Source organism: Denitratimonas organivorans (assembly GCF_037478135.1).
Classification (GTDB): domain Bacteria; phylum Pseudomonadota; class Gammaproteobacteria; order Xanthomonadales; family Xanthomonadaceae; genus Denitratimonas.
Genome location: NZ_JBBHDV010000001.1, coordinates 399,845 through 457,515, shown reverse-complemented (window position 1 = coordinate 457,515; position 57,671 = coordinate 399,845). Strand labels below are relative to the sequence as shown.

Annotated in this window: 29 protein-coding genes and 1 tRNA gene (2 of these 30 running past the window's edge); 15 read left to right on the top strand and 15 right to left on the bottom strand. The window is 65.2% G+C overall.

The genetic code is table 11. The features are described from left to right. Positions 1–1,795 carry the 5' portion of a tyrosine-type recombinase/integrase gene (locus WDB66_RS01930; protein ID WP_339396737.1) on the bottom strand. It extends 59 nt beyond the left edge of the window, so the window shows 1,795 of its 1,854 coding nt (coding positions 1–1,795); its start codon is at positions 1,793–1,795; its stop codon lies off the left edge, out of view. Between the two features lie 238 nt (positions 1,796–2,033). Next, positions 2,034–2,107 (bottom strand) — tRNA-Gly (locus WDB66_RS01925). A gap of 220 nt (positions 2,108–2,327) precedes the next feature. On the opposite strand from WDB66_RS01925, the gene thiS reads away from it, so the two are divergent. The 4 genes from thiS (at position 2,328) to WDB66_RS01905 (ending at position 6,036) form a co-directional block, all read left to right on the top strand. After that, positions 2,328–2,528, top strand: a complete 201-nt coding sequence (thiS, locus tag WDB66_RS01920) for a sulfur carrier protein ThiS (RefSeq protein WP_339396736.1) — start codon at positions 2,328–2,330, stop codon at positions 2,526–2,528. Between the two features lie 66 nt (positions 2,529–2,594). Continuing rightward, complete coding sequence (locus WDB66_RS01915; protein WP_339396735.1) at positions 2,595–3,389, top strand: thiazole synthase; 795 nt, start codon at positions 2,595–2,597, stop codon at positions 3,387–3,389. Beyond that, on the top strand, positions 3,386–4,102 hold the full coding sequence (gene trmB / locus WDB66_RS01910) for a tRNA (guanosine(46)-N7)-methyltransferase TrmB (RefSeq protein WP_339396734.1): 717 nt from the start codon (positions 3,386–3,388) through the stop codon (positions 4,100–4,102). Before WDB66_RS01915 ends, trmB begins: the two co-directional genes overlap by 4 nt. A gap of 83 nt (positions 4,103–4,185) precedes the next feature. Further along, positions 4,186–6,036 (top strand): SLC13 family permease, encoded by a 1,851-nt coding sequence (locus WDB66_RS01905; protein WP_339396733.1) that lies wholly within the window; start codon positions 4,186–4,188, stop codon positions 6,034–6,036. A 42-nt stretch (positions 6,037–6,078) separates the two neighbouring features. Here the strand turns inward: WDB66_RS01905 and WDB66_RS01900 are convergent, their stop codons facing one another. Continuing rightward, positions 6,079–6,414 carry a Rieske (2Fe-2S) protein gene (locus WDB66_RS01900; RefSeq protein ID WP_339396732.1) on the bottom strand — a complete coding sequence of 112 codons (336 nt, stop codon included), beginning with the start codon at positions 6,412–6,414 and terminating at the stop codon, positions 6,079–6,081. Between the two features lie 89 nt (positions 6,415–6,503). On the opposite strand from WDB66_RS01900, the gene WDB66_RS01895 reads away from it, so the two are divergent. After that, complete coding sequence (locus WDB66_RS01895) at positions 6,504–6,770, top strand: hypothetical protein (RefSeq protein ID WP_339396731.1); 267 nt, start codon at positions 6,504–6,506, stop codon at positions 6,768–6,770. A gap of 219 nt (positions 6,771–6,989) precedes the next feature. Here WDB66_RS01895 and WDB66_RS01890 read toward each other — a convergent pair whose 3' ends face one another. Beyond that, on the bottom strand, positions 6,990–8,648 hold the full coding sequence (locus tag WDB66_RS01890; RefSeq protein WP_339396730.1) for a sensor histidine kinase: 1,659 nt from the start codon (positions 8,646–8,648) through the stop codon (positions 6,990–6,992). Positions 8,649–8,817: 169 nt separating this feature from the next. On the opposite strand from WDB66_RS01890, the gene sucC reads away from it, so the two are divergent. The 7 genes from sucC to WDB66_RS01855 all read left to right on the top strand — a co-directional run bounded on the left by sucC (position 8,818) and on the right by WDB66_RS01855 (position 18,244). After that, entirely contained in the window at positions 8,818–9,981 is a 1,164-nt protein-coding gene (gene sucC / locus WDB66_RS01885; protein WP_339396729.1) for an ADP-forming succinate--CoA ligase subunit beta, read from the top strand. A 12-nt stretch (positions 9,982–9,993) separates the two neighbouring features. Next, positions 9,994–10,866, top strand: a complete 873-nt coding sequence (sucD, locus tag WDB66_RS01880) for a succinate--CoA ligase subunit alpha (RefSeq protein WP_339396728.1) — start codon at positions 9,994–9,996, stop codon at positions 10,864–10,866. A gap of 237 nt (positions 10,867–11,103) precedes the next feature. After that, positions 11,104–12,156, top strand: a complete 1,053-nt coding sequence (locus tag WDB66_RS01875) for an efflux RND transporter periplasmic adaptor subunit (RefSeq protein WP_339396727.1) — start codon at positions 11,104–11,106, stop codon at positions 12,154–12,156. 22 nt (positions 12,157–12,178) lie between these two features. Beyond that, entirely contained in the window at positions 12,179–15,298 is a 3,120-nt protein-coding gene (locus WDB66_RS01870) for an efflux RND transporter permease subunit (RefSeq protein WP_339396726.1), read from the top strand. After that, entirely contained in the window at positions 15,295–16,209 is a 915-nt protein-coding gene (locus WDB66_RS01865) for a TrmH family RNA methyltransferase (RefSeq protein WP_339396725.1), read from the top strand. The genes WDB66_RS01870 and WDB66_RS01865 overlap by 4 nt, the downstream gene beginning before the upstream one ends. Before the next feature lie 108 nt (positions 16,210–16,317). Further along, positions 16,318–16,890 (top strand): Uma2 family endonuclease, encoded by a 573-nt coding sequence (locus tag WDB66_RS01860; protein WP_339396724.1) that lies wholly within the window; start codon positions 16,318–16,320, stop codon positions 16,888–16,890. A gap of 85 nt (positions 16,891–16,975) precedes the next feature. Continuing rightward, entirely contained in the window at positions 16,976–18,244 is a 1,269-nt protein-coding gene (locus tag WDB66_RS01855) for a hypothetical protein (RefSeq protein ID WP_339396723.1), read from the top strand. A gap of 221 nt (positions 18,245–18,465) precedes the next feature. Here WDB66_RS01855 and WDB66_RS01850 read toward each other — a convergent pair whose 3' ends face one another. The 3 genes from WDB66_RS01850 to WDB66_RS01840 form a co-directional block, all read right to left on the bottom strand. Next, positions 18,466–19,929, bottom strand: a complete 1,464-nt coding sequence (locus WDB66_RS01850) for a M20/M25/M40 family metallo-hydrolase (protein ID WP_339396722.1) — start codon at positions 19,927–19,929, stop codon at positions 18,466–18,468. Positions 19,930–20,010: 81 nt separating this feature from the next. Continuing rightward, a complete protein-coding gene (gene mscL / locus WDB66_RS01845) occupies positions 20,011–20,442 on the bottom strand; it encodes a large-conductance mechanosensitive channel protein MscL (RefSeq protein WP_339396721.1) in 432 nt (143 codons plus the stop codon). A 54-nt stretch (positions 20,443–20,496) separates the two neighbouring features. After that, complete coding sequence (locus WDB66_RS01840; RefSeq protein WP_339396720.1) at positions 20,497–21,207, bottom strand: fumarylacetoacetate hydrolase family protein; 711 nt, start codon at positions 21,205–21,207, stop codon at positions 20,497–20,499. A 185-nt stretch (positions 21,208–21,392) separates the two neighbouring features. Between WDB66_RS01840 and WDB66_RS01835 the strand changes: the two genes are divergently transcribed. Then, positions 21,393–22,799: a sigma-54-dependent transcriptional regulator gene (locus WDB66_RS01835; RefSeq protein ID WP_339396719.1), complete on the top strand. Its 1,407-nt coding sequence runs from the start codon at positions 21,393–21,395 to the stop codon at positions 22,797–22,799. A 95-nt stretch (positions 22,800–22,894) separates the two neighbouring features. Here the strand turns inward: WDB66_RS01835 and rapA are convergent, their stop codons facing one another. The 3 genes from rapA to WDB66_RS01820 form a co-directional block, all read right to left on the bottom strand. Further along, positions 22,895–25,753 carry an RNA polymerase-associated protein RapA gene (gene rapA / locus WDB66_RS01830; RefSeq protein WP_339396718.1) on the bottom strand — a complete coding sequence of 953 codons (2,859 nt, stop codon included), beginning with the start codon at positions 25,751–25,753 and terminating at the stop codon, positions 22,895–22,897. 112 nt (positions 25,754–25,865) lie between these two features. Next, on the bottom strand, positions 25,866–27,347 hold the full coding sequence (locus WDB66_RS01825) for a DNA recombination protein RmuC (RefSeq protein ID WP_339396717.1): 1,482 nt from the start codon (positions 27,345–27,347) through the stop codon (positions 25,866–25,868). 46 nt (positions 27,348–27,393) lie between these two features. After that, on the bottom strand, positions 27,394–28,575 hold the full coding sequence (locus WDB66_RS01820; RefSeq protein ID WP_339396716.1) for a BaiN/RdsA family NAD(P)/FAD-dependent oxidoreductase: 1,182 nt from the start codon (positions 28,573–28,575) through the stop codon (positions 27,394–27,396). 193 nt (positions 28,576–28,768) lie between these two features. Between WDB66_RS01820 and WDB66_RS01815 the strand changes: the two genes are divergently transcribed. Next, entirely contained in the window at positions 28,769–29,518 is a 750-nt protein-coding gene (locus tag WDB66_RS01815) for a type 1 glutamine amidotransferase (protein ID WP_339396715.1), read from the top strand. Between the two features lie 161 nt (positions 29,519–29,679). Here WDB66_RS01815 and WDB66_RS01810 read toward each other — a convergent pair whose 3' ends face one another. The 5 genes from WDB66_RS01810 to WDB66_RS01790 are packed head-to-tail and all read right to left on the bottom strand — an operon-like array spanning position 29,680 to position 56,384. Continuing rightward, the gene (locus WDB66_RS01810; protein WP_339396714.1) at positions 29,680–32,007 is read right to left on the bottom strand and encodes a beta-propeller fold lactonase family protein; all 2,328 of its coding nucleotides are present in this window, start codon (positions 32,005–32,007) and stop codon (positions 29,680–29,682) included. 2 nt (positions 32,008–32,009) lie between these two features. Further along, positions 32,010–40,391 carry a hypothetical protein gene (locus tag WDB66_RS01805; RefSeq protein WP_339396713.1) on the bottom strand — a complete coding sequence of 2,794 codons (8,382 nt, stop codon included), beginning with the start codon at positions 40,389–40,391 and terminating at the stop codon, positions 32,010–32,012. Positions 40,392–40,405: 14 nt separating this feature from the next. Next, the gene (locus WDB66_RS01800; protein WP_339396712.1) at positions 40,406–42,169 is read right to left on the bottom strand and encodes a hypothetical protein; all 1,764 of its coding nucleotides are present in this window, start codon (positions 42,167–42,169) and stop codon (positions 40,406–40,408) included. An 8-nt stretch (positions 42,170–42,177) separates the two neighbouring features. Then, positions 42,178–43,188 carry a peptidyl-prolyl cis-trans isomerase gene (locus tag WDB66_RS01795; protein ID WP_339396711.1) on the bottom strand — a complete coding sequence of 337 codons (1,011 nt, stop codon included), beginning with the start codon at positions 43,186–43,188 and terminating at the stop codon, positions 42,178–42,180. Then, positions 43,185–56,384 (bottom strand): beta-propeller fold lactonase family protein, encoded by a 13,200-nt coding sequence (locus WDB66_RS01790; protein ID WP_339396710.1) that lies wholly within the window; start codon positions 56,382–56,384, stop codon positions 43,185–43,187. Before WDB66_RS01790 ends, WDB66_RS01795 begins: the two co-directional genes overlap by 4 nt. Positions 56,385–57,155: 771 nt before the next feature. On the opposite strand from WDB66_RS01790, the gene WDB66_RS01785 reads away from it, so the two are divergent. Further along, positions 57,156–57,671 carry the 5' portion of an ECF-type sigma factor gene (locus WDB66_RS01785; RefSeq protein WP_339396709.1) on the top strand. 39 nt of this gene lie beyond the right edge of the window, so only the first 516 of its 555 coding nucleotides appear in the window; the start codon lies at positions 57,156–57,158; its stop codon lies off the right edge, out of view.

Genomic DNA, 57,671 nt, shown 5'->3' with positions numbered 1-57,671 from the left:
CTATGACGAGCTTGTCGAGATTGCCGGCCGTCACGCCCTCCAGTGCCGAACGCCCCCGCAGCATCGAGCGCGGTTGCAGCAGTGCATGGTAGATCTGCCAGGGGTCCGCACCCCTGGTCAGCTTCAGGACGGACTGGATCAGCTCGTGCTTGAGTGGGTCGAGGTGCCAGTCCGGCACGCGCTGGCCGCGATTGCCTACGTTCAACGCCAGCAAGTTGCCCGCCTTGATCTCGTAGCTGATCCACCTGCGGGACTTGCCCGCCATCTTGGCAAACGCCGCGACGGGAAGGTTGTGCGGCGCTTCGAAGACATCGAACAGTTCCATCCTCTCGCGCTGAATGTCAGAAGGCACCAGCGGCGCGGCCGACCGAGGGGGCGGAACCGCCGGCAGCCGATGTGCGGCGGCAGAAACCAACGGCATGGCGTCGCCGGGCTTCGTCACGAGCAGGATTGGCGAAGCGGCAACCGGCGTGGAGGGTGCGCTTGCGGTTTGCTCATTCGGGAACGCGGGCACGCCTTCCAGATGCACGGTGAGCGGCATGCTGGCCGCCTCGACCTGGTTCTGCTCGAAGAGGTCGAGCCGATCGGCCCAGTCCTGCATCATGCGGCGACGCTGTTCCACGTACTCGGCATGGTTGTAGGTCGCGCTGACCTTGTTGGGATCGACATGCGAGAGCTGTGCATCCACCCAGACCTTCGGGTAGCCGATCTCGTTGAGCGCAGTGGACATCGTGCCGCGGATGCCGTGTCCGGTCAGGCGTTCCTGATAGCCCATGCGTTTGAGCGCACCATTGAGCGTGTTCTCGCTGATGCGCTTCTTCAAGTCGCTGTCGTGCCGGAACAGGTGGCGCTGGGCCGGCTTGAACTCATCCAGCAGGTGCCGGACGATCTCCATGGCCTGAATCGGCAGCGGCACGATGTAGGGCGGGATGTCCTTTGGCTGCTGCCGCTTCTTGCGCATATCCAACTGGAGTTGCTTCACGACGTCGGGCGGGATGATCCACAGCCCACGGTCCAGATCGAATTGATCCGGCGTCGCCTGTCGCAGCTCGCCGGTTCGCACGCCGGTCAGCAGCAATAGCCGCAGCCCGAGCTGGGTCTGCCGCCTGCCGCGATAGCTGCGCAGCCGCTGCAACAGCTTCGGCAGCTCGGCCATGCGCAGGAACGGGTTGTGGTTGACGGGTGGCAGCGGCAGCGCCACCACATCGAGATCGGAGGCGGGGTTTTGCTCCAGGCCCGGCACGATCACCAGCGCGTAGCGAAACAGTTGGTTGAACCACGTCCTGACTTTCTCGGCGACGGAGAGTGCCCTGCGCTTCTCGATCTTGGCGATCACCTCCAAGAGGTCGGGACGCTTGATCTCATAGACCGACCGCTTGCCCAAGGTGGGCAACACATCCTTGTCGAAGATCCGTGGAAGTATCGAGAGGGTCGTCTGCCGGCCTTCCTTGAGGCTGAGCCCGCGATGCTTGAGCCACTTGCGATACACCGCCTCGAAGGTGTTTTCGTCGGCGAGCCGGACAGCGGTGCGCTTCTGCTTGCGGTGAACGCGAGGATTGGTGCCTTTGGCCAGCAGGGCGCGCGCTTCGTCGCGCAGGCTGCGGGCCTCGCGAAGCGTCACCTCCGGGTAGGTGCCGAGCGACATCCGCTTCTGCTTGCCCGCCCAGTAGTAGCGGAAGTGCCAAGTCCTGCCCCCTGCAGCCGTGACGGCCAGGGAGAGGCCATCCAAGTCAGGGAGGGTGTATGCCTTGCCAGTTGCCTTGGCCTGCCGAACGGCCAGGTCTGAGAGTGCCATGCTCTTGCTCCTGAACATGAGTCAGGAACCAGATGCTGGTCACGTCGACCTCGCCCCTCCATCAACAATCCGGAATCAGCCGCGCCCGCAAAAATGGACTTGTTTGTGGACTTAAAAGTCCCGGCTGTAGGCGGATCGCAGTGGACCACGGCAGAACGTCAAAGAGAGGAAAAGTCTTTGTGGAGCAATGACTTGCAGACTCTCTTGGACTTCTGCGGAAGTCCGCAGAATGATGCAGTGGAGCGGGTGAAGGGAATCGAACCCTCGTATGCAGCTTGGGAAGCTGCCGTTCTACCATTGAACTACACCCGCATCAGCCGTCATGCATCGACCGCGCTTGCCGCTAAGGCGACCGCATGCAGCGGTGCGTGCGTGGCAGGTATTGCAGCAGCATCGGCGGCTTTCTGTACCGCACCCGATCAATGCTGTCGCCGCAGGCGCTGCGGCATTGAACTGCACCTGTATGACGGCCGATCATAGCCAGTGATCGAACAGGCGGCAATCGCCGCGTGCAGGCTTCAAGGAGGCTCCCATGCGCATCGTGTTGAACGGTGAACCCCATGCCCTGGACGGGCAGATCAGCGTTGCCGGGCTGCTGGCACATCTGGGCTTTGGCGAACGCCGCGTGGCGGTCGAAGTGAACCGCGAGATCGTGCCGCGCAGCCGCCATGATTCACATCTGTTGAACGACGGCGACCAGGTCGAACTGGTGCACGCCATGGGTGGCGGTTGAGGCCGGATCGCCGCGCAACACTTCCGCGCACTGCGGCCGGAGCCGGTTTTCAGGGATAATCAAACAATGCAAGAAAACAACCACTCCGACCCCCTGCTGATCGCAGGCCGCAGCTATCGTTCGCGTCTGCTCACCGGCACCGGCAAGTTCAAGGATCTGGACGAAACCCGGCGTGCCACCGAGGCCGCCGCCGCCCAGATCGTCACGGTGGCGATCCGCCGCACCAACATCGGCCAGAACCCGGACGAACCGAATCTGCTGGACGTGCTGCCGCCCGAGCACTACACCATTCTTCCCAACACCGCCGGCTGCTACACCGCCGAGGAATCGGTCCGCACCCTACGCCTGGCACGCGAGTTGCTGGACGGCCACACCCTGGTCAAGCTGGAAGTGCTGGGCGACAGCAAGACCCTGTACCCGGACGTGGTGCAGACGCTGAAAGCCGCCGAGATGCTGGTGGCCGATGGTTTCCAGGTGATGGTCTACACATCCGACGATCCGATCCTGGCCAAGCGTCTGGAAGAAATCGGCTGCGTCGCGGTGATGCCGCTGGCGGCGCCGATCGGTTCCGGCCTGGGCATCCAGAACCGCTACAACCTGCTGGAAATCATCGAGAACGCGAAGGTGCCGATCATCGTGGATGCCGGTGTCGGCACCGCCTCGGACGCAGCAATCGCGATGGAGCTTGGCTGCGACGGCGTGCTGATGAACACCGCAATCGCCGGCGCACAGGATCCGGTGCTGATGGCACATGCAATGAAACTTGCGGTCGAGGCCGGGCGCGCCGCCTTCCGTGCCGGTCGCATTCCGCGCAAGCGCTACGCCAGCGCCTCCTCGCCGCTGGACGGAGTGATCGGATGACAGCTGCCGGACCTGACCCGTCCACGCCGCTGCAGGGTCGCCCGATCCGCAGTTTCGTGCTGCGCCAGGGCCGGCTGACGCCGTCGCAGGAGCGCGCGTTCGAGCAGCACTGGGCGCGCTACGGGCTGGAACCGGCCGGCACGCCGCGTGATTTCGATGCGGTGTTCGGGCGCCAGGCCGACCGGGTCGTGGAAATCGGTTTCGGCAACGGCCAGGCGCTGCATTTTGCCTCCAGCAACGAGCCGCAACGCGACTTCATCGGCATCGAAGTGCACCGCCCCGGCGTCGGTCGCCTGCTGAATGCGCTGGCCGAGGACGGTGCGGACAATGTGCGGGTCTACAACCACGATGCGGTCGAAGTGCTGGAGCGCGATATCACCGATGCCAGCCTGGCCGAGATCCGCATCTGGTTTCCCGACCCGTGGCACAAGAAGCGTCACTCCAAGCGCCGCCTGATCCAGCCCGCTTTCGCGCGGCTGCTGGCACGCAAGCTCGCGCCCGGCGGCCTGCTGCACCTGGCCACCGACTGGGAACCCTACGCCGAGCACATGTGGGACGTGCTCGATGCACTGCCGGAATTCGAGAACCGCGCCGGTGAGCGCGGCTACTTCCCGCGCCCGAGCTGGCGCCCGGAAACCCATTTCGAACGGCGCGGTCTGCGCCTGGGACACGGCGTCTGGGATCTGCTCTACCTGCGCCGCCACGATCCATGAGGTACCGGCGCCGTCATCGCAGCGGTGGCCCACGGGCCGGTGCGGTGGCGCGCGCGATGCTGCCCGGAGGCTCGGGCTGAACAATGGATCTGGAGCTGGCCGACAGCGGGGCGGTCCTGAGCATCGAGATGATGCTGGTGCTGGCGCTGGTCGGCTTCACGATGGTGATGTTCGTCTGGGAGAAGCTGCGCAGCGATGTCACCGCGCTGCTGGTGCTGGTGATGCTCGGGCTCACCGGGCTGGTGCCTTCGGAGCAGATCTTCCAGGGATTCGCCGGTACCGCGGTGATCAGCGTGATGGCCACGATGGTGCTCAGCGCCGGGCTTGACCGCACCGGCCTGCTGAATCGCATCGCAATCTGGCTGCTGCGCCGCTCCAAGGGGCTGGAAGAGCGCTTGATCCTGTACGCCTCGGCCACCGCCGGGCTGACCTCGGCCACGATGCAGAATCCCTCCGTAATGGCGCTGTTCCTGCCGGTGGTCTCGCGCCTGTCCGGGCGCAGCGGCGTGGCGCTGGCGCGGGTGATGCTGCCGGTGGCGGTGTGCATCGTGCTGGGCGGCACCCTGACGATGGTCGGCAACTCGCCGCTGATCATGCTCAACGACCTGCTGGCCCAGGCCAACCGCAACCTGCCCTCGGGCGTGGCCACGCTGAACCCGCTGCCGATGTTCGCGCCGACGCCGGTGGGGCTGGCGCTGCTGGCGATGGGACTACTGTATTTTCGCCTGTTCGGTCGCCGCCTGCTCGGCGGGCTGGCCGACAAGAGCGTGACGCCGGCACGTACCGAAAGCTATTTCGCGCGCACCTACGGCATCGCCGGCGACGTGTTCGAACTGACCGTCACCGCCGAAAGCCCGCTGGTGGGCATGTCGATCGGCGAGGCCGAGGCGCAGAAGGGCGCGCCGCTGCTGCTGGCGCTCAAATCCGGCAACGAATCGCGTCTGGCGCCACCGACCGACCAGATGATCTGGGTTGGCAGCGTGCTGGGCGTGATGGGCACGCGCGAACAGGTATCCGACTACGCGCAGAACAACCTGCTGCGGATGCAGACCCGGCTGCGCCATTTCGGTGATCTGTTCAATCCCAGCCGCGCCGGCATTTCCGAAGCAGTGATCCCGCCGACCTCGCGTTTCATCGGCCAGGTGCTGGGCGATCTGCATCTGCGCCGCAGCCACGGCATCAGCGTGCTGGCGGTGTATCGCGGCAATGAGGTCTACCGCGAGGACTACCGCAAGATGACGCTGCGCGCCGGCGACATGCTGGTGTTCCACAGCATCTGGCGCGATCTGGCCAAGGCTGCGGCGAACCGGGATTTCGTCGTGGTCACCGATTTTCCGAAGGAAGAACAGCGCCCGCACAAGCTGTGGCTGGCGATCGCGATCTTCGGGCTGGCAATCGCGCTGGCGGTCAGTCACCAGGTCGCGGTGCCGGTGGCGCTGATGGGCGGCGCGGTGGCGATGGTGCTGGCCGGGGTGCTGAACATGGACGAGGCCTACGGCGCGATCAACTGGAAGACGGTATTCCTGATGGCCGGCCTGATCCCGCTGGGCTGGGCGGTGGAATCCTCCGGCCTGGCCGCCTATCTGGCGCAGGGCATGCTCGACCGCCTCGGCGAGGTGCCGATCTTCGTGCTTCAGGCCTCGCTGGCGATGCTGACCGTGGTGCTGGGACTGGTGGTCAGCCATGTCGGTGCCACCGCGATCATGGTGCCGATCGCGATCAACGTGGCGATTTCCGCCGGCGGGCCGCCGCTCTCGTTCGCGCTGATCGTGGCGCTGGCGGCGTCCAATAATTTCCTCAGCGTCTCCAACCCGGTGCTGGCGATGGCCTCCGGCCCGGCCGGTTATCGCGCCTGGGATCTGATCCGGGTCGGCCTGCCGCTGACCTTCCTGTACCTGGCCGTGGTGCTGGGCATGGTCAACCTGATCCGCTGACCTTGCACGCTGCCCGGATTCCGGGGATCAAAACGCTTCTGTTCAGGCCGGATCGATCCACAGCTGGCCGTCGCGCAGCTCGCTGGACACTTCACTCAGTGACTGGCCGCGGCACGGGCCGGATACGCAGTCACCCTGTGGAATCGTGAAGCAGGCGCCGTGTGCGGCGCACACCAGCAGGCCCTGATCGACCAGAAAACGCCCCGGCGCCAGCTCCAGACTGCGCCCGGCATGCGGGCAGACATTGTGGAATACCCGCACCTGCTCGCCTTGGCGCAAGACCAGCAGCGAGCTGTCCTCGCCACCAACCACGGCGCGGATTTCATGCACCCCGCCCTCGGGCAGGGTGTCCAGCGATGCAACGAAAATGAACGACATGATGGGATTCGGGTCACTTGTGATGCCGCGCAGCGACCCCGATACTCGGACAACGGAGCGCGGCATTCTGCCATGCCAAGGACATTGCGATGCGACCTTTCATGTTTTCCCTGAACCCTCCCCGGCACCCGCTGGCGCGTCTGGCGCTGGGGCTGGCCGGGCTGGTGCTGCTGGGAATGTTCACCGCCTTCGGGCTGATCGTCGCGGCGGCGGTGGTGCTGGGCTATGCGGTCCGTCGCCTGCTGCTGGGCCTGCGCGGAGTGCCGCCGGGCGCCACCCGCCCGGTTGATCCGAACGTGATCGAAGGCGAGTTCTCGGTGGTGGAAAAGACCCGGCATACGCTGCACCGGCACTGAGCCGGCGCTGACCGCCCCGCTTCGGAGTGTGTTCCGACCCCAAGCCCCAGCGCGGCCAGGACCACTCCCGAAAAAGTGTTGCGTTGTGGTTAGCCGCTTCACCAAAGACGCCTGCAGAAAAACCACCGCTTCTGGCGTCCGACCACACTCCGTTCCCCGCGGGCTTGCGTGCGATCCCGTGCCTGCGTCTGGCTGCGAAAAGCCCGGCACAGACACTCGTCAACGCGCAATTTCCGACTGCCGCATGCCCGGCAGGTTTTCCAGTCGCTGCGCGTGTGCCAGGGTGAGGCGGAAGCAACTGCCGCCGGCCATCGGCACGAACTCCAGCCGGGCCTGGTTGGCATCGCACAACTGCCGCGCGATGTAGAGCCCCAGGCCGTTGCCATGCTCATGCGTGGTGACGAAGGGCTCGAAGATCGTCGCGGCCACTTTCGGCGGAATGCCGGGGCCGCGATCGATGACTTCCACCAGCGTCGGCCCGCCCTCGTTCATCCGGCGGGCAGTAACGGTGATGCGCGCCGGCTCGCCCGGCAGGTGGCCATGGTTGATCGCATTCTGCACCAGACAGCTGAGCACCTGGTCCAGTTGCTGCGGATCGACCATCGCGTTCAGGTGCTTGCCCTGCGCCACCGCACGCAGTTCGGTGCCTTCCAGATAGTGGTTGGCGCGGTATTCCTCGACGAAGCGCGGCACCCACTGCCCCAGATCCAGCGATTCGGGCCGCGAGCGCTCGCGCCGTGACAGGTTCAGCACGTTCTCGATGATGCCGTTCATGCGCTGGCAGTGGTTCAGCACGATCTCCACCAGGCGCCGGTCAGCCTCGGGCAAGTCAGGTGACTCTTCCAGCAACTGCGCCGAATAGCTGATCGCCGCCAGCGGGTTGCGGATTTCGTGCGCGATGCTGGCCGAAAGCCGGCCGAGGTTGGACAGCGTCATTTCCTCGGCCCGCCGCGCCAGCACCGAGGTATCGTCCAGGAAGATCACGAACAACTCGTTGTTGGCCTCCAGCCGGGCGAAACGCGGGATCACCTCCGGCACGTCCTCGCCCAGTTTCAGCGCCCGGCCGTCATTACGGTCGTTGTCCATGCGCCACTGGAACAGGCGCTGCGCCAGCTCCGGCGCGATATCGCCCAGCGCCAGCATGCCGCCACTGGGCTGCCCGACCAGATGCCAGGCGGCCTCGTTGTAGAGGTGGACGGTGCCGGCCACGTCCACCACCAGCACGCCGGTGCGCATGCGTCGGATGATCAGCTCGTTGATCTGCGCCAGGCTGGCCACTTCCACGCTGCGCTGTTCGGCCAGTGCATGGGTGGCGCGCATCTGTCCGCCGATCAGGTCGCCGAGCCTGGCCATCGCCAGATAGCCCGCCGCGCAGACCAGGATTTCGATCAGCGTGCGCCGGTCCAGCCCGTCGGCCATGCGCGAGAACACGTATTCCACCAGCAGCAGCACGCCGGCCGCCACCGCCAGCGTCAGCGTGGTGCGCAGCGGCAGCAGGATCGAAGCCGCGCCGAAGGTCACGATCAGCGCCATCGCGATGCCAGTCTGCAGATGCGTGACCGAATGCACCATCAGCAAGGTGGCGACGATGTCCAGCACCACGCCGGCTACCACCTGGCCGTACAGCGGCTGGTGCGCACGGCGTCCGTGCAACAGCAGCAGCATCGACACCACCAGATAACTGGCGGCCACCGCCGAGGCCAGCAGCGGCCGGCTCAGCGTGACCCAGTCGTCCGGCAACGAACCGAACGCCAGCAGTGCGAACAACGCCGCCACCAGGGCGCGGTACAGGGTGAAGAAATACAGTTCGCGCCGCAGCGCTTCGTCGCCGGAACGGCTCTGGCTCTCATCTTCGTCGCGCAGCGCGATCTCGCTCATCCCCCGCCCCGGCCCTTGTTGACACTTCGTCACAGTATCGCGCGTTTTGCCTTTGCCCGGCGCGTCCATCAAAATGGGCGGCCCGTTCCGGCCCTCGCGGCCCTGGCAACGGCGTGGCGTCGGCCTTCCGGCCCCGCCCTCCCTCTCCTACCTTCCCACAAGGTGATGCATGAACTTCCACGAGTATCAGGCCAAGGAACTGTTCGCCCGGTACGGCATTCCGGTTCCGGCCGGAAAGACCGCCACCACGCCGGATGAAGCCGTTGCGGCCGCCAAATCCATCGGAGGCGACTTCTGGGTCGTCAAGGCGCAGATCCACGCCGGCGGGCGCGGCAAGGCCGGCGGCGTCAAGCTCGCCAAGACCCTGGACGAGGTCAAGCAGTACGCCTCGGCCATGCTCGGCACGCGCATGGCCACCTACCAGTCCGCCGGTGTCGAACTTCCGATCGACAAGGTGCTGGTGACCCAGGCCACCGACATCGCCAAGGAGCTGTACCTGTCGCTGCTGGTGGACCGCTCCACCCGTTCGATCACCTTCATCACCTCCAGCGAGGGCGGTGTCGACATTGAACAGGTCGCCGCTGAAACCCCGGAAAAGATCCAGACCCTGCACGTCAATTACGTCCAGGGCCTGCAGCCGTTCCAGTGCCGCCAGGTCGGCTTCGCGATGGGCCTGACCGCCAAACAGGTTGGCCAGCTCACCAAGCTGATGATGGGCCTGTACAAGCTGTTCAATGAAAAGGATCTGGCGCTGGTCGAACTGAACCCGCTGGCGATCCTGACCAACGGCGATCTGGCCGTGCTCGACGGCAAGGTCAATTCCGACGACAACGCCACCTTCCGCCACGCCGATCTGGCTGCGATGCGCGACATCCGCCAGGAAGACGAAACCGAAGTCGCTGCCAGCCAGCACGATCTGAACTACGTGACCATGGACGGCAACATCGGCTGCATGGTCAACGGTGCCGGTCTGGCCATGGCCACGATGGACGTGATCCAGCTGGAAGGCGGCTCGCCGGCCAACTTCCTCGACGTCGGCGGCGGCGCCACCAAGGAACGCGTGACCGAAGCCTTCAAGCTGATCCTGTCCTCGGACAAGGTCAAGGCGATCTTCGTCAACATCTTCGGCGGCATCGTGCGCTGCGACATGATCGCCGAAGGCATCATCGCCGCGGTCAAGGAAGTGGACGTCAAGGTGCCGGTCATCGTGCGCCTGGAAGGCACCAACGTGGAGAAGGGCAAGGAGTTGCTGAAGAACTCCGGCCTGGCGATCACGCCTGCCGACGACATCAACGACGGCGCCCGCAAGGCCGTCGCCGCCATCGCAGCCTGAGGACACGACACCATGAGCGTACTGGTCAACAAGAACACCAAGGTGATCGTGCAGGGCTTCACCGGCCAGCAGGGCACCTTCCACGCCGAGCAGATGCTCGACTACGGCACCAAGGTCGTCGGCGGCGTCACGCCCGGCAAGGGCGGTACCGAACACCTGGGCCTGCCGGTCTTCAACACCGTGGTCGATGCGGTCGAGGAAACCGGCGCCAACGCCTCGGTCATCTACGTGCCGCCCCCGTTCGCGGCCGACGCGATCCTGGAAGCGGCCGATGCCGGCATCCAGGTCATCGTCTGCATCACCGAAGGCATCCCGGTGCTGGACATGCTGCGGGTCAAGAACGTGCTCGCCGGCTACGACGATGTCGTGCTGATCGGCCCGAACTGCCCCGGCGTCATCACCCCGGGCGAATGCAAGATCGGCATCATGCCCGGCCACATCCACAGCGTCGGCAAGGTCGGCATCGTGTCGCGTTCCGGCACCCTCACCTATGAAGCGGTCAAGCAGACCACCGCCGCCGGGCTGGGCCAGTCCACCGTGATCGGCATCGGTGGCGATCCGATCCAGGGCATGAACTTCATCGACGCGCTGCGTCTGTTCCAGGACGACCCGCAGACCGAAGGCATCATCATGGTCGGCGAAATCGGCGGCAGCGCCGAGGAAGAAGCCGCGCAGTTCATCTCCGAGTACGTCACCAAGCCGGTGGTCGGCTTCATCGCCGGCGCCTCGGCCCCGGAAGGCAAGCGCATGGGCCACGCCGGTGCCATCGCCTCGGGTGGCAGCGGCACCGCCGCCGGCAAGTTCGCCGCGCTGGAGGAAGCCGGCGTCACCACGGTGAAATCACCCGGTGATCTGGGCGCTGCGATCGCCAAGCGCCTGGCCTGACCGCCACACCGATGCAGCACCCGAAGGGCCGCCATGTGCGGCCCTTCGTTTTTTCGGTGGAACCGCATCCTTACCACCGCCGGGCATGACACCTGACCCATGCAGCAGCGCAGGCGCGCCCGTACAATCGGCCGATTCTGCGTGTCCGATGCGATCGCAGGCATAGTCCGGTTGTCAGCCTGGAGCCCAACTTCGCACTTCCGGTCACACCGGGCCGCCTGCCTACAAGGAAGTCCCATGCTGCAACAACTTCGCGTCCGCAGTCTCGTGCTGCTCCTGACCGTCCTGCTCGCCGGCTGCGGCAAGGACGGCCCGGCTTCCGGCGGCCAGGCCGCGCTGCCGCCGCTGGTCACCGCCGGCACGGTGGAACAGGTGTCATGGCAGGACGAAATCCAAGCCCTGGGCACGGCGCAAGCCAATGAATCGGTCACGTTGACCGCCAAAGTCACCGAAACCGTGACCCGGGTGAATTTTCAGGATGGCGATTTCGTCGAAGCCGGTGACGTGCTGGTGGATCTTTCCGGCCGCGCCGAAGTGGCGCAACTGGAAGCCGCGCAGGCCACCTTTGTGGAGGCCAGCAAGCAATACGACCGCCTGGCGGAATTGGTGAAACAGGGCACCATCCCGCGCAGTCAGCTCGATACCCAGCTCTCGGTACGCGATGCCGCGCGCGCGCGCGCCGACGCGATCCGCGCGGCGCTGGCCGACCGCATCATCAGCGCGCCCTTCGCCGGCGTGCTGGGCTTCCGCCAGGTCAGCCCCGGCGCACTGGTGACACCGGGCACGGTGATCAGCACGCTGGACGACATCCGCACCATCAAGCTCGATTTCCCGATACCGGAAAACCACCTTGGCCAGGTCGACAGTGGCGATGTGATCCAGGCGCACAGCAACGCCTTTCCGGAGCAAACATTCGAAGGCCGGGTCAGCGCGGTGGATTCGCGCGTGGACCCGCTGACCCGTGCAATCACCGTGCGTGCCGAACTTCCGAACCCCGAAGCGCTGCTGCGCCCCGGCATGCTGTTGTCGGTACGCCTGCTGCAGGACCGGCGCAATACCCTGGCGGTGCCGGAAATCGCCGTCGTGCAGGTCGGCACGCGTGCCCTGCTGTATCGCATCCGTGATGACCTGACGGTGGAACAGGTGACCGTCCAGCTGGGTGCGCGCCGCAGCGGCCAGGTCGAAGTGACCTCCGGCGTCAGTGCCGGCGACAGCATCGTGGTCGATGGCACCGGCAAGCTGCGCGACGGCGCCCGCGTGCGCCTGCCCGAAACGGCGAACGCGCAGTGAGCACCTGCGGAGCACGCCGGCCATGATGATTTCCGATCTTTCGATCAAACGTCCGGTGCTGGCCACCGTGATGAGCCTGCTGCTGATCGCGCTGGGCGTGATGTCCTTCACCCGCCTCACGCTGCGTGAACTGCCGGCGATCGATCCGCCGGTGGTGTCGGTGCGGGTCACCTACCCGGGCGCCTCCGCCGCCGTGGTGGAAAGCCGCGTGACGCAGGTGCTGGAAGATGCGGTCAGCGGCATCGAAGGCGTTGAAACGCTGGAATCGCGCAGCGAGAACGGGCGCTCCAGCCTGACCATCGAATTCACCCTGCAACGCGACATCGAAGCCGCCGCCAACGACGTGCGCGACGCCATCAGCCGGGTCCAGAACCGCATTCCGGACGAGGCCGACCCGCCGCGCATCGAAAAGGTCGAAGCCGACGCCGACGCCATCCTGTGGCTCAACATGAGCGCCACCACGATGGATACGCTGGAGCTGAGCGATTACGCCGACCGCTATGTCGTGGACCGGCTCTCGGCGCTGGACGGCGTGGCCACGGTGCGCATCGGCGGCGAGCAGCGCTATGCGATGCGCATCTGGCTGGACCGCGAAGCGCTGGCCGCACGCGGCCTGACCGTGACCGATGTGGAAAACGCGTTGCAGCGCGAGAACGTGGAGTTGCCGGCCGGCCGCATCGAGTCCGCCGACCGCGATTTCACCCTGCGCGTGGCGCGCAACTATCTGGAACCGGAAGACTTCGCCGCGCTGGTGCTGCGCAAGGGCGAGGACGGTTATCTGGTCCGGCTGGGCGACGTCGCGCAGGTGGAACGCGCCTCGGCTGAACGTCGCTCCTACTACCGCAGCAACGGCCAGCCCAACGTCGGACTTGGCATCGTCAAGACCTCCACCGCCAACGCCCTGGACGTGGCCCGCGCAGCCAAGGCCGAAGCCGTGGAGATCCAGCGCTCGCTGCCCGAGGGCGTGCAGATTTTTTCCGCATTCGACAACACCGTATTCATCGAGGCGGCGGTCGAGCGCGTCTACTGGACCCTGGCCGAGGCGATGGCGCTGGTGCTGGTCGTGATCTTCCTGTTCCTGGGCAGCCTGCGCACCGCGCTGGTGCCGGCGGTGACGGTACCGGTGTGTCTGGTGTCGGCCTTCATCGCGCTGTTCGCCTTCGGTTTTTCGATCAACCTGCTGACCCTGCTGGCACTGGTGCTGTGCATCGGGCTGGTGGTGGACGATGCCATCGTGGTGCTGGAAAACATCCAGCGCCGTTGCGATCTGGGCGAACCGCCACTGGTGGCCGCGATCCGTGGCACCCGCCAGGTCGGCTTCGCGGTGATCGCCACCACGGCGGTACTGGTCGCGGTGTTCCTGCCGGTGGGCTTCATGGAAGGCAATACCGGCCGCCTGTTCCGCGAACTGTCGGTGGCGCTGGCGGCAGCGATCTCGATTTCGGCCTTCGTCGCGCTGACGCTGACGCCGATGATGTCCTCCAAACTGGTGCGCCCGCAGCGGGAGGTCGGCGGCCTGGTCGGCTGGATCAACCGGCGCCTGAAACAGCTTTCGCAAACCTATCGCCGCCAGGTCGAACGCACCAGCAGGAAGCCGTTGCTGTTCGCGCTGCTGATGCTCGGCGCGCTCGGCCTGAGTCTGCTGCTGGGCGGCCAGGTACCGAACGAACTGGCGCCCCCCGAGGATCGCGGCGCGTTCTTCATCAGCGTGCAGGGACCGGAAGGCGCCGGCTTCGACTACAGCGTGCAGCAGATCGCCCAGGTGGAAGCCCTGATGATCCCGATGACCAGCCCCGAGCATACGCTGGACCGGGTCAACACCCGCGTACCCGGCGGCTTTGGCGGCAGCGAGGAAATGCATACCGGCATGGCGATGGTGTTCCTGAAGGGCTGGCGCGAGCGTGATGTCAGCACCGCGCAAGTGGTTGAAGAAGTGCGCGAAGTGCTGGCCGAAATCCCCGGCGTGCGGGCACTGCCGCAGGTGCGGACCGGACTGGTGCGTAGCCGTGGCCAGCCCTTCAACGTCGTCATCGGCGGCCCGGATTACGAGGAACTGGCGCAGTGGCGCGACCGCATCCTGGCGCGTGCCGTGGAAAATCCCGGCCTGTTCGCGGTCGACTCGGACTACAAGGAAACCCGTCCGCAGGTGCGCGTCCATATCGACCGCAACCGCGCCGCCGATCTCGGAATTTCGGTGCAGGACATCGGCCGCACGCTGGAAACCATGATGGGCTCGCGCCGCGTCACCACCTTCGTCGATGCCGGCGAGGAATACGATGTGATGCTGCAGGCACGCGCCGACGACCGCAGCGACCCGGCCGATCTGGAAAACATTCACGTGCGCACCCGCAGCGGCGACCTGGTGCCGCTGGCCAGCGTCGTGACCCTGAGCGAACTGGCCGAACCCGGCTCGCTCAACCGCTTCAACCGGCTGCGCGCGATCACCGTGTCCGGCGGCCTGGCGCCGGGCTACACCCTGGGCGAGGCCATCGCCTGGGTGCAGCAGGTCGCGGCCGAGGAACTGCCGGACGTGGCGCAGATCGATTTCAAGGGCGAATCGCGCGAATATCTTCAGGCCGGCGGCGCGGTGATGTTCACCTTCCTGATGGCGCTGCTGATCGTGTACCTGGTGCTGGCGGCGCAGTTCGAGAGCTTCATCCACCCCATCGTCATCATGCTGACGGTGCCGCTGGCGGTGCTGGGCGCGCTGATCGGGCTGTGGATCACCGGTGGCTCGCTCAATCTTTTCAGCCAGATCGGCATCGTGATGCTGGTCGGACTGGCAGCCAAGAACGGCATCCTGATCGTGGAATTCGCCAATCAGCTGCGTGACGAAGGCCGCAGCGTCGACGAGGCCATCGCCGAGGCCGCTTCGGTGCGCCTGCGCCCGATCCTGATGACCTCGATCGCCACCGTCGCCGGCGCGATTCCGCTGGTCGCGGCCGGCGGGCCGGGCTCGGCCAGCCGCAGCACGGTCGGTGTGGTGCTGATCTTCGGCGTGTCCTTCTCCACCCTGCTGTCGCTGTATGTGGTGCCGGCGTTCTACCGGCTGCTGGCGCCACGCACCCGTTCGCCGCAGGCGCTGGCACGCGAAATCGAAGTACTGGAACAACAATCCCGAGCCGTTGGAGGCCATGGATGAGCAAGGACCCGGTTTGGCCGAAACTGCCACGCGGCGGCCCGCGCCCGGACAAGCGCGCACGGGAAGCCGCGCGCCGCGCTGCCGCACACACCACCCCACCACCGCAAACGCCCGACAGCGATGAATCCACCTCTGCACGCAGCGCGCCATACGCTGCTGTGCAGCGGCGTGAGGAACTGCGCGTCTTCGGCCTCAACGCCAGCCTGGCCGCCTTCGCCGCGCGCCCGCAGGATCTGCGCAAGGCCTGGCTCAGCGAAGCCCGGATTCCACTGCTGCGCGAGCTGATGGCCTGGTGTGTCAAGCATCGCCTCGGCTACCGCGTCGTGGCCGACGAGGATCTGGCCAAGCTCACCGGCAGCCAGCACCACGAAGGTGTCTGCCTGCAGATGCGGCGCCCGCCGGAACTGGCGCTGGAAGAATTTCTGGCATCGCTTCCCGCCAATGAAGCGGCCTGCCTGCTGTGGCTGGACGGTGTCGGCAACCCGCACAACTTCGGTGCGGTCCTGCGCAGCGCGGCGCACTTCGGCATCGCCGCCGTGCTGCTGCCGCACGACTCGGAACTGGCCCTGTCCGGTGCCGCCTGCCGCGTCGCCGAAGGTGGCGCCGAAGCGGTGCCGCTGGTACGGCTGGAAGCACAGGAACAGGCCGTCGAGGCCCTGCAACGCGCCGGTTTCAGCCTGGCCGCGACCCTGCCGCGCGGCGGTGATTCGCTGTTCGAAGCAGAACTGCCGCCACGTACCGTGTTCGTGCTCGGTGCCGAACGTGAAGGCATGCAACAGTCCCTGATCGAACGCTGCCGGCAACGCCTCAGCATCCCCGGCAGCGGCCGGGTCGAGAGCCTCAACATCGCCAGCGCGGTCGCGGTGCTGCTGGCCGCGTTTTCTTCACGCAACCCTTCACGCCACCGCTGAAACATTCCGGGTATGCCCGGATATTTGATGAAAAGGGCACACCAGAGCGCACGAATTCCGCAAACATCCGGGCTAGACTTGCACCAAACCATCCCGAGGGCATCAGCCATGTCCGCACCGGGCGCACGCAGACCCTTCATCAGCATCGAAGACTATCTGGCCGGCGAAGCCGATGGCGAACAGCGCCACGACTATATCGACGGGCAGGTCTATGCCATGACCGGCGCCAGTGATCGGCACGGTCTGATTCTCAATGCGCTGGCCTATGCCATGACGCCCGCCGCACGGCGCAAGGGCTGCCAACTGTTCACTTCGGACATGAAAGTCCGCGTGGATATCGCCGACAAGACCAGCTTCTACTACCCTGACCTGATCCTGTCCTGCGACCCGCAGGATCGGGAAAAATACTTCCGGCGCGCACCCTGCCTGCTGGTGGAAGTACTTTCCGAATCCACCGCCCGCGTGGACCGGCGCGAAAAGCTGCTGGCCTACCAGACCCTGCCCAGCCTGCAAGGCTATCTGCTGGTGGAGCAGGACCTCGCACGGGTGGAGCTGTACCGCCGCGACACTGGCTGGCGCGTGCAGGAAGTCGAGCAGGGCGACATCATGCTGCCCTGCCTGGACACGCCGCTGTCGCTGCCGGACATCTATCAGGACGTGACCTTCCCGGCCGCAACCTGAAGCCGTCGCGCATCCCGCCGTCAGATGGAACCGTTCATCCCGGCCGCGCTAAGGTTCCGGGGTTTTTCATCGCCGGAAATCCTCCATGCCTCCGATGCTCCGCCCGCTCCGCACAGGCCAGCTCCGCACCAGTCTGTTCCTCAGCTGCCTGCTGCTCGCTACCCTGCCCTGCTCCGCTGCCGTGGCCGCTTCAACACCGCAGTTCGACGTGGACTATCGCGTCGCCTTCCTGCCCGAAGACGGCGAGGCCAAAGTCACGATCACGATCAGGCCGGACGATGCCCGCGTCAGCCGCCTGGTATTCACGATGCCCGAAGAGCGCTACTCGCATATCGAGGGCGATGGCGATATCGAACGCGACGGTGAACAGCTGCGCTGGCAACCGCCGCGCAAGGGTGGCAGCCTGGACTACCGCTACCGCATCGACAAGAAGCGCAGCAACGGCGCCTACGATGCACGCATCACCAAGGACTGGGTGATCGTGCGCGGCGATCATCTGGTGCCTTCGGCGCGTGTCACCGCCACCCGGGATGCACGTTCCAACGCACGCCTGTATCTGGATCTGCCCGCTGGCTGGAGCCACGCCGACACCCCTTGGCGCACGGCACCGGATGGCGAAGGCTTTATCGTGGTGAACCCGGGCCGCGTGCTGGCCCGGCCCACTGGCTGGATGATTGCCGGCGACATCGGCACCCGGCGCGACACCGTGGAAGGCATGGAAATCAGTGTCGCCGCACCCAAGGGCCTGTCGACCCACCGCATGGATCTGCTGGCGATGGTCACCGCCACCGCGCCAGTGATGCTGGACGCCTTCGGCGCACTGCCGGAAAAGATTCTCGTGGTACGCGCCGGCGACCCGATGTGGCGCGGCGGCCTGTCCGGCCCACGTTCGCTGTGGATGCACGCCGACCGCCCGCTGATCAGCGAAAACGGCTCCTCCACGCTGATGCATGAAGTGGTGCACGTGGTCACCCGCATCCGGGGCGCCAAGGGCGACGACTGGATCGCCGAGGGCATCGCCGATTACTACGGCATGGAGATGCTGCACCGCGCCGGGCTGCTGAGCCAGGCGCGCTTCGACAAGGCCATCGCCTGGATGCGCCGCCACGGCCGCGATATCAAAACCCTGCACGCGACCAATTCATCCGGCCCGCGCAGCGCCCGCGCGGTGGCGCTGTTCGCTGACCTGGACAAGGAAATCAGGGGGCGCAGCAAGGGGCGCAACAGTCTGGACGAAGTCGCACGCGAACTGATGCGCGATGGCGAACGCGTCTCCACCGCCGATCTGCGCCAGGCCGCCGAAGCCGCGATTGGCGCTCCATCAAAAACCCTGAAAACGTCGCTGCTGGATTGACCTGACCTGCACCCATACTCTCGACCTGAACCCTTCTCGCCAGGAAAGCCGATGGCTCCCTCTCCCCATCATTGATGGGAAGCGAACGGGTTTTCCGCTGGCGTAGCCGCAAGCCCGTCAGCGCCTGCCGACATGCAGATCGGCAAGCCAGGGCGCCAAAGTAGCGCTCGCCCCCTCACCCTCTCCCCCGCAAGCGGAGGAGAGGGAAACAACAAGGCTCATCACCGTCCCGGCGATTCGCCGCTTTTATCCGGGCGATGCAACACCACGTCGGATTCGGCCATCAGCCACGCGAACACCGCGTAGGCCGCGACGTTCTGGTCCAGCGCCGCAGCCTCGACCTTGTCCAGGGTGTCGTTGTGGGTGTGGTGGTAATCGAAGTAATCAGTCCCGTCCTGCGCCAGCCAGGCCCAGGGCATGCCGCGTTGCGCAATCGGGATCAGATCCGGGCCGGGACCGCCCTTGCCGGGCATGTAATCGATGCCCAGCGGTGCCAGCGCCTGCGCGATCTGTTCCAGTACGCGCTGCGCCTGCGGCGGCGGTTCGCTCGTTGCGAAGGCGTAGATGCGCCCGGCACCGAAATCGCTTTCCACCCCAACCACATGCTCCGCGATGCGCTCGCCATGCGCATCGGCATAGGCGCGCCCACCGATCAGGCCCTGCTCCTCGTTGGCGAAGGCCACCACGCGGATGGTGCGGCGCGGGCGCTGCGGCAACGCCGCGATCAGCGCTGCGGCACGCACCGTGATCGCCACGCCGGCGGCATTGTCGATCGCGCCGGTGCCCAGATCCCAGGAATCCAGGTGCGAACCCAGCAGGATGATCTCGTCGGGGCGCTCGCGTCCGCGAATCTCGGCGATCACATTGGCCGATTCGTATTCTGCGCCCATGCCGACATCGATATCCAGGCGCAGCTTCACCGGCTCGCCCCGGCGCAGCATGTTGGACAGCAGATCGGCATCGGGATTGGACAGCGCCGCTGCCGGAATCTGGCGCACGTCGTCCTCGTAACGGGTCATGCCGGTATGCGGGAAACGGTCGCTGTCGGTGCCGATCGAACGCAGCAGGAAGGCCACCGCGCCATGCCTGGCCGCGACCGAAGCACCCTTGCCGCGCGCCGCCACCGCCGCACCGTAACCACTACCGTCGCGGAACCGTTCCATGCGGTGGCTGACATAGGCGATCCTGCCCAGCAGGCTGCCTTCCGGCGCTGCTTCCAGATCCGCCAGCGTGGCGAACTCGACGACTTCGGCCTCCAGCGGCTGCCCGCCGGTACCGACACTGCGGCCCAGCGCAGCCAGATGCAGCGGCTGCGGGAACGGTGACAGCACTTCGGCCCGTTCGTGGCCGCGACGCCAGACCGGAAAGCGCACCGGCTCGCTGTAGACCCGGTCGAAACCGAAACCGCCGAACTTCTCCACTGCCCAGGCCACCGCGCGCGCGTCGGCCTCGGTGCCGGCCATGCGCGGGCCGACTTCGGTGGTCAGCGACTCGACCACTTCCCAGGCACCACTGCCGGCCAGCGCCTGTGCACGCAGTTGCGCGGCCACGTCCAGCGCAGCTTCCGGCAGCGGCGCGACAGCCTCGCCACCCTGCGCTTCGCCGGCCTGCGCCTCGCCTGCTTCGGCCAATCCCGGCAACAGCAGGGCTCCTGCCAGCAGCATCCGTCCCAACGTCCAGTTCATCAAGCACCTCCAAAACGAAGGTGGCGCCACACGGGCGCCACCGGAAAGTCCTCTGTACCGTAACGGCACCACCACATCGCGTCAGGCGTCGCGCCCGGCCTGTTGGCGCAGCAGATCGCGGATTTCGGTCAACAGCTGCTGATCCGCCGTCGGGCCTTCCGGCTCGGCCGGGGCTGCTTCCTCTTCCTTGTGCAGCGAATTGATGACCTTGATCACCATGAAGATCGCAAACGCGATGATGATGAATTGGATCAGCGTGTTGATGAAATCACCAATGCCGATGGTCACCGCCGGAATCACTTCGCCGGCCGCATCGGTGGTCGCCTGTTTGAGCGTGATCGCCCATTGGGAAAAATCCACCCCACCGATCAGCAGGCCAATCGGCGGCATGATGACCTGATCCACCAGCGAACTGACGATCTTGCCGAACGCGCCACCGATCACGACACCGACCGCCAGATCGATGACATTGCCGCGCATCGCGAAATCCTTGAACTCCTGCAACATGCCCATGGGCCAGATACTCCTTAGGTGTTTCGGGGAAGTGCGCCGGGGCGCAGCGACAATCTACAACGGTTGTGCAGCGGCGGCGATGCTGCCGGCAAGTGTGGCGAAGCCCTCGATACCGGCTTCCCAACGGTCACCCGGATGCAGCGCCGCGACGCCCGCAGGGGTCCCCATGAACACCAGATCGCCGGCGCGCAGTTCGAAGCGCAGCGACAGCTCGTGCAGGATATCGGCCACGTCGAACACCATGTCCGACAGCGGCGCAGCCTGGCGCCGCTGGCCATTGACCGACAGCCACAACAGCGCATCGGCATCCGGCACCCGCGCCGTCTTCGGCACGATCGCCGAAATCGGTGCGGAACGGTCGAAACCCTTGGCCACATCCCACGGCAGGCCCTTGGCCTTGGCGGCGGCCTGCAGATCGCGCCGGGTCAGATCCAGACCGAGCGCATGGCCGTAGATGTAATGTCCGGCGTCCTCGCGCGCGATCACGCCGGATGCATCGCGACCGATCGCCACCACCAGTTCCACTTCGTGATGCAGATCGGTAGTGGCACTGGGATACGGCTGCTCGCCGCCGCCAGGCAGGATCGCATCGGCCGGTTTGCAGAAGAACACCGGCGTGCCGCGATCCACCTCCATGCCCATTTCCCGCGCGTGGTCGGCGAAATTGCGGCCCACGCAATAGATGCGGTGCACTGGAAACGATGCAGCCTGATTTTCCACCGGCACCAGCGGAATCGGCGGCACGGGAATCGCGAACTCGGCCATGGGGTCACCTTTCAACGGGAGGCCGCCATGTTCGCGTAAAACCCGGCACAGGCAAAGCCGGGAAATGCACGCCCCCCAGTTTCGGCAATCGCCGGCCATGCTGTGCGGCAGTTGGCAGAATCGCGCCAAACCGTTAAGGTTCAACTGGTTCATTTCTCCCCATCACGGCTCGCCTTCCGCCTCCGATGACCACACCCCGCACCGCATTGATCGTCGACGACGAACGCGACATCCGCGAACTGCTGGTATTGACCCTGGGACGCATGGGCCTGCGCGTGGACACCGCCGCCGACGTGGCCCAGGCCCGCGCGATGCTGGAAGCCAACCGCTACGACCTGTGCTTCACCGACATGCGGCTGCCGGACGGCTCGGGTCATTCGATCATCGAACTGATCGCGCAACGCTTCCCCGAAACCCCGGTGGCGATGATCACCGCGCACGGCAATGTCGATGCCGCGGTGGAGGCGCTGAAGGCTGGCGCGTTCGATTTCGTTTCCAAACCGGTCGATCTGGCGGTGCTGCGCCGCCTGGTACAGAACGCGCTGCGGCTGGGCGAGGAACGCCGTGCCCAGCACGACAACAGCAGTGCCAGCCGCCTGCAAGGCGAATCCCCGGCGATGCAGGCGCTGCGCGCCACCATTGCCAAGGTCGCGCGCAGCCAGGCGCCGGTCTACATCAGCGGCGAATCGGGCGTCGGCAAGGAACTGGTCGCGCGCCTGATCCATGAACAGGGTCCGCGCGCAGCCGGGCCATTCGTGCCGGTCAACTGCGGTGCAATCCCGGCCGAGCTGATGGAAAGCGAATTCTTCGGCCACAAGAAGGGCAGCTTCACCGGCGCCCATGGCGACAAGGAAGGCCTGTTCCAGGCCGCACATGGCGGCACCCTGTTCCTTGACGAAGTCGCTGAGCTGCCGCTGCACATGCAGGTGAAACTGCTGCGCGTGATCCAGGAAAAATCCGTCCGCCCGGTCGGCGCCAATATCGAATCCCCGGTTGATGTGCGCATCCTCTCGGCCACGCACAAGAATCTGGCGCAGCTGGTCGAGGAAGGCCGCTTCCGCCACGACCTGTTCTACCGCATCAACGTCATCGAGCTGGTGGTGCCGCCGCTGCGCCAGCGTCACGCCGACATTCCCGGCCTGGCGCAATCGATCCTGGCCCGGCTGGCAGCCGAACTGGGCGAAACCCCGCCGGTCATCACGCCACAGGCGATGGCGCAGCTGACCGCCTACCCCTTCCCCGGCAACGTGCGCGAACTGGAAAACATCCTGGAACGCGCGCTGGCGCTGTCCGACGGCTCGGAAATCGACCCGGACGACCTGCGCCTGCCGATGCCGCGCGACGTGGAAACCGCACTGCCTGCCGAGAACACACCGGACCCTTACAGCGGCGCACTGGCACGCCCGGCGTTCGTCACCGGCCAGCAGCCCGCGGTCCCGACCGACCTGCCCGACTACATCGAGCGGATGGAGCGCGACGTCATCATGAAGGCGCTGGAAGAGTGCCGCTACAACAAGACCCGCGCCGCCGCCAAACTCGGCATCACCTTCCGCGCGCTGCGCTACAAGCTGAAGAAGCTGGGCATCGATTGAGTGCCCGCCCCGCGGGTGGACGCCGCGGCATTTCTCCCTTCGCGCCCATCTGCGATGTGGGCTCCTGTAGCAGGCTCCTGCGGTGAAAACGGGCATCAGCCCCGCAGCAGCAGGAAATCCGGGCTGGCGACCAGGCGCAGCGCGTCCAGCCGCACGCGGGCCTCGGGAATAGCCTGGCGCAGCGCGTCCCGTTCTTCCCGCAGCGCGCTGATTTCCTCCGGATGCACCGCCGGATTGACCCGCGCCAGGGCTTCGAGCCGGGTGATTTCCTCGCCTAGCAGGGCCTCGGCGTCGGCCAGCGCCTGCGCAATCGCGGCTTCCGCTCGCTTGTTAGCCAGCCGCTGTGCGGTTTCCAGCATCGGTGGCACCAGCGTCATCAGGATCTTGCGCTGGCGGCCCAGATCGATCGGGCGCTCGCCGGCACGCTGCAATGCACGGGCACTGGGCGCGTAATCGCTGCGGTCGGCCATGCGGGTGTCGACCACACTGCGCAGCGGCAGCGCCGGCAGATAGCGCGCCACGTTCAGATACCGTGGCGCCACGCATTCCAGCACGTAGACCGCTTCCAGCAACACGCTGCGCGAGGGCAGCATGTCGTCGATCAGCACCGCGGCGTTGCCGGTTTCCGATGACAGCAACAGCTCCTGCGCCGAGCGCAGCATCGGGTGGTCATCACGCAGATAGAGCAGGTCATCACGCGCCAGCGCGGTGGCACGATCGATCGTGGCCTGGCGCGGGCCGGACTTGAATTCCTCGAACGCATCCAGCGTCAGATGCTCGGGATCGAGCAGCAGCACGTGCGGTTCCAGCGCCTCGTTCTGCACCCCGAACTGTTCCAGCAGGCGCCACGGGAAATCCTCGATGGCCGAGTCGCGGTCGTCACGCGCCAGTGCATCGCGCAGCAGGCTCTGGTCGGCGCCACGGCGGCTGGCCAGTTCCAGCAGGCGGTCGCGGCCCTGCGCGATCAGTTCGATCAGGCGCGCGTGTTCGCGCCGGGTATCGTCCAGCAGCGGTGCGAACGCGGCCTCGCGCGCCTCGCCCGGGCCGTAGTCGCTGATCAGTTGCAGCAGTCGATCAGCGAACAGGCGCATCAGCTCGCGGCCATCGGCGCAAACCCGCGCGAATGCATCCAGGCCTTCGTCATACCAGCGCAGCAACACCTCCTGCGCACTGCCCTGCACCGCCGCGACGTGGATATTGACGTCGCCGCGCTGGCCGATGCGGTCGAGCCGACCGATGCGCTGCTCCAGCATGTCCGGGTCCAGCGGCAGATCCCACAGCAGCACATGCTGGGCGAACTGGAAGTTGCGTCCTTCGGCACCGATTTCCGAGGCGATCAGCAGACGCGCGCCATCGGGCTGCGCGAACCAGGCGGCGTTGCGGTCGCGCTGCAGCAGGTTCATGTCCTCGTGGAAGCGCGCCAGCGCCACGCCACTGCGGGTACGCAGCGCGTCTTCCAGCGCCTGCACCTTGGCGCGTGAACGGCACAGCAGCAGCACCTTCTCCGGCGCCAGCGTGTCGAGCCGTTCCAGCAGCCAGTCCAGACGCGGATCGTGGCTGTAGTCGTGCTCGGGCTCCAGATGGCCGGGCGCACCGACATCGGCCAGGAATTCGGCCCGCAGGCAGCCGAACAAGGCCGGGTCCTCGTCGTGCGCTTCGATGCTGTGCACGTGCTTGACCCGCTGCGGGAAACCGCCCACCGCAGCGCGGCGGTTGCGGATCATCACCCGACCGGTACCGTGCCGGTCGATCAGGATATCGACCAGACGCTGTGCCGCCGCCGCGTCACCGCCCGCGATGCGGGCCAGCAGATCCGGCAGCAGCGTGGCGTCCTCACCGAGCATTTCGGCCAGGGCGCCGTGGTCGTGTTCGTCCAGCGATTGTCCATCGAGCAGTTTTTCCACCGTGCCCGACAGCGCGACAAAGCGCGCGGTTTCGGCTTCGAATGCCTCCAGGCTGTGGTAGCGCGCCGGATCCAGCAGGCGCAGGCGGGCGAAATGGCCGCCAAGGCCGAGCTGTTCCGGCGTGGCGGTCAGCAAAATCACGCCGGGCATGCGTTCGGTCAGGTTCTGGGCCAGAGCGTACTCGGGACTGGGTTGGCCCGGCTCCCACGCCAGATGGTGGGCCTCGTCGATGACGACCAGGTCCCAACCGGCTTCCAGCACCTGCACCGCGCGCTTGGCATCGTTCGCGAGCCAGCTGGTTGCGGCGATGACGCCCTGCTCGTCCTCGAACGGATTGCGCCCATCGCCGGCCATTTCGATCGCTTCGCAGCGCTCGGCATCGAAGATCGCGAAATCCAGGTTGAAGCGGCGCCGCATCTCGACAAACCACTGATGCACCAGGCTTTCCGGCACCAGCACCAGCACCCGTTCGGCGCGCCCGGAAGCCAGTTGCTGGGCGATGATCAGGCCGGCCTCGATGGTTTTGCCCAGCCCTACCTCGTCGGCCAGCAGCAGCCGTGGCGGGCGCCGCTCGGCGGCGATCTCGGCCACGCGCAACTGGTGCGGAATCACATCGATGCGCGCCGCCAGCACACCCCAGCCCGGATGCTGCAAGGCATCGGCGCGGCGCTGCAGCAGTTCGCAACGGAACTGGAACTGGTCGTTGCGGTCCACGCGCCCGGAAATCAGCCGCGCATCGGCCTGTGACACCGGCTGCTGCGCATCGAGCTGGCCTTCGTGGAAGGTCTCGCCATCAACCTCGTAGCTGATCAGACCCTGATCCAGCACCACGCCGCGTACCGCCCATTCACGCCCATCCACACGCATGGTGTCCCCGACGCGGAACTCGGCGCGCGCCAGCGGGGCGGATTCGAAGGCGTACTGGCGCACCACGCCGGTACCGGTGAACACGATCTGCACGGAGCGGCCAGCCAGCCGCATCACCGTGCCCAGGCCCAATTCGGGCTCAGCGGTGGAGAACCAGCGCTGTCCAGGAACGAAATTTGTCATCCGGTTATTTTACGCCGCCCGCAGCCGGGGCGACCATGTCTTGACGGCGACACACTGTGTGTTCCACCCATCGCCGGAGCATCAGCGGGGCGCTGTCAGGTGGCCGGAAAGCTCACAGCAACGGGCGTTCCGGCGTTTCTTCGGGCGTGTCGATGGCGGGCGCATCCGCGCTGTCGTCCGCGTCGGTGTCCGGCAGCCGCTTGCGCGCATCGGCACCGAGGCGGCGCAGCTTGTCGACCCGACCGACCAGATTGCCGCGCCCGGCACTGATGCGCTTGACCGCCGTGGCGTGGGTGCGCAGCGCGCGTTCCATCTGTTCGCCGACCTGGGTCAGTTCGTTTTCCAGCATCACGAAGCTGTCATGCAATGCGCCGGCCTGACGCGCGATTTCCTGCGCGTTGAGGTTGCGATCCTCCAGGCGCCACAGATGCGCCACGGTGCGCAGCGTGGCCAGCAATGTGCTCGGGCTGACCAGCGCGATGTTGCGCTCCAGCGCGTAACCGTAAAGCCCGTCGTCGCGCCGCAGCGCCTCGATGAAAGCCGCTTCCACCGGCACGAACATCAGCACGAAATCCAGCGTGCGCAGGCCCGGCACGCTGGCATAGTCACGCTTGCCCAGCCCGTCGATATGGCGCCGCAGCGAACCCAGATGCTCCTTCATCGCCTGTTCGTAGGGTGCTTCCTCGGTGCAGGCCAGGGCGCGGTCCCAGGCGGTCAGCGAGACCTTGGCGTCGATCACCAGATCCTTTTCATCGGGCAGGCGCACGATCACATCTGGGCGAGGACGGCTGCCGTCCTCGCCCTTGAACACCTGCTGCAATTCGTAGCCCCGGCCCTGTTGCAGGCCGGACATTTCCAGCAGCCGTTCCAGCACCAGTTCGCCCCAGGCGCCCTGGGTGCGGCTGTCGCCCTTCAGCGCGCGCGCCAGATTCGCGGCCTCGGCGGTGATCTGCTGGTTGAGCTGCTTCAGCGACTGGATTTCCACGTTGGTGCCCTGCACCACCTGGTTGAACTGGTTGAGCTGCTCGCGCAGCGGTGCCAGCAGGTTGCCGATCTGCTTTTCGCTGCGCTCGTCGAAATGCCGCACTTTTTCTTCCAGCAATCCGCTGGCCAGTTGCGCCAGTTCGGCCTTCAGCCGGTCATCGAATTCGCGCAGGCGCTGCTCGGTGGCTTCGCGCTGCTCCTGCAGGCGGGTCGAAAGTTCGGCCACGCGCGCCTGGGATTGGCTGGCGGCATCGCTGGCTTCGCGCAGCCTGGCTTCGAGCTGCAACGCGCGCGCTTCCATCTGCGCGGCGCGTTCGGCCTGCGCGGCGAGCGCCGCACGTTCGTCGGAAAGCAGATCGGCACGTTCGCGCAGGCGCACCAGCTCGGCGGTGTCGGTCTGCAGGCGCTGGGCCAGTTCGGCGATGCGCGCGCGCGCGGCCTCCAGATCATGTGCCAGCGCCACGCGCTCGGGTTCGGCCGCGGCGCGGCCCTGCTGCCATGCGCGGCGGATCGCATGGCGGCGCTCAATCGCCAGTGCGACCAGCGCGATCAACAGCATGGCGGCCAGCGCCGACAATACGGCCGGGGACATCAGAGTCTGCAGGTTCATGCGTCCATTCTATCCAGCCGCGTCGCAGCAGCTGAGACACGATGCCTCACAGCGCCATGCCGGCGGCGTGGCCCGATGCCCAGGCCCACTGGAAGTTGTAACCACCCAGCCACCCGGTGACATCCACCACCTCGCCGATGAAATACAGCCCGGGCACCTGGCGCGACTGCATGCTGCTCGAGGACAGGCCATCGGTATCCACACCACCCAGCGTGACTTCGGCGGTGCGATAGCCTTCGGTGCCGCTGGCCACCAGCGGCCAATCGGACAGCTGCGCGGCCAGTGCCCGCAACGCCGGTGCATCGAACTGGCGCATCGGGCGGCTGCCCAGCCAGCGTTCGCACAGGCGCTGGGCGAAGCGCTTGGGCAGCTGCTCGGCCAGCACATTGCGCAGCTCCGCCGCAGGCCGCGCGGCCTGCTCCTCCTGCAGCCACGCCAACGCATCGACGCCGGGCAGCAGGTCCAATCGCAGTTCATCACCGGGCTGCCAGTAGGACGAAATCTGCAGGATCGCCGGCCCGCTGACGCCGCGATGGGTCAGCAGCATCGCGTTGCTGAATTCGATACCGTTGCAGCGCGCGGTGACCGGCAACGCGATCCCGGCCAGTTCGGCATAGTCTTCGGCGTGGCGCCCGCTCAGCGTCAACGGCACCAGGCCAGCGCGCGTGGGCAACACCTCATGGCCGAAGCGGCGCGCCAGTTCGAAACCAAAACCGGTGGCACCCATGCGCGGAATCGACAGACCACCGCTGGCCACCACCAGCGCCGGCGCGCGCAGCACGCCCTGGCTGGTGCGCAGCATGAAGCCGTCGCCTTCGTGTTCGACCTGCCCCACCGTGCAATTGGTGCGAATTTCGACACCGGCCGCCGCGCACTCATCCAGCAGCATCTGCACGATCTGGCGCGAAGACTCATCGCAGAACAGCTGGCCCAGTTCCTTCTCGTGCCAGGCGATGCGGTGGCGTTCGACCATGTCGAGAAAGTGCCAGGGCGTGAAACGCGCCAACGCGGATTTGCAGAAATGCCGGTTCGCCGAGAGGAAATTGGCCGGCGTGATGCCGGTATTGGTGAAATTGCAGCGGCCGCCGCCGGACATCAGGATCTTCTTGCCGCATCGGTTGGCATGCTCGACCACCAGCACGCGACGGCCACGCTGTCCGGCGGTCAACGCGCACATCAGACCGGCCGCACCACCGCCGATCACCAGCGCATCGAAGGACTCGCTCACGCCTGTAGCCCCGCACCGCCGCGCGGGATGTCCACGCCCTGCTCGATTCGATGCTGAAAGATCATCCGGTTATCTGCTCCAAACCATTGGTCATCACCGATCCGCCGATTGCCTCCGCCAACGCCTTGCGGGGCTGTGGCGTGGCGGGCAAAGTCGGGGGCCATCCCGCCATTTTGCCCTTCCACGCTCAACGATGTCCCGCATCCTGGTCCTGCAACACGTCGCCGCCGAGCCGCTCGGCACGCTGGATCCGCTGATCCGCGCACGCGGCCACCGCATCCGCTACGTGAATTTCGAGCGCCAGCCCGAGGCCACGCCGTGCATGGACCGCTACCACGGTCTGATCGTGCTGGGCGGGCCGATGAACGTCGAAGAACACCGCCAGCGCCCGCATCTGCTGACCGAAATGCACCTGATCGAACAGGCCCTGGCGCAGGACAAGCCGGTGCTCGGCATCTGCCTGGGTTCGCAACTGCTGGCGCATGTCCTGGGCGCGCCGGTACGGCGCCACCGCCAGTCGGAAATCGGCTGGTACGACCTGGCCACCACGCCGGCCGGCCGCAACGATCCGGTGCTGCAACCGCTGGGCGAACGTGCGCCGGTGTTCCAGTGGCACAGCTACACCTTCGACATTCCGCGCAGCGCCGAGCATCTGGCGATGACCCGCAGCTGCGAGAACCAGGCCTTCCGTTACGGCAACAATGCCTATGGTTTCCAGTTCCATCTGGAAGTGGACCCGGCGCTGGTCAAGCGCTGGCTGTCACTGCCGGCCTACCGCGAAGAACTGCTCGCCGCCGATCTGGGACACGGGCCGGACGAGGTGGAACGGCTGACGCTGGAACGCGCCGGCCGCATGCGCGATGTGGCTGAACCTGTGTTCGGCAATTTCCTCAACCTGATCGGCCAGCCGCAGCGCCGGATCGCGCTGCGTTCGCACCTGTAGCGCGAAGGTCGACACTGCGCGGGCGCTCGGCTCCCGCTGCGAGCCGTCACCTGGCGGATGAATCCGGCCAGCACTGAATCACCACAGCCGATGCGTTCGACTCCGGCTGCACTGTTCGATTGGGACCCGGCGCCGGAATTCCGGCGCCGGGTCGCGGCACATCAGGGCTGTTCGGCTTCGAAACCATCCGAGAACAGCACATCGGCCGACAACCGGCGGTAGACCACGACCGCGCCGTTGTCGCCGCTGGAAGTCACGTACAGATAGCGGTCATCGCCACTGGCGGCCATCGCGCCCGGCACCGACAGGTGATGAAGGCCGTTGTCGCCATTGAAGATGGTGCGATGCACGCTGAGCTTGCCGGCCTGCGGTCCGCTGCCGGTATCGCGCCGGAACACGGTCAGGCTGCTGGTCTCGTCTGGATGCTCGCTGTCGCTGGCGGTGACGAAGACTTCCTTGCCATTGGGCGCCACTTCCACTTCGCGCGCACCGAGCAGGCCGTGCAGGCTGCTTTCCCGGTCATGCCGCAGCACTTCGCGCAGGCTGAGCTTGCCGTCGGCGGCGCGATCCAGCAGCGCCACGCCGTTTTCCCCTTCCACCGCGACATAGACCTGCCGACCATCAGGCGAAAGCGCGATGCCGAAGGCCCCGGCAAGGCCGGATGGCGTGGTGCCGACACCGTTTTCCAGCACCGAATTGACGCTGAGCTTGCCCGGATCGCCCGTGCTGCTGGCTTGCCGGTTGAACACCACCAGTGCATTGGCACCACGCGCGGTGACATAGACCTGGGCACCATCCGGGGCCACCGCAATGCCGCTGGGCTGGATCAGCTTGGACAGGCCCGGCGCATTGCTGGCCAGCACCGCGCTGTAGTTCAGCATGCCGGTCACCGCATCACGCTGGAACGTCGCCACGGAATTGGAGGTCCGCCCCAGTGCGTACAACTGTGCCCCGTCCGGGCTCAATGCCAACCGCACCACATCATCCAGCCCCTGCACCTGCGCGCTGCCCTGCGGCTGCTGGTGCACCAGGCTTTGCCCGAAGCTCAATGCACCGGTGTCGACATCGCGTTCCAGCATCGTGACCGCATCGCTGCCGTAGGCGGCGACATAGATGAAGCGGCCATCATTGCTGATTGCCAGATCGCGCGGCGACTGCAAACGAGCGTCGGCAAAGCCCGCCGAACTGGTCTTGTACGCAGCCAGGAAACCCAGCGCGCCAGTGCCCGGATCACGGCTGAAATGCACCACCGCGTTGCTGGCGCTGCCGGCCGCATAGGCATGCAGGCCATCGGGCGACAACACCACCGCCTGCGGGCTGGCCAGACCGGTGACGCCATCCTCGCCATCGACTGCGGCATCGGTTTCCTGCAACGCCGGGTCATGCGCCGGATCGACGATCGTGCCGTAGGCATAGGTCTGCGGCAGCCCCAGACTGACCGGGTTGCTGAAGAACAGGCGGAAGGTTTCGTCCGGCTCGACGATGCCGTCGGCCAGGATCTCCACATCCAGATAGCTGCTGGTCTCGCCGGCCGGAATGGTCACCGTTCCGCCGGCCGCCACGTAGTCCTGCCCGGCCTGCGCGGTGCCGTTCTGCGTGTTCCAGGTGAAGGACACCGGGTTCTGGTGCGAGCGCGACAACGTTGCCAGGAAACGCGCGGTGTTGGTGCCAACCGGCGGCTCGGCCACACGCACATTGCCCACCCGCAGGGTCGGCACATTGTCGTCATCCAGAATCGTGACCGTGGCGGTGGACCTTTCGAACACGCCGAAGTCATCCGCAGTGGACAGCAACACGACCGTGAACGATTCGTCCGGCTCCACCACGGTGTCGCCGCAGACCTGCACTGCGATGCTGGCGGTCAAGGCCCCTGCCGGAATCACCAGCGCACCATTGGTTCGCTGGATGAAATCCACGCCCGGACCGCAGGCAGCACCGCCCACGGCGGTGTCGTTGCGGGTTTCCCAGAACACCGTGACCGGGCGCGCCGGCGAGGCGATCACGTTCATGCTGACGTCCAGGACCGCCAGGGTCTGGCCCTCATCGCCCTCGTAAACCTGGGCGTCTTCGATCCGGATCGCAGGCCCGGTGCCGGCATTCTGCGGGTCCAGATCCACCTTGGTGGTGGCGCCGACCGCGCCCACGCCGCCGGGCACTTCGTAGGCGAACTGTCCGCTGACGAACAATCGCACCGGATCGCCAGGCCGCGCCCTTCCCTCACGCCGCGGATCGACCTGGTCCATCGGAATGCTCAGCGCGTACTGCCCACCCAGATGGCTGCGGCTGCCCACGACGTAGCGTTGCAGCAGTTCACCGTCCGGGTAGGTGCGGGCTTCGACTACGGTACCGTTGGCCGCCGGCTGACCGAACAGCGTGACCGCACCGTAATAGATGTGGTCCGGCGCCTCGACCGTGGCATGGACCGGCAACGCCGCGAACACCAGCAGCACGGCGAAACGATGCATGAAAGCGGAAATGATGCGGTTCATGATCAGTTCCCCGAGTACGAGTAGGTCTTGAAGAAGATGCGGATGTCATCCACACCGTTGCCGTCACGCTCGCTGCCACTGCCCAGCTTCTTGCCGTGGATGAAGGTATCCAGCCCTTCGTTCGGATCGTTGAGGAAGGTGCCGCCAGGGATGATCAGCAGCCAACGCCGGTTCCAGACCGAGCGACCAACCAGGCGGCTGTCGGCAGTGACCTGCGATTCGTCAAAAGGCTCGACGTAGTGGTGCGCACGCATCTGCGGATAACGCCGCAGTTCCACGCGTGAACCATCCAATGTGTCGGAGGGCAGCCAGTCAAAGCGCGCGATGTCCTGCGCTCCCACCGGGAATGGGATCGGGATGCGCTGATCCAGTACCTGCCACTCGCGTACCGTGAAATCCAGCGGATCGGGTGCACGCAACACGTCGGCACCGGCGGGGATCAGGTACACGTTCGGATCATCCGCCAACGGCAGCCCGTCATAGTTGCCGAACCATGCGCCCACCGAACGGATTCGGGTGGCAAAGCGGCTGGAATCGTAGGAACTGTCCTGCGGCCCCAGATCCCAACCGAAGTAGTTCAGCCCGAACGTGACGTTGGTGCTGAACTCCAGCACCAGACCCGGCTGCGGCCCAGCCGATTCCGGTGCGAACGGGCGCGCCATGCGGCGGAACTCGGGCACTTGCCACAGATCCGGAACCCGCGCCGCTTCCAGCGTGCGGCGCCACTGCCCATCGCCTTCCTCACCTTGCGGGATACGGAACAGTTCGCGCCGCAGCGAGAAGCGGTTGGTTTCCACCTGCGGGTTGTTGAAGCCCATCTGGCCCTTGAGCACATCGAAGTTGAGTTTCAACTGCGCCATGGTGTCGGCCAGGCCAGGTGAACCGGCCATCGGCACGTCATTCAGCACCTGCCCCAGACTGCGCTCCTTCACGACCTTGGTCAGGAAGGTCTGGCCAGCCTTGGCATCGGAACCCAGCAGATTGGTCTCGTAGTCATAAGCCGAGGCCGCCAGATAGACATAACGGGCCGCAAGATCGAACGAGGCGCGGTATTTCTGCAACGCATCGTTGCGGAAAATGCGGAACGCCATGTCCTTGTAGCGATGTTCCTGCGTAGCCGCCGCACCGGTACGGCGGAAGGTCAGCAGCTGGTCGTAGACTCGCAAACCCTCGGCCAACGTGGCCAGGTATTCACCCTGCAACTGCTTGATCGCCTCGGTCCGGGCGAACAGCTCCGAGCGCAGCAAAGGCTCCTGACGCAGCATCGCGTCGATCTCGCCAGCCACGTCGTACAGATCGAGATTCGCGTCATTGAGCATGGAGCGGATGCCCGCCAGCTCTGACACATCCTCCTTGGCCGCATCAATCGCGTTGCCAGCGATTTCCAGCCCGTCTGCAACCGTGTCCGCAGCCAGCTTGCCGACATTTCCGGCAGCCTGGATGGTGCAGCGACCGGCGGAGAACAAGTCACCACCGCCGGCAAGGCCCACGATCGTGCTCTGCGGGATGCACTCGGATGTGGTCTTGAAAGAGAAATCCAAGAACTCGCCCACACGCCGTGCCGCAATCGCCGAATTGCTCATCACCTGCGAGGCGATGGTCAGGTCACGCAGCTCCTTGCGTTGACCGATCGCGATCTTGAGGTTGTCCTGATGGGTGTTGAATACGGTGCGAACCGCGTTGATCTGATCCTCCAGATCCAGACGCAGCTTGTCGTACTCCAGCATCGCCTGCTTGAGCTCGATCCGCGCCATGAACATCTGATGCAGCACCTGCTGGATCCGGCCCGGTGCGCGGCGCGTGCCGGACCAGGAATCAGGCTTGGTGAACCAGAAGCCGAAATCGGGGGACTCGATGGTGACGTACTCCACCTCAAGCAGCTCGTCCTCGGACTTGTCACCGAGCGGGCAACCCTCGGCCATCGGGAATTGGTCGCAGTCCGCCTTGGCACAGCCCGGCATGCTCGGATTGTTGGCGCACAACCCGCCGGAGATGAACGTGTTCGGCTCGGCATTGAAGAAGCCCATGCCGTTCTCGCCCGCCCCCAGATAACCGGTGAAGGAGTTGATCCGGGCCACGGTCATATTGTTCGGATCATCGAAATCCAGCGCGGTGCCAGCCAGTTCCGGCACATCCAGATACATGTAGTGATACAGATCCGGACCGTTGTAACCAGTCGGATAGGTGCCACCAGGGCCAATGTCGTCGATATAGGGATAGCCGAAGATCTCGATCAGCTGGTTGGCGAACGACACCTCCTGCTGTGCCGACACCTGGGCCTGCGCATCCGCACCGTTCTGGATGCGGCGCAACTGGTTGTTGAGCTGGTTGGCGTGCTCCCACAGCGCCAGTGCGTTGTTGAGCGCTTTCATCGCTCGCTCCCAGACCTGTTCGAACTGGGTCTTGTTGTGCAGCGTCAGCTGCGCAGGATCGATATCGAACGGCACCACGCCGCGTGCCAGACCCAATGGATTCAGACCGGCATCGGCCTTGTCCACCTGCTGCTGGATGGTGCGATAGTGGGTCGCGATCTGATCCAGCTCGGACACATTGCGCCGCTCGATACGCTGGATGCCGACGTGGTTGGGGTTGTCATCCACTTCCGGCAACACGGCATTGACCGTGACCCAGTCGAAATACGTCGCCATGCCGGCACGCCGGCCCCATTCGGACAGGCCCCAGGCACGCTGTGGATTACTATCGTCATAGCCCTGCCACTGACCATTCGGGTCTTCGGTATAGGCCTTGCGATAGGTCAGATCAACGATCTCGGCCGCGGCGCGCGCCTTGGCCGCCGCGGTCTCGGCAAACTGGCGCTCATCGAGGAAGTCCACGTTGATCGGCACACCGGCCACCAGCACCGCCTCGGACTGCGGGTTCCACGAGAAGAACGGATGCCGAAGCAGGTTGTAGTAGGTCTTGGTGGCGGTCAGATAATGACCCCAGGCATCGCCATGACCCTGCGGGAACATGATGCGCGCATCGAACTCGTCGATCACGCCGCTCTGGTTCTGGTCGGAGATGTTGTAGGAAAGCGCGTAGGCCACCTCACCGTCGCCGGTGGTGAAGTTCCAGAACAGCCGGTTGTAGACCGGTGATGCCGCCACCGGGCCATGCGCATCATCGCGCCCGCGCAGCAGCACCAGTTCCTCGTCGAGCGGGGATTCAAGCTGGTTCTGGAAGTTGAAGATGCTCGGGTTGAGGTTGATCGTGCTCTCGCCGCTGTCGATGCCGATGGTTGGATCCTGCGCATCGGCATAGGCCTCATTGCCCAGCAAGGTATAGAAATCCACCAGACGCGATGCGACCAGCAGCACCGCAGCATTGGCCGGGCCATAATCGATCGGCGGAGTGGAATCGGCCGACAGCTGCAGCGCGCGGCGCATTACCGTGGTGTAGGCCTCGATCAGCCCCATGCTGTTGAGGTTGTCGGCATCGTTGTTCATCGCCACCGGGCCGGAATAGCGCTCACCCAGCTGGATCAGCATGCTGGCGTAGTTGTTGGTGGCGGACTCGCCGAAGTTCTGCACCCGCGCCTCGAACGGATTCAGGCGGCCCAGCACACGCTTGACCCAGCCTTCCGCCAGCTGCGCGCGCGGTTCGACCGGGGTGGAACCGGGTTGACCTGCCCACAGACTCCACTGACTGGCGTTGTTGCAGGCAGACAGGCCGCGGTAACGCGCCAGGTACCAGTTGTCGGAAAGGGTCTGGATATTGGCGCCCTCGATGCTGATCTCCACCGCACCGTTCGGCTCGGGCGTGGGGAACTGCACCCAGCCATGCATCTGCCCGGTTTCCGGACTGGGCAGCGGCGTCGGCGGCGTGCCGTTGGCATCCGGGCGGAAATACCACTCGAACTGCAAGGCATCCGGGTTGCCGCCGAAGTCGCCACCATGACGCAGCACCAGCTGCTCATCGAAGATATTGGGCGGCGCAATCACATTGATCTGGCCTTGGTAGGGCGCGTAGATCGGCGGATTCGTGGCGTCGGATTCCAGACAGCCCACCTGGATCACTTCCAGCGAGACCGGCAAGGCGCCCAATGACGGATCATTGTTGAACGCCAGGGTCATGTAGCCCGAGCCGCTGGCCGCGCCCGCGGTCAGCGCGGCACCGCCACCCACAATGGAAAGCGGTTGCAGCATGCCGTTGCCAGCCGGGTCCTGATAGGCAATCAGCAACTCGTCCGGCGACAGGTCTTCATCCAGATCATCACAGATACGCTCGCGGTCCTCGCCCAGGCGCGCGCTGCGGCAAATGGCTGCGATGTTGCTGGGATTGCGTGACAGACGGTAAAGCGCTTCGATCGCCTGATCCCAGCTGCAGCCGGCGGTATCCAGGCAATTGCCTTCGAAACCGGACTCCTCGGTGCCGTCACCACCATCCAGCTTCTTCAGGATCGCGCGCTCGCGCTTGCTCATGACATTGAGCAGCAGCTTCGGATCTCCGGCACCGGTTTCATCGAATACACCGTGGAATACCAGACGCTGGTTCATGCCGTCGTAGTACATGCGCTCGCCCAGCGAAGCCGGCATTTTCAGCACGCCATCACTGGAGCCGACGATGTCGAAGAAACCATCGGTACGCATCTCACGCGCCACGGTGCCGGGGAAAGTCGCCAGCCGCACCCAACGCGGGTTCAGCGGATCGATCAATTGCGCCAGGGTGTCGGCCGGGCCGGCGTTTTCCACGGTGTCGCGATTGTCGTCATAGACGATTTCCACCGCCGCCTGGTTGTAGATGTTCGGCAGACCGCGCTTGGGTGTCAGCAGGGTTTCGCCAGCGATCAGCAGCGGCGGGGATTCCGGCCAGGAAATGTTGTATTCCACCGGAATCGGGTCGTACTGCGAAGCGGCACCGCCCTGATTTTCCGGCAAGCGCGCCAGCCACGGCGTGCACTGGCCGGGCTCGTAATCGTTGGCATCGTTATAGTCGTTGTCCTGGTAGAAGCCCGGCTGCATCGGGTAGTAGTAATGCACGGTCCCGGTGCCGGCAGACTTGGCCCAGAGCTGGTTCTTGTGATCCTGGAAGAACGGTGCCGGAGCCGGCTCACCCAGCGCCTGGCCTGCGACGAAGGATTCCGCACAACCGGGCAACAACCGCACCGGATACGGAGGCGACACTGTGGTCCCGGCAGTGCCGGTGAAACGGAAGCGGGTATAGCCGGCGCCGGTGGCCTGCACCCGGTAAATCTTGAAGTTCCAGTCCTGTACGCTGTTGTTGTAGTACTTGAGCAGCACGTAGGGATCAGATGGCGCGGATGGATCATTCACGTCACCGAAATCCGAGCGCAGCGCGAATACCGCATCGGCGCCGCTGCCGGTGCTCGACGGGGCCATCATCGCGTGCTCGTCGTTGGGGTTGAAGCCGGCCACACCGAAGTCGTTCTGCACATAGATATGCGCCTGCGGGAACGCGGCCGCCGACAGAACCGGCTGGCCGGCGAACTCGCTGCCGCTCTGGCTTGCGATCACGATGCGATCGGGGTCGTACGGCCAGCGCGGCTCGTAGCGCACCGCACGGCTGGCCCAGTAGACGCCCTTGCCGTTGCGCCGATACCAGGCCACCGCCAGTTCACGGCCGAAATCCTGGGGCCGGCTACTGGAATAGCGGTTCACCGGAATGATCGAGCCTTGACGGGCGGAACGGTTGTAGGCGGCGTTGACCCCATGACCGTCGTAATAGGCCAGTTCGTTGATGACCCAGCCGGTGCGGTCAGGCTGGTTGTGTGCCGGATGCACGATCTTCTTGCCGATCTCTGCGGAAACATTGTCCTGGAAGCCCGGTGTCATCTGGTAGGGCAACGACCGCACCACTTCCACATAGGTCGGATACACCGACTGGTCAACGGTTGGGCCATGCACATAGATAATCGTCGCAAAGCCGCTGCGTGGCGCATTGAACACGCCCGCATCCAGGGTCGCACCGCTGGAGCCGCTGTCGGGAAGCACAATATCTCCAACGATCTGATACTCGCTGGGCTTGGCCTCCACCGGAGCACCGACGACGTGGCTCTGGTAGCAGCCGTCAGGACGGTTGATGCCGGGAATATCGCTGTCACCGCAGGCCGACGTCGGCCATGCGCCTGCACCCTGTGTGACGATGCGCAACGCACTCTCGGGAGACTCGCCCGCCTTGCGCCAATGCACCTCCACCTCCGGAGTCGACTGCAGAGGTATCAGACGGTATCCAGCGTCTGCCCCCCGGACCCAGGCGAACCAGCGATAATCGTTGCCGGTAGCGGCAATGGGCTGACCATCCAGGAAAAAGTCCGGCAGATCCGCCACATTCGCGGCAGTTGCCATGGTGGGTGGAGTGATCGGAACGCCAACTGCCCATGTCTCTGGCTGGAAAAAGCGGCCATCAAAGTCCAGTTTGATCAGGAACCCATCCTGCTCACCTTCCCCGAACAGATTTTCAACCGGACCAACCTGCATGAACTCCTGGAAGCTTCCTCCCACATAAAGCTGGTCACCTGCACCCAACCCGACCGAGCTAGCCTGGTCATTACCAGGACCACCAGCCGGGGCCGGCGGATTGCCCCCAATCACGCTGCCGCCGGTGAGCCACTCCCAGGACCCATCCGTCGCATTCATCCCGGCGACGAATACATCGCTGCTGTCCGAGTCACCCGTGATCATCAAGCTATCCAGACCGAGTGAGCCGGTGAAATCACCAGCGATAAAGACTCGATTTCCGTGGGCACTCACAGCCTTGGCCAATGCACCACCGGTATGCTGGGCAAGCGCGCAGGTGTATTGATCGCCCGAGTAACCCAGCACCGCGACAAATCCCCCCCCACCGCTCGGATGGGTGACACCCGGATTATTGCCGCACTGGGTTTGCGTGATCTTGAGATTGCCAAGAAACTCACCAACCACAGCGACCCTGGCGACGCCGTTCTCCGTCCAGATGCTCGCATCTTCCAATCCGACTGAACCCTTGAAGCGCGCAACCTGGCTGTTCCAGGCGCTGCCCGAAGGTGCAGAATCCGACATCACATTGCTGACAGTGTGCAGATAGCCCTCATTGACGGAAACCTGCAATGAGAGACGCTCTACAAACCACCAGTCATATTCACCCCCGCTGCCGGCATTCTGGCGGATGCGCAGCTTGAAATCGGGATGGAACATTCTGCGATCGCCGCTAAACCTCCTGTCTATCGCCAACGGACTGTCAGCACTTCCACCGGCAGCAAACCAGTCCAGCGTCCGCCATACCCCACCCCTGTCCAAGTACTCAAGGACCAGATACTCATTAGAGTAATCAGGAAACTCGCTGATGTAGCTGGAATAGGTATATCCACCCGACACCAACCCTCCGGCCGGCGCACGGATATCCATGCCACGCCGAACCTGCATGGCAACCCGGATGAAACCACTCTTGCTGGTATCGATACTATCCTTCAATACCACACTGACCGGACCACGATTCAACGCCAGGCCCGGCGACGCATTGGGCCCGAAGCTGTTTCTCAGCCTGTTGAAATGGTCTTCGGAAACGATATGTGCACGACCACCGTTGGCCTGCACAGTCCAGCGCTCGTCCAATTGGGTAGCATGGGTGAATGTCTGGTCCAGGACGGTCACCGCTCCGGTCGCCTCTTCGCCGAGCATGTACAAGCGATTCTGCTGATCGAGCAGCAGTCGCTTGCCGATCTCGTAAAGACCGGCGCCTGGACGGTTCACGGCCCATATCCACCGCTTGCCATCTATCGAAAGTTTCGCCAGGAAATCGTCCTGGGTCTGGCTCGGATTGTTCAGTGTCCGATTTGATTCGGCAGCATGGAACGTCACCAGTGCTGCATAGCCGCCCGTCACCAGAAGGGTTTCCGGCAGCGGCGGGATTTGCGATGCATCACCCGGAAGCACCAGCAGATCAGTCGCGATGTCCTGCTCGGAGCTCCTGATGCGGTTCACCCAGCTCCACTGCCCCGCAGCACTGATCCGGGCAACAAATCCATCCTGATCGCCGCTGCCAGTGCCTACAGGCGTTACTCCCCCGAATTGCGCAGCACCATGGAGACTGCCCGCAATGTAGATATTGTTGGAGGCGTCCAACGCCATCCCCGAAACGGCATCAGTCAACGCACCACCGCCGCTGACCGCCCACCGCACCCTTCCTGCGGTGTCGAGCCGCGCAACGAAGACGTCGGTCAATCCAGCAGAATTGAGCGTGTAGTCGCCAATCCGTGTTTCGCCGGAGAAGTTGCCGGCAATAAACACATCACCATTGGACGCAGTCAGCGTACGCACAACCTCGCCATTGGCGATGCCATGCGGCCATGCCGCCTGCGCCTCGCGCAGCGGCATCAATGCGGCCAGCGCCAGACATGCTGCGCCAAGGCCCCGCTGGAGGATTTTGGAAGGACGGAAGAAATTCATGGTCTGTCCCCTGATCACTGGTTCAACACCGTCACCGTGGAAGCACGGCGCAGGCGGAAGGTTCCGGAAGTGAAGATCGGGTTGCGATGCAGCCCGGTTATCGATTCGGCAAAGGTGCCGCCCAGTGTCGAATCACCCCAACCCGGCGCGTTGATGCCGCCCGGATCATCGGGGGTGAATACGAACTGCATATTGCGTACCACCTGATAGGCCTCTTCCTGATAATTCAGGAACTGCTCGTCGAGGTTGTTGTGATCGGGGTGGTAGCGGTGCAGGAACGGGTTGGTCGGTAGCGTCGGCGACACCACGATCGCGGTGGAAATTTCGCCACCCGGGCCGAACACGCCAGTGAAATCCAGGGTTTCGCCATCAAAGTCATAGGCCACGGTGCTGTAGCGCAGGCCCACCGCGACGCCATCGCGTCCGGCCACGCCGCTGTACAGGCCGATCAGATCCTTGTTGGTCAGCAGCACATAACGGCCGGGTTCGGCCACTTCCTGGTAGGTGGGATCGATGCTGCTCGGCTGCATCGTGCCCTCCTCCCACATCTGGATCACGTCCTTGACCAGACGTGCCTGGCCCTGCGGATTGACGTGGATCAGCACGCGCTGGGTGAAGGGCGCGCCGACGCCGGTGGGCGTGGTGCCGGCCATCTGCGCCTGGCTGACGCCATTGATCTGGATGTCACCAATCCACAGACCGGCAAACGCCAGAGGATTGTCGCCACCGGCCTTGGCCAGCGTGCCGTCGCCCTGGGCGCCATCCGCGGCGCCGCGCTGTGCGGTACGGCCACCGACATGCAGCACGATGCGCTGACCGAATTCGTCGGTGATCGCGATCATCTGCTCCATCCGGTCCTGGGTGAACTGCGGACGCTTGATCGCCAGCGTCACGAACACATCGGTATCGGTGGGTGCGTAGAAAGTCTCCACGTCGGGCAGATCGGGCCAGCCGACCTCGCCGGTTTCCTCGTCTTCCAGCCGCAGCGACAGCGGCACCCGCACGCTGCCCAGGCGTTCGATCTGGAAGCTGCCATTGGACCCGCTCAGATTGCGCAGCACGAAGCGCATCTCGTCGAAGATGGCGGCGAACTCCAGCGATTCGCCCTGATCCAGCACCAGATGCATGCGGCCCTGGTAGCGCGAATTGCCACGGGTGTAGATCCAGTAGGCCTCGTTGGCGTTGATCGGGGTGCTGCCGCTGAGCAGTTGCCAGCGTCCATCCGTGCTCAGCCGGTAGACCGGCTGGCCCTGATGTGCGGCCGAGCGCGAGAAGAACTCGGTGAAGGTCGGCGGTGCCGGTGATTGCCCGGGCTGTACCACCGGCAGGCCGGTCAGGGTGAAATCGTTGGGCCGCCACGCAGTCGGAATGAAGCGTGGTGTGCCGCGGATCGTGAGCTGGCGCGAGCTGCTGCCATCCAGACGCACCAGGTACGAGGTGTTGCCGTCGATGGTGAACAGCCGGGTCAGCATCGCGTCCGGGCGCGGTTCGGGGAACCAGGCGAACCAGCCTTCGATGTTCTCCAGCCCTTCGGCCGGATCGCGGATGAACTGGGCCTCGTTGCGGCCGGGGATCCAGCGCCAGACGCTGCGCACCGGCAGACCGGCGAAGACGCTGGCGATCTCCTTTTCATTGGGTTCCAGCGCGACATGGATCGCGTTCCAGCCCGGTTGCAGCGTGATGGTCTGGGTCATGTCGGCCGCGCGCGGTGCCAGCGGCGCCAGCAGCAACGCCAGCGCGGCAACACGGAACAGCAGGGGGGCAAGTGAAAGGTTCATGGTGTGGTTCATCCCTGGTCCTGGGGCATCGCGGGCGGTTGCGGAAGTTCGGAGCCGGCCGGTGGGCCGAGCGGATTGATCGAGGCCAGCGCGGATTCGCGCACTTCGACCCCGACCTCACGCATCAGGCGGCGGCGGAAATCGGTTTCGGTTTCGGCCAGACGTTCCTGCATCAGGCGCTGGCGGATGCCACTGGCGAGCTGTTCGAACGGGCGCGACTGGCGTGGTTCGCTTTCCACCAGCCGCACCAGATAGACGCCGTCCTCGCCGCGCAGCACGTCGGAAATCTGGCCGGCGGTTTCGAGCGTGCGTACCGCTTCCAGCACCACGCGGTCGTGTGCGTAGCGGTCGCTGCGGCCTTCGGAAATCCAGCCGATGACGCCACCGCGATAGCGGGTGGATGCGTCATCGGACACTTCACGTGCCAGCACGCCGAAGTGCGGCACGCTGACATCCAGTTCGGCGGCTTTTTCGGCGGCCTGCTGCATCTTTCCGACAGCCTCGTTCCAGGCGGTTTCACCGGCCTGCGGTGAGACCGACATCTTCAGCATCGCCACACGCTTGCGCGCCGGCACGGTGTATTCGTCCTGGTGCCGTTCGTAGTAGCGCCGCACTTCGTCGTCGGAGACGGTCAGTTCGGCCTGGGCGCGACGCAGGCTGTCCTGCAGATAGCGGTTGGATACCAGTTGATCCAGTGCGCGGCGCAGTTCCGGCTGGTCGGTCAGGCCGGTACGTTGCGCGGCCTTGACCAGTGCTGCGCGGTAGACGATGTCATCAAGCAATTGACGCTTCTGTTCCATGTCCTGGAACTGGCCGGGACGCTCGCCACCGCGGCGGCGCATCTCGTCGATGAAGGCCTGTTCGCTGACATAGCTGTCGTCGATGCGCGCCACCCAGCGCGCAGGCACGGCATCGGCCTGCGCCCCATCTCCGCTGCGTGCCAGGGTCCAGCCGGCAAGACCGCCGGCGATAAAGGCGCCGGCAACGCTCGCCAGCACGGTTTTCGACCAGAGCTTCATGCCCATCCCTCCTTGCTTGCCATTGCCCGGGCCGTTTCCCGGCACCCCGCGACTCCGGCCGGGAGTGATGGCGGCGGGCCACGGGATGCCGGGAGCCCTGAACCTGTCGGCAGCGGCCACAGTGCGGCCTGCGGTTCGGCAACCGTGGCCTTCTTCGGCTCCTCGAAACCATCGCGGAAGATCACCTTGAAGATCAGGTTGGTATCGCTGTCGGCGTTGTCGTCGGCGTTGACCTCGATCTGCGCGGTGTCGACCTCGGCCTCGGCGTGCTGCACGATTTCTTCGTGGGTGAAGATGTCGATGGCCGGATCCAGTGTCGTGTTCAGGGTGTAGGTCAGCGTGCCGCCGGCCGGCAGATCGACCAGATCGTCGATGCCGCCAGTACCTGCGCCACAGCTGGCCCCGGCCGAGGCCGTGCAGGTCCAGCTTGCATCCATCAGGCCGCTGGCCAGTGGCGCTTGTACGCTTGCGCCGAGCGCATCGATCGAGCCGATGTTGCGCACCCGGATCGTGTAGGCCGTGGTATCGCCCGGCGCCAGGCCGATGCGTCCGTCATCGATGCTGACCACCAGATCGACACCGGTACGCATCAACGTGCTGCTGCTGGCGCTGTTGTTGCCGGGCACCGGGTCATCGGTCTGCGATTCGGCCTGTGCGGTCGAATCAAGCACGCTGCCCGGTGCGGGCAGATCGGACAGCCCCAGCGTGATCACATGGCTGCTGCCGGCCACGATCGCCTCGACTTCACACAGGAAGCTCTCGCCGAAGGCTGGCGTGCACAGCTCACCGCCGTTGTGCCGGACAGCGTGACTGAAGGTCAGCGCCACCGTGGTCGCGGCCGCATCCGACGGACCGATATTGGCCACCGTCACCTGGTAGGGCATCGGCTGGCTGCTGTCCGGGTCGTAGGCATCCGGGGTCTGGATCGAGGTCACCAGATCGGCGCGGGTGATGATCAGGTCACTGACCGTGAAGCTGTTGTTGCTCAGATCCGGATCTTCGGCCTGACCTTCCACATCAGTCGGCAACAACTGTGCCGTGGCAGTGTTCTCCAGCGTGCCCAGAGCCGAGGAGCGCAGCGTGGCGTCGATTGTGTAGTACAGCGTGGCACCGGCCGGGACCGAGACCACACGGTTGATCGAACCCTGGCCATGCTCACCGTCGATGCCGCAATGGCCGACGCCCGCAGTGGAGTTGCATTCCCAGCTGGCAGCGCGCAGCAACGGGCTCAGGAAATCCTGCACCCGCACCTCGGGCGCATCCGAGGGCCCGATGTTGTGCACCGCCACGGTGTAATGCACCGGCAGGCCGGCCACCACTTCGCCACCGCTACGGGTCTTGGTCACCGCCAGGTTCGCGCGGCGCAGCACTTCGGTTTCGACCGGCGGGGTGACGTGATCGTTCGGCGTCGGATCGGTCGCTTCCGGCTCAGGGATCAGGTAGGCGCCGTTCTGCAACGGACCGATATGCGCCGGGTCGATCAACACCGTCAACGTCACCGTCAAGGTGTCGCCCACGTGCAGGTCGGCGTACGCTTCCAGCCCGCTGCCGCTGCCACTCGGGCTGGCACAGCTGGAATCACCCTCACCCGCGGTTTCACAGGTCCAGGTGGCATCAAGGAATGCGGCGGCGTGCAGGTCGTCCATCACCCGGATACCGAGCGCATTGCTGGGGCCGGCATTGGTCACGGTGATCACGTATTCGGCGGTTTCACCAGCGATGACCGCCTCCGGCCCGGTCTTGCTGATCGCAAGATCGGACACCACCTGGATCAGTACCTCATCCACGCCCTCGTCATTGGCCGGGTTCGGATCCACACCCTCGCCCGGTACCGCCTGCGCAGCATTGCGCAAGGTGCCGCGTGCGCTCGGATGCACGGTGGCCTGGTAGTCGACGGTCGAGTGGCCGCCTACCCCCAGATCCACCGGCACCGGGAACCCGGCATTGCCGCCCGCCATCGCCAGGCAGCGTGAAATCGCGCGTTCGTCCAGACGCGACAGGCCACCGGCTTCGCCAGTCAACGCCATGACCAGTTCGCCCATCGGCGGTACATGCAACAGCGCACCCGGCGCGGCGGACACACCGTCAGGTGCCGCCTGGGTGAAGCGGTGTTCCAGCCCGCCATCGCTCCAGCGCCGTGCCAGCAGGTGCACATTGCCCTCGGCATCGGCCAGGTACAGACGTGAGCCCCAGGTATCCATCGCCAGCGCGCGCGGTGCTGCCGAACCACCCGGCAGCGGGGTGAAATCCACCGCCGTCAGGCTGCCGTTGACGGCACGCTCGAACAGCGTGATGCCATCGGACCCGAGCACATACAGCTGCGTATCTCCCGGCGTCACCACCATATCCCGCGCCCCGGCCAGTCCCGGCACGGTGGCGTCGCCGCTGCGCCCATGCAGCATGCCGGCGTAGCTGAGTACACCGCTGTTGACATCCACCTCGAAGCGGGCCAGCGATTCGGATACGGTCGAGACCGCATACAGGTGACGTCCATCCGCGCTCAGATGCAGGCGTTTGACGCCCCGGATGACGTTGAGCTCTTCCTGGAATGTGCCCAGACCGTCTCGGATACGCTCCACATAGCTCAGCTCGCCACTGTCGGCATCACGCTGGAACAGGGCGATCGCGCTGGTGCTGGCATCGTTCGGCACCGCAGCGGTATAGACGAAGCGCCCATCGGCCGACACCAGCACGAAGGCCGCACCCGTCAGTCCGGGCGTCAGCGTGCCCGAGGTGATCTGCTGCAGGAAGTGCAGGCCATCGGCCACGATCGCGAACACCAGCACGCTGTTGCTCTGTGCCGCAGTCACGTACAGGTGCGCACCATCGGGCGAGACCGCCAGATGCGATGCACCGGCCAGACCGCTGATCGGCGTACCGCCGGCATCATCGCCATCGACCAGAAGCTCGATGCTCTCGATCTCGCCGGCCGTATCCAGACGCAGCTCCACCAGCGCGCTGCCACTGCGACTGGCCCCGAACCAGCGCCGTCCATCCGGGGTGTGGGCCAGTGCGGAAAGATCCCCGATACGCGACTCGAAGGCACCAGGCAGCCAGACCCGGCCTTCCAGCGGAAGATTGGCGGCACAGCTCCACTGGCCGTCGTCCACCAGACCGGCATTGGTCGCAGGGAAGATCGGCAACTCGTCGTGGATCCACGCGCCCAATGCATCGGACACACCGTGGTTGTCGACGCGGATGCTGTATTCGACCGGCAGGCCGGCGATGACCTCGTCGGCCGGCGTCAGGCGGTCCTTGATGGTGGCAAGATCCGGCGCCGGCACCAGCGGACTGGTGTCGCTGGCGCGGTTGTCGGACGGATCGGTCTCATGCGCCAGCACACGCGGATCGACACTCACTGAATAGGTCAGCGAGCCGGTGGCATTGGCGAAGATGCGCCCGGCCAGATCGAACTGCACATGGCCACCAGGGGCGATATCCACCCGCTGCGTGCCCAGTGCACCACTGCCGGCCAGCGGGCAACGCGAACCCGGTTCGCGCGCCAGTGTCGCGGCCAGTCCATCGGCCGCGGACACCGTATACAGCTGCTGACCATTGGGTGCCAGCATGATCGCCGACACCTGTTCCAGCGCCGCCGAATCCGCCACGCCATAGCTGGCCAGATGCTGCGCCGTGGTATCCAGCAGGCTGTACAGATGCAATTGCCCGGTACCGGCCGCCGCCACGTAGAGCCGCATCTGATCCGGCACGAACGCCAGTGCCGCCGGCGCATGACCGCTGTTGCCCAGCGCCGCCAGATCAATGATCTGCTCCACCTCGAACGCCGGCTCGTCACCATCGACGAAGCGCAACAGATTCACCGCATCGCCACCGGCATCGGCGACAAAAATGCGGTCCTGGTACACCTGCACCGCGGAAGGCGACAGCAACGAGGCGCCCGGATTGCCCGGCCCATCCTCGATATCCAGCACATGGGTCAGCACACCGGTCGCAGGAGCACGGCGGAACACCGCAAGCGAGCGGTTGGCATCGGCGGTGACGAACAGCAGCGTGCCGGTTTCGTTGAAGGCCAGATCGGAAATGCCGTTCAGGCCGTTGTTGCCACCGCTTTGATGGATCACCGAAACCTGGCTCAATGCACCGGTGGTGGCATTGATCGAAAAGCCTGCGATCGCCTGGCTGCCACGCGCTCCCGCATAGAGCTGACTGCCATCAGGCGACAGCGCCAGCGTGGTGACACCACCGATACCCTGCACGCCCAGCTCGTTGTCCACGACCTGTGAAACCCAGGTCAGCAGGCCGGTTTCTGCATCTCGACTGAAGACCGCGATCGCATCCGAATCCGGGCCGGCCACGAAGACGAAACGCCCGTCGGCGGTGATGACGATGTCCGATGCACCGCCAATGCCCGAGACCGGTGGCGTAGTGTTGCCGGACAACGGCGCGCCATTGAACCAGGCATGGCTGCGTGTCAGCACACCGGTAAGCGGGTCACGGTTGAAGACCACCACGGTGTCACGCTCAACGGCACCATCAACGCGTTTGCCGACCGCATAGACATGACGGCCCAGGGTGTCCACCGTCAGCGCACGGTAGGCGACATCAAACTCGGCACTGGCCAGCGCGACCTGCTCCAGCAGGCCAGCATACGGTGTCGGCGTGCAGGTCCAGGCCACGTCATACAGCGCCGCCGGCAACACATCACCCACCAGCGCACCTGCGGCATAGGTCGGCCCCGCGTTGGCAGCCACTACCGAATAGTTGACGTCTCCACCCGGTGTGAGTTGCCCTTCCTCAATGCAGCCCGGCTCACCGGCACTGCAGCCATCGCTGGTCACCGTGATCGACAGATCCATCGCCGGCGACAGCACCGTGTCATCGTCGGTGGCGCTGTTGTTGGTCATATCCGGATCCAGCACCCCGATGGCTTCCACCGTCGCGGTGTTGACCAAGCGGCCGCTGGCCTGGGCACCAACGACACCGGTGGCCTGGAACCGAACCTCGCCACCGTTGGGCAGCTTCACTTCCAGGTCAATGCCGCCAACGCCAGCACCGACGCATTGGCCACCGCCGCTGCCGGTACAGGTCCAACTCACCTGTTCGAACTCGGGCGGGAAGTGGTCCACCACCCGCGCAACTTCAACATCACTGGGGCCGTGGTTTCTCGCCACGATGGTGTAGGTCACCGCATCGCCCGGCGCGACACCGCCCATGCCATCGAAAATCGCTCCCTGGAAGTCGGGCCCGGTGGCGTCCAGCGCGAACGCGGTCAAGGCCGCATCCTGCGCACCGGCGGCATACAGGTACACCTGATCGTCAACGACATAGGCCAGATCGGACGCCCCACCCAGACCATCGACCAGACCCACAGCCGGATCCAGTGCCTCATCGCCATTGCGCACGAAGTGCACCAGCCCGGGCTTGCCCTCGGCATCCAGATCGAACACGGCGATCGCATCCTGCGCTGCCGATGCGGCCAACAGCTGGGAGGTGTTGTCGTCGACAACACGCAGACGCAGACGCGCCGCGCCAACCAGTTCGGGCGCCATGAACGTCGCCTCCGAAGCGGAGTGCGAAATGAATGCGAGCTTGCCATCAGCGGTGTTGCGGCTGAAGTGCACCAGCGAGCCGGCCTCGGCGCCGAGTACATACAGATGCGCGCCTGAGACATCGAGCGCCAGCGAACGCACATCGTCCATGCCAAGCACGCCAGCGCTGGCGTTGTGGTGGCTCTGGATCTGGGTCAGCAAACCAAAGTTGCCGCTACCCGGATTGTCCTGCCGCGCGAACACCACCAGTGTGTCCGCAGCCCCACCCAACACATACAGCTGCTTGCCGTCGGGGCTGGGAAGCAGCGCCAAAGGCGCCTCGAAGCCACTGAACGCACCGACCCCGGCCTGGACCGAAGTGAGGAACTGCAGCTTGCCGAAGTCCGGCGATGCCGGGTCGTTCTGACGGTGGAAAATCGCCACGCTGTTGGAGAACCCACCGGCCACGTACAGGTGCGCGCCATCCACACTGAGCGCCAGCGCCCGCGCGCCGGAGATGCCGGTAACGCCCAGCAGCCCGTTCTGCTCAAGATCGATCTGGCTGAGCCGGCCGTTGCCCGGATCACGGCGGAACACGGCAACCGCGTTGTCCACCGGACTGGCGGCATAGACATGGTGTCCATCGGAGCTGGCGATCAGGTCGGTCACGCCGGCCAGACCGCTGATCCCCGCCATACCGCTGCGCAGCACACCCAGATAACGCAGGCCGATACCGGTCGCTGCATCTACCTGTCGCTGGAACATGCCGATGCCGTTGTCGGCCGGTGCCGCTACATAGATGTTGCCCAGGTCGGCCGCGATCGCCGCGGCGCCGGCCAGACCATCGAACTCAGCCAGACCATCGTCCTTGGTGATGGAAAGATCAGCGACCGTGGATGGTGCATCCTGGTCGCTGTCACTGTGCGCGCAGGCACCCAGCGTGGTGCCGTCTTCTCCGGCACAACCGGCAGACTGCCACTCCACACCAGCGACATTGACCAGATCGCCACTGAGCTGGCTGGAAACCCGCACCTCGATGCTGAACCGCACCTGCCCGCCGGCCGCAATATTGACCGGCACCTCGTGCAACAGATCGTTGCCCGCGGGCGGGCACCATGAATCGGACTGGCGCTGGAAATGCGCGATGGCACGGTCCAGCGTGCCGGCCACGTAGATCTGGTTCAGTTCAGGCTCCAGCACCAGGCCTGTTGCACCAGCCAGTCCTTCAACCCCACCGCTCAGATTGGTCCGGATGCCCTGATAGGTCGGCATGCCAGTTTCCGGATGCAGCGAGAACCACGCCAGCGTCGCACCTGCCTGCGAGGTCACGTAAAGATGCTGACCATCGGCACTGAGCGCGGCACGGCGTGGGTTCAGCAGACCCTGGGCGCCCTGCTCGTCCTGCCCCACCGATGCCTGCAGCGCCAGATTGCCGAAACTGCCCCCGGCTGCAGTGGTACGCGACAGCTGCACCAGCCTGTTGCCAGCCGAAACCGTCAGATACAGATATTTTCCACTGGCGTCGAATGCACCGGAAGACACGCCATTGAGCTGCACGCCACCCAGCGAGCCACTGCCAAACCGCGCCACGAATACCAGTTCACCCGTGGCGGCATCGCGATCGAATTGCACCACGCTACCGCTGCTGCCCGACAGCGCGTAAATCTGCGCCCCGTCCGGACTGGCGACCAGAAACTCGACATCGGCCAGACCGAGCACACCATTCTGGTTGTTCACATGACTGCCCAGATGCACCAGCGAATTGCTGCCGCGATCAAACGCGAATGCCGCCACCGCATGATCATTGGCACCGGCCACGTAGATATGCTCCACACCATTGCCGGCCGGCAACGCGATCGCATGCAGCGCCTGATCCAGACCCTTGATAGTCGAGGTCTTCGCAGTGGCCAGAAGCTCGACCCGCAGCGCCTGCGTCTGGCTGCCGGACAGTCCGAACACACTCAAACTGTCGGAACGACGGCTGGCGACGAACAACAACCGCCCGTCCTGGCTCACCGTTACCGAACGCGCGCCTTCGATATGAACGCCGCCGCCGTGGTCGATCCGCGCGTCCGGATAGTAGGTCAGCGCACCCGTGTACTGGTCGCGCTGGAAGAACACCAGCGCGCTGTCATCGACACTGGCGGCCACCATGAAGTTTTCGCGTACCCGGTCCGGATCCGCTGCATCGCCGGCCGGGATCAAGGCCAGGGAGCTGACGCCACCCAGCCCGGTGACCCCCGCCGTGCCTTCCTGGTGGGCTGCGATGAAGTCCAGCGCACCGGATCCCGAGGCCGAACACGTCCACGAGATCGTGTCGATATCGAAAGGCGATGCCGAACAGTCGCGCGTGCCTGAGCCGTCGATGGTGCACCCGAACAGATCGGTGACGCGAGCCGCAGCCGGATCATCCAGGCCCACGACATTGCCCTGCCCGACATTGCGGATGGTGACGTCATAGACCACGGTCTCGCCCGGCACCACCGCGACCTGGTTGTTGGTCTTGTTGACCTCCAGACGGGTGGAGGTCAACAGCAGGGTCTGATCGCTGTCTGACGCCTCGCTGTTTTCTCCACTCGCGGTTGCCGTATTGCTCAGCACACCAGTGGCGTCGGGGCGAATCACCGAATTGACCGTGTACATCACCGCGCCGCCAGTGCGGATCGTGACCAGATCGTCGATATCACCGCTGCCTGCGGCACTGCATGACGAGCCGGTGCCCACCGAGAACGAGGCGATCGCGTCACTGCCGAAGCCTGCGACATAGACATTGCGCGAATCCGGCGACACCGCCACCGCATAAGGGGTCCGCATGCCGTCTACCGCATCGATGTCCTGGCTGCGGATTTCGGCGAAGGCCAGATGCCCGTACTGCGCGCTGCCGGCGTTGTCGTAGCGGTTGAATGCGACCAGGCTGTTGCCCCACTCGGCCGCCACATAGACCCGCTTGCCGTCGGCGCTGACCGTGACATCACGCGGGCCGCTCATGCGCGCCGGTGCCAGCCCTCCCGCCACGACCTGCGTGAGCGCGCGCACCCGCCCGAACTGTGGATCGGTGCTATCCAGCACACGACTGAGCACATGCAGCGTGCCGGAGTTCTGCGCGGAAACATATACATGCTGGTGATTGCCGGATTCAGGTGACAGGGCCAATGCCATCGGGCGCTGGTTCGGCCCGAGATTCAGCGACTGCACAAAGCCCAGACTGCCGTCGGCGTTGTCCCGATTGAACACCACCACAGTATTGGCGGCATCGGAAACGCCCAGCAGCTGCGAGTCACCACCGGCATCGGCCAGCACCAGATCACGGATGCCGTTCAGCCCGGTGACACCGTTCTGGCCACCTGTCACCACGCCCACATGCTGCAGACGCTGCGGCGAGTCCGGGTGGTGCGAGAAGATCGCGATGCTGGATTCGTAAGAGCCCGCGACATACAGATGACGTGAGCCACTGTCCATCGCCATGCCATAGGCACCCAGCAGGCCGGGATTGCCGGAACCGCGCTGCAAGGCCTGCTCAAAGTCGAGCAGGCCGTTGCTGTCACGCGAGAACACCACCAGGGAGTCGCTGTCGCGGCTTGTCACGAACAGGCTGCGCCCATCTGGGCTGAGCAGCATGCTGTCGGGATTGGCCATGCCGCTGACCCCGCTGGCGCCATTGCGCCAGGAGCGGACAAAGGTCAGATGGCCGCCGTCCTCGTCTTCCGGGCCCACATGGCCGAGACGGCGTTCGAACAGGCTGACCGCCGAATCCACCTTGCTCAGCACATAGACGAATCGTCCCCGAACCAGGGTATCGGCAGGCGCCACCAGACTGTCGATCACCCCCTGGCTGCCTGGTTGTGCATCTCCATCGCGGTCCAGCTCGATAAAGCCCAGCTGTGGCGCTGGCGCACGCCGGGATAGAACCGCCAGCGGCCCGATCGGCCCCTGGGTGCTGCCTGAAGCGACCACCACATGCCGATTGTCCGGCGAAACCACCAGCGCCATCGGCACATCCAGGCCGATCGCCCCATCAGGCGCGGTGACACCCTGATTGTCCGGGCCGAACAACTGCTGTTCCACATCCGGGTTGTCGGCCGAGCCGCCCGTCAGCGCCCCGGTCACCGGGTTACGGCGCAGTGAGAGCAAGACGTTTTCCGAAGGATTGACCGCCATCAGATGCTCGCCGTCAGGCGTCAATGCCAGACGGACCGGCCCGCTCAGCAGGGTCGGGGAATTCCCGCCGGACAGTGTCGTGAAGGTGACCGCTGTGGGGCTGGACACCACGTGTCCGATATGCGGACTGCCGTTGTTGTGGGCGTGGACATAGAGATCCTGCCCGTTGGCTGCCAGCACCATGTCACCGATGCCGATGAAGCCCGTCTCTCCATCACCTGCCTCCGCAGTCTTGCTCAAACGTCCTGCATCCGGGCCGTCAGTAGCGATGGTGTAACGGAAAATGGCCGATGTCGTGGTGGAGGCGACGAACAACTCGCTGCCCGCGCCATTGACCTGCATCGGTCCGGCTGCCACCGGCGCATCCACGGCGGCACCGGCAACCGGCATCGGCAGGAAGCTGTTGCTGTCGGGGCGGAACACCTCGACCCGGCCGACGCCGTTGGAGCCGTTGGAGCCGGATACGTAAACATGCGTGCCGGTGGTCACGATGCGCCGCGGATGCGACATCGCGGTCGCGGTGAACCCGGCAAACGACAGCCGGCCGAACTCCGGATCCAGCCCATTGACCACCCGGTGGAACGTGGCGATACGGTGCGAACCCGAAGAAAGGACATGCAGCACGGCACCGTCTGGTGACAGAGCCAGATCGACAGGATTTTCCATCCCTTCCACCGCGCCGCCGGTATCGCTCTCATCGTCGACACCCTCGATCTCGATGTCGATCGGGTCGAACGCCAGCTCGCCATAGCCCAGGCCCGGCGTGGCGTTGCGGCGATAGACCATCAGCGCAGCCCGCTCCTGCGCCGGATCCCCGACGAAGGTACGGCTCAGCACGTAGACATGATGCCCATCGGCCGACATGACCAACGCCTGGCCGGGACGTGCGACCGGTGAAAGCTCGTGCTGCAGCGGCGCCAGATCACCCGGCACCGGCGAGATCGCCGAGCAGGTCCATTGCACATTCTGCAGTGCGCTGGGCATGACATCGCGCACGCGCACGTCGTAGGCGTCATCCGGCCCCTCGTTGAGCACGGTGATGGAATAGGTATGCGGCCGGCCCGGGTGTGCCACTTCCAGCCCGTCGCTCTTTTGCAGGTCAAGGCTGTAGCTGGCACGCAGCGCAGTAGTGACCCGGGCTTCACGCGAACCACTGCCGTCCAGCGCAAGCGTCGCACGGTTCTCGACCTGGTCGCCGGCACTCAGTGTGACCGGCACATCGATCCGGACCACGGCACGGCCACCTGGCATCAGATCAAGCGGCAACGGGCCATCGGTCGTATCACCGATGCCACCACTGCCCGCAGCCCTGCCGCAGGAGGTGGCTTCAGGCGCAACCACGGCGCCCGGCGCGGGAATCGCTTCGCAGCTCCAGGCGGCCTGCGAGAAGTCGAAATCCGCCGGCGCCGCAACGGTGCTGTCTCCATCCGCCAGTTCGACCCCCGGCGCGAAACTGGGACCATCATTGCCGGCCGTGATTTCATAGTACAGACGCGGCAAGTCATCATCGCCACTGCGCTGGTAGAGGCGCTTGGTCAGGGTCAGAATGTGCTGCGGTGTCAGTGAAGTCACATCGCTGTCATTCACGCCCGCCGCACCGCCACCCGGCTCGGCCTCGGCGTGGAGTTCAACCGCTCCGGTGGCACGTGGATCGATCATCCCGGTGACGGTGAACTCGACGCGTCCGCCAGCGGGAAGATTGGAGGTGACGTCCAGCACATCCGCAGTGATCGGCGACGTCACCTCACTCTGTCCGCAGGTGCCGCCGCTGAAGCAACAGGCCCCGCCATAGGCACGGCACTGGTAAGAGACCGAGCCGGGCACAAAGCCCGCAAGGCTGCCACCCGCCGCCAGCGGGAAATTGCTCTGGATCTCTGTTTCCGGCAAGTGGTAGTAGCCTGTGTTCCTTACGGTGATGCTGTAGCTGTGCGTGAGGCCGGGAATCGCGCTGCCGTCTCCCACATTCGCCACCGCAATGGTTGCCGATGCAGCACTGAGAACCTTGACCGTGACCGGTTCCGACTCAATCGGAGCCTCGCCCATCAAGGTGATGTCATGACAGCCGGGCAAACTGCCACAGGAGGTCAGCGATACGTTTGCCACGTTGACGATATCGATGCTGTCCTGGACGGCGGGCACATTGACCGTGGTGAACAGCCGGCTACCCGTTCGCGCACGCAGTGCAAACCGCTGCGAAATCTCCGCCGCACTGCCGTCTACCGTGTCCACGGGACAGTCGGAGGCGTCGACGACCTCAACCGTCGAGCCGATGCTGGATGGGCACAGCGTCCAGCAGGGCATGTCCGAATCGGGCGTGCAAGTCCCCACGAGTAACCCGTCGAATTCGTCACTGAGCAGCAGCGCCGGACCAACCGGATCAATCACGGACCCCGCGGAGCCGTCCATATTGCCCACGTCACTGGGGCCCTCGTTGAAGACGGCGATCTCGTAATCCCACGCAATATTGGCGTAGGTCTCGTCCAGATCCTGACCATTGCGAGTTGCACGCTTTTCGACACGAATCTCCGCGCGACGGGCGATGTCACGCGACGCACTGACGCTGCTGTTGTCGAGATGATCGATGTCCACCGGTGCCGAGGAGTCGGCCGGTTCGCCGATGGCCGCGCTCAGCGCCGCGTCAGCGTAGAGCTCGGCTGAGCCGTGCATCACCGCGACCGAGAAGGTCAGAGACGCGCCCGCGTCGATGGTCGGCAACACAAAATCCGTCAGCGGCCCGGAAACCGGCGACGACGGGCAGGCGGCACCGGTGCTGCTTTCACAGGTCCAGGTGAAGCTTTCTGCAGGCGCCTCATCACGCTGCAGTGAAAGCAGCGCACCGGTCACACTGTCCGGCCCGGCATTGCTGACCATCACCGAATAAGTGGCCAGACAGCCGGGGGTATAGATATCCGTTTCGGTTTCGCTTGGGCAATGCGTGGCCGGCGAGGCGATGACCGTGCCCTGCACACTGACCGACAGATTGGCCGCGTCATTGCGGGTACGTATGACTTCGCCCACATTGTTGTCTGGGTCGGCCTCCAGCAAGCCACCTGCAGGCTCGGGCAGCTGGATTTTCGCTTCAAGCCCGGCGTCACCGAGCTGGTTGGCGGCATGGCTCACGATGACATTGAAGCTCAACGTACCGCCGGCGGGGAATGAAGCGATCGCAGCACTGTTCAAGGCGCCGGAGCCGGTCGGACAGGTTGCACCATTGCCGCCCATGCAACCCCAACTGAGCACCCCGCCCTCGCTACGCGCCAGCGAGATCCCCGCGCCGTCAGCGTTATCCGGTCCATCGTTGCGGAACACCACCGTATAGGCGGCATCACATCCGGGGGTATAGCTATCGAGTTCGTTCGGGCAGTTGCCTTGTGGCGAATTGACGGCCACCGCCTCGACCGTGGCCACCAGATCAGTAAGCGGGGTACGGGCGAAGGTATGCGAAGCGGTGGCGTTGGCTACGCCGGCAACCGATGTGGAGCCGGTAGCAGAAAGAGTTTTGCTGCCGATGGCGTCACTGGCAAACGCCACATCCACTTTGATCGTCAAACTGCCACCGGGCGCAACCTGACCATTGGTGCTCCCCCCGCCTGAGCCGCACGAAGAGTCTAATGACGCCACGCAACTCCGGTTTGCCAGGGTCACACCCGAATCCGCGGAGAACACGACAGACGCCCCCACGGCCGCCTCGTCTCCGCTGTTGGTGAGCGTAACGGTCACCTCCTGCAGGGTCTGGCCCGGAACGTAATGCGTCGGCGGGCTGCTGAACGCCATGTTCAGCACAGGCGCCGCCAGTACCGGACTGGACAGCAGCATCGCTGCCAGCAGTGCGGCCCAACGGCCGGGTTGGATAAAGAACGACACGGGCGGCAGAAGCCGCGATCCCTGGATGGCCACGATAGATGTCCTGGATGCTCGAACCCCCGGGCCACGCAGGCGGCCCGCCCCTTCGAATCCGGCCAGACGCAGATGCGCCCACCGGAATCAGTCCCACTCACCAATCAGCAAGCGAGCGAAGAAGGTGAAATCCCTCACACAAATGACGAACGGATCAAATTTCACGACAAACGGATGAGCCGACCGCAATTTCAGTAACGGCCGTGTATGCGATCCAGCCGAAAAAAAAGCCACCCGCCTCCCCTTCCCAGCACCGGTCCGGACACTGCCTTTCCCGCCCAGCCCACAGCACCACATCAGCATGGAAAAGCGCTGGAAGCAGCGCCCCGAAACAGCAGCGGGCGTGTCGGTTCGAGCCCAAAAACGATCGCGCACACCGCGTCGAGCACATGAAGCAGCACCAGCACGGGTATGATCCCCCTCATGACCGACGCTCACCCAACCGCACCCATCACCGGCCTGATCCATGCCTGGTCCGAAGGCCGCGAAGGCGCTTCCGAGGCTCTGGCCGACGAGGTCTATGCTGAGCTGCACCGCATCGCACGCCACCACCTGACACGTGAGGCCCGCAGCGGCATCGAAACCACCGAACTGGTACACGAGGCCTGGATGCGGATGGGCAAGGGCCATGGCAGCTTCCCCTCGCGCAGGCATTTCTTCGCCTATGCCGCGCTGCAGATGCGGCGCCTGCTGATCGATCTGGCGCGCGCCGCCGCCGCCAATCTGCGCCAGGGTGAGAACGTCACCCTGACGCTGCGCCTGGTCGATCCGGCACCACAGCCGGCCGAACTGGCCAACCTGGCCAGCGCACTGGATACGCTGGACCGGATCGACCCGCGCAAGTCGCAGGCCTTCGCACTGGTGGAACTGGCCGGTTTCAATGTCGAACAGGCGGCCGACCTGCTCGACACCTCGCGCAGCACGATCGAACGCGATCTG

Coding starts and splice junctions, on each gene's coding strand:
- thiS (WP_339396736.1), top strand. CDS start 2,328: ATGCGCATCGTGTTGAACGGTGAACCCCATGCCCTGGACGGGCAGATC.
- WDB66_RS01915 (WP_339396735.1), top strand. CDS start 2,595: ATGCAAGAAAACAACCACTCCGACCCCCTGCTGATCGCAGGCCGCAGC.
- trmB (WP_339396734.1), top strand. CDS start 3,386: ATGACAGCTGCCGGACCTGACCCGTCCACGCCGCTGCAGGGTCGCCCG.
- WDB66_RS01905 (WP_339396733.1), top strand. CDS start 4,186: ATGGATCTGGAGCTGGCCGACAGCGGGGCGGTCCTGAGCATCGAGATG.
- WDB66_RS01900 (WP_339396732.1), bottom strand. CDS start 6,414: ATGTCGTTCATTTTCGTTGCATCGCTGGACACCCTGCCCGAGGGCGGG.
- WDB66_RS01895 (WP_339396731.1), top strand. CDS start 6,504: ATGCGACCTTTCATGTTTTCCCTGAACCCTCCCCGGCACCCGCTGGCG.
- WDB66_RS01890 (WP_339396730.1), bottom strand. CDS start 8,648: ATGAGCGAGATCGCGCTGCGCGACGAAGATGAGAGCCAGAGCCGTTCC.
- sucC (WP_339396729.1), top strand. CDS start 8,818: ATGAACTTCCACGAGTATCAGGCCAAGGAACTGTTCGCCCGGTACGGC.
- sucD (WP_339396728.1), top strand. CDS start 9,994: ATGAGCGTACTGGTCAACAAGAACACCAAGGTGATCGTGCAGGGCTTC.
- WDB66_RS01875 (WP_339396727.1), top strand. CDS start 11,104: ATGCTGCAACAACTTCGCGTCCGCAGTCTCGTGCTGCTCCTGACCGTC.
- WDB66_RS01870 (WP_339396726.1), top strand. CDS start 12,179: ATGATGATTTCCGATCTTTCGATCAAACGTCCGGTGCTGGCCACCGTG.
- WDB66_RS01865 (WP_339396725.1), top strand. CDS start 15,295: ATGAGCAAGGACCCGGTTTGGCCGAAACTGCCACGCGGCGGCCCGCGC.
- WDB66_RS01860 (WP_339396724.1), top strand. CDS start 16,318: ATGTCCGCACCGGGCGCACGCAGACCCTTCATCAGCATCGAAGACTAT.
- WDB66_RS01855 (WP_339396723.1), top strand. CDS start 16,976: ATGCCTCCGATGCTCCGCCCGCTCCGCACAGGCCAGCTCCGCACCAGT.
- WDB66_RS01850 (WP_339396722.1), bottom strand. CDS start 19,929: ATGAACTGGACGTTGGGACGGATGCTGCTGGCAGGAGCCCTGCTGTTG.
- mscL (WP_339396721.1), bottom strand. CDS start 20,442: ATGGGCATGTTGCAGGAGTTCAAGGATTTCGCGATGCGCGGCAATGTC.
- WDB66_RS01840 (WP_339396720.1), bottom strand. CDS start 21,207: ATGGCCGAGTTCGCGATTCCCGTGCCGCCGATTCCGCTGGTGCCGGTG.
- WDB66_RS01835 (WP_339396719.1), top strand. CDS start 21,393: ATGACCACACCCCGCACCGCATTGATCGTCGACGACGAACGCGACATC.
- rapA (WP_339396718.1), bottom strand. CDS start 25,753: ATGACAAATTTCGTTCCTGGACAGCGCTGGTTCTCCACCGCTGAGCCC.
- WDB66_RS01825 (WP_339396717.1), bottom strand. CDS start 27,347: ATGAACCTGCAGACTCTGATGTCCCCGGCCGTATTGTCGGCGCTGGCC.
- WDB66_RS01815 (WP_339396715.1), top strand. CDS start 28,769: ATGTCCCGCATCCTGGTCCTGCAACACGTCGCCGCCGAGCCGCTCGGC.
- WDB66_RS01810 (WP_339396714.1), bottom strand. CDS start 32,007: ATGAACCGCATCATTTCCGCTTTCATGCATCGTTTCGCCGTGCTGCTG.
- WDB66_RS01805 (WP_339396713.1), bottom strand. CDS start 40,391: ATGAATTTCTTCCGTCCTTCCAAAATCCTCCAGCGGGGCCTTGGCGCA.
- WDB66_RS01800 (WP_339396712.1), bottom strand. CDS start 42,169: ATGAACCTTTCACTTGCCCCCCTGCTGTTCCGTGTTGCCGCGCTGGCG.
- WDB66_RS01795 (WP_339396711.1), bottom strand. CDS start 43,188: ATGAAGCTCTGGTCGAAAACCGTGCTGGCGAGCGTTGCCGGCGCCTTT.